This window comes from Acidibrevibacterium sp. (assembly GCF_049965395.1).
Classification (GTDB): Bacteria; Pseudomonadota; Alphaproteobacteria; order Acetobacterales; family Acetobacteraceae; genus Acidibrevibacterium; species Acidibrevibacterium fodinaquatile.
Genome location: NZ_JBMFWJ010000016.1, coordinates 1 through 56304, shown reverse-complemented (window position 1 = coordinate 56304; position 56304 = coordinate 1). Strand labels below are relative to the sequence as shown.

Below are 56304 nucleotides of genomic sequence, written 5' to 3'. Positions count from 1 at the left end.
TTGATGCGGGCACTTGCGGCGAGCGGCCCGGCCGGGCTCGCCGGCATGGCGGGTTGGTCCCTCGCTGCGGGCGGCGAGATCGCGTTGCTCCGGCCGCTGCTCACCGTGGCGCCGGCGCGGCTTCGCGCCAGTGTGCACGCCGCCGGGCTTGAGTGGGTCGAGGATCCCTCCAACGCCGATCCACGGACGCTTCGCGCGCGTCTGCGCCCACTTGCCGCGATGCCGGCGCGAAGTGCGGGGCTGGCCGCCGCCGCCGCCGCCCGCAGCAAGGCGCGCGCCGCCCGCGATACCGCGATCGCCGCCGCTCTCGCCGCGCGGGCGGCGCTGTTTCCCGAAGGCTATGCCCTGCTCGCGCCCGGCGCGATCGCGCCGGACGCGCTCGCGGCTTTGGTCCGGATGATCGGTGGTCGGCCCTATCCGCCGCCGCGGCGAGCGCTTGCCGGGCTTGCGGCGTTGCTGCGCCCGGCGACACTCGCCGGCGTCCGCTTCTTGCCGGCGGGGCGGCATGGCACCGGGCGATTTCAGGGGGGCTTCCTCCTGGTGCGCGAGCCGGCGGCGCTGGCGCCTCCCGTCCCGGCGCGGCCGGGGGCGGTGTGGGATGGGCGGTTTCGCCTCGGCGCTATCCCGGTCGTGCCGGCGGCGGCGAGCTTCGGGGCGCTGGGTCCGGTCGGCCGCCGCCATTTCCCCGCCGCACGCCACCTGCCGGCGGCGGTTTTGCCCAGCCTCCCCGCGCTGCGGCTTGCCGAGCGGCTGATCGTGCCGCATCTTCTCTGGCCAGAGGCGGCGGTGGCGGCGCAGTATCCGGTGTTTTTCACGCCGCTCGCCGCGGCGGTCGAGGGAAATTGAAGAGAATTGCGAAAATTGACGACATTGACCAAGCGTAAACCGGGCTGGGGTAGGATTGCGGAGGTGGGGTGTCGATTGGGGATGCGAAACCCTCATCGGCACCTTATGTAATGGCGTGAAACCGACCCGGAACATGGCTCGCGCGGGGTCGGGGCGGCTAGGGCGGGTCAGGGTTTCGGCCTCAGGATCGGATCAGAATGAGCAATTTCGGACGTAATCTAGCGCTCTGGGTAGTCATCGCCCTGCTTTTGGTGGTGCTGTTCAACCTTTTTCAGCCTAATTCCGGGCGCCCGGCGGCAAACCAGGTCGCCTATTCGGACTTCATCGCCGACGTCAATGCCGGTCACGTGCGCGACGTGGTGATCCAGGGCCGCACCGTCACCGGCCAGCTCGCCGATGGCCGCGCTTTCCAGACCTATACGCCGGAGGACCCGACCCTAGTCGGGCGCTTGACCGAAAAAGGCGTGCGGGTGATCGCCAAGCCCGAGGATAGCGACGTCAACCCGCTCCTGCATTATCTGCTGTCGTGGTTCCCGATGCTGCTTCTGATCGGCGTCTGGGTCTTTTTTATGCGCCAGATGCAAGCCGGCGGTGGTCGCGCCATGGGGTTTGGCAAATCGCGCGCGCGCTTGCTCACCGAAAAGCAGGGACGTGTCACCTTCGAGGATGTCGCCGGCATCGACGAGGCCAAGGACGAACTTGAGGAAATCGTCGAATTCCTCAAGGATCCGCAGAAATTCCAGCGCCTTGGCGGCAAGATCCCGAAGGGCTGCCTGCTCGTCGGCCCGCCCGGCACTGGCAAAACGCTGCTTGCGCGCGCCATCGCCGGCGAAGCCAATGTGCCGTTCTTCACCATTTCGGGCTCGGATTTCGTCGAGATGTTCGTCGGCGTCGGCGCTTCCCGGGTGCGCGACATGTTCGAGCAGGGCAAGAAGAACGCCCCCTGCATCATCTTCATCGACGAGATCGATGCCGTTGGCCGCCATCGTGGCGCCGGGCTCGGCGGCGGCAATGACGAGCGCGAGCAGACGCTGAACCAGCTTCTCGTCGAGATGGACGGGTTTGAGTCAAACGAGGGCGTGATCCTGATCGCGGCGACCAACCGCCCCGATGTCCTCGATCCGGCCTTGCTCCGCCCCGGCCGTTTCGACCGCCAGGTGGTGGTGCCGAACCCCGACGTGAACGGGCGGGAGAAAATCCTGCGCGTTCATATGCGCAAAGTGCCGCTCGCGAGCGACGTCGATCCCCGCGTCATCGCGCGCGGCACGCCGGGTTTTTCGGGCGCCGATCTCGCCAACCTGGTCAACGAAGCGGCGTTGCTGGCCGCGCGCAACGGCCGCCGAGTGGTCGCGATGGCGGAATTCGAGAACGCCAAGGACAAGGTGATGATGGGCTCCGAGCGGCGCAGCCTGGTGATGAGCGATGACGAGAAGCGCATGACCGCCTATCACGAGGGCGGCCACGCACTTTGCGCGCTGCATCAGCCAGAATGCGATCCCGTCCACAAGGCGACGATCATTCCGCGCGGGCGCGCCCTCGGTCTCGTCATGAGCCTGCCGGAGGGCGATCGCTATTCCAAGAGCCGGTCGAAACTGCTCGCCGAACTCACCATGGCAATGGGCGGGCGCGCCGCCGAGGAAATCATCTTTGGCCCCGACAACGTCTCCAACGGCGCCGCCGGCGATATCAAGATGGCGACCAATCAGGCACGCCGCATGGTCACCGAATGGGGTATGAGTGATGCGCTCGGCATGATCGCCTATGGCGACAATAATCAGGAAGTGTTCCTCGGCTACTCGATGACACAGCAGAAAAACATTTCCGAGGCGACGGCGCGCGCGATCGACGCCGAGATCAAGCGCATCATCGACAACGCCTATGCCAGCGCCAAGAAGATCCTCACCGATCATATCGACGAGCTGCACCGCTTGGCGCAGGGCTTGTTGGAATACGAGACCCTTTCCGGCGATGAGATCAGAACCGTGCTGCGCGGCGAGAAAGTGATCCGCAAGCTCGCCGACGAGCCGGCGGTGGATAGCCGCCGCGCCTCGGTGCCGACGACGGTGCGCCCCGTGCCGCCGGCGACACCACCCGGCGGCCTCGGCCCGGCACCGCTTCCCGGCTGAGCGCGCCCTGCCGCATGCGGCTGATCGAACCTCTCGGCCTGCTCGATGGCGAAGCGGCGTCCGCGGCGGTGGCGCAAGGTTTGGCGCTACCGCTCGCCGGCGGGCGGCTTGCCTTCACCCTCGCTCGGCTGATCGACGAGGGCGGGGCGCGGATCGTTCCAGTGACCGCGATCCCCGACGAGTTCGCGCCGTTGCGCGCGCGCATCACCGCAAAGCCGCCACCCTGGGCCGGGCTTCCCACCGACCGGCCGGCGGTGATGGGCATTCTCAACGTCACCCCCGATAGTTTCAGCGATGGCGGGCGGCATTTCGATCATCAGGCGGCGATCGCCGCCGGCCAGGCGATGGCAGAAGCTGGGGCGGCGATCATCGATGTCGGCGGGGAAAGCACCCGCCCCGGCGCCGAAGCGGTCGCGCCGGACGAGGAGCAACGCCGCGTGCTGCCCGTCATCCGCGCCCTCGCCGCACGCGGCATATTGGTCTCGGCCGATACCCGCCATGCCGCGACCATGGTGGCAGCGCTCGATGCCGGGGCGGCGATCATCAACGACGTCTCCGGCCTCAGCCATGATCCCGACGCCCTGGCGCTGGTCGCGCGGCGCGATTGCGCCGTGGTCTTGATGCATATGCGCGGCACGCCAGCGACGATGAAATCCCTGGCCACCTATGGCGATGTCGCGTACGAGGTCGCCGCCGAACTCGGCGCCCGTCTCGATGCGGCACTTGCCGCAGGCATTGCGTCGGCCCGGATCGCGCTCGATCCGGGCTTCGGTTTCGCCAAAGAGGGGCGGCAGAATCTCGCTCTCATGCGCCGCCTCGCTGTGTTCGCCAATTTCGGCTGCCCGCTGCTGATCGGGGTCTCACGCAAACGCCTGGTTGGCATGGCGTCTGGCGAGGGCGAGGCATCGCGGCGGGCGCCGGGTTCGATCGCCGCCGGACTTTTTGCGCTTGCTCACGGTGCGTTCATTCTTCGTGCGCACGATGTCGCCGAAACCGTCCAGGCGGTGCGGGTTTGGGATAACCTTTCGGAAAGCGAAAGAGTATTATAAGGGGTTCTTCTTTTTCTGAAGAAAAAGAAGCCAAAAGACTTTGACTTGAGGGCCGCGCGGCCGGCGCTCGAGACTCTGGGCAAGCGGGAGTTGCGTTGATGAACAAGATCCGCCGTCTGTTCGGTACCGACGGCATCCGAGGTACGGCGAATGTCGCGCCGATGACGGCGGAAATCGCCCTTCGCCTCGGCCAAGCGGCGGGGGTGGTATTCACCCGCGGCGACCATCGTCATCGCGTCGTCATCGGCAAGGATACGCGGCTGTCCGGCTATCTGATCGAACCCGCGCTCACCGCGGGCTTCATCGGCGCCGGGATGGATGTGGTTCTGGTCGGGCCGCTGCCAACCCCGGCGATCGCCATGCTGACGCGCAGTTTGCGCGCCGATCTCGGGGTGATGATCTCGGCGTCCCACAATCCCTATCAGGATAACGGCATCAAACTCTTCGACCCAGACGGCTATAAGCTCTCGGATACGACCGAGATGGAGATCGAGGCGCTGATGGCGCGTGATCTCGCGGCGCAAATGGCCGCACCCGATCATCTCGGCCGCGCATCGCGTCTGGAAGATGCCTCGGGGCGCTATATCGAGGCCGCGAAGGCGAGCTTTCCGCGCGGGCTTCGCCTCGACGGGCTCAAGATCGTCCTCGATTGCGCCCACGGCGCCGCCTATCGCGTCGCACCCACCGTGCTTTGGGAACTCGGCGCGCAGGTGGTGCCGCTCGGCGTTGCGCCCAACGGCTTCAACATCAATCAGGGCTGCGGCTCGACCGATCCGGCACTGCTCTGCGCGCGGGTGCGCGAGGAAGGCGCCGATCTCGGCATCGCCCTCGATGGCGACGCCGATCGGCTGGTGCTCGCCGATGAAAGCGGCCGGCTGATCGACGGCGATCAGATCCTTGCGCTGATCGCGCGGCGCTGGCGCGACGCCGGGCAGCTCGTCGGCGGCGGCATCGTCGCGACGGTGATGTCCAATCTCGGGCTCGAGCGGTTTCTCGTCGGGCTCGGCCTCGCGCTGCACCGCACCCAGGTGGGGGACCGCTATGTCGCCGAGCGGATGCGCGCCGGCGGGATGAATGTCGGCGGCGAGCAATCCGGGCATCTCATCCTTTCCGATTTCGCGACCACCGGCGATGGCCTGATCGCGGCGTTGCAGGTGCTCGCGGTGCTGGTCGCCGCCGGCGGGCCAGCGAGCGCGGTCTGCAATGTCTTCACGCCGCTGCCGCAGCGGCTGGAGAGCATTCGCTTCAGCGGCCCCTCGCCGCTCGAGGATCGCGAGGTGCAGAAGGTGGTGGCCGCGGCGGAGGCGGCGCTGGCGGGCAACGGCCGGCTGCTCATCCGCCCGAGCGGCACCGAGCCGGTTCTGCGCATCATGGCCGAGGCCGAGGATGAGGCGCTGGTGCAGCGCGTCGTCGGCGAACTTGCGGCGGTGATTTCCACTGCGGCCGCCATCTCAAGCGTGGGCTGAGGGGATGGACGTGGCGCCCCCCCGGATCGGCCGGGTTCTCGTGATCGCCGGCTCCGATTCCGGTGGTGGCGCCGGCATCCAGGCCGATATCAAGACGCTGACCGCGCTTGGCGCCTATGCCGCGACCGCGCTCACCGCGCTCACCATCCAGGATACCGAGCGGGTGCACGAGATTTTTCCCATCCCGCCGGCCTTTCTTGCGCGCCAGATCGCCGTCGCGCTCGATGATCCGGGCGCCGATGCGATCAAGATCGGCATGCTCGGCGGGGTCGCCGCCATCGAGGCGGTTGCCGATGCGCTGGCGCTCGCGGGCCAGGGTTTGCCGGTGGTCATCGATCCGGTGATGTTGGCCAAAGGGGGCGAGGCGCTGCTGGCGGCCGACGCGATGACCGTGTTCAAGCGCCGCCTGCTGCCGTTTGCAACCCTTCTCACGCCGAATATCCCCGAGGCCGAGGCGCTGGCCGGGATGCGCATCCCCGATCGCGACGCGATGCATGACGCGGCGGTGGCGCTCCTCACCCTCGGCGTGCCGGCGGTGCTGCTCAAGGGCGGGCACCTTGCCGGTGAGACCGTCACCGATCTGCTTGCGACGCTAGACGAGGTCGAGACGTTCGAGGCGCCACGCCAGCCGAGCCGCCACACCCACGGCACCGGCTGCACGCTCGCGAGCGCGATCGCCGCCGGGCTCGCCGCCGGCCTCTCGCTGCGCGCTGCGGTCGCGCGGGCGCATGCCTATGTTCAGGCGGCGATCGCCGCCGCCCCCGGCATCGGCCGTGGCCACGGCCCGCTCGGCCACATGGTGACGATCGAGCGGCGCTGGAGGGATGGCTGAGCCGCGGGAGGGTTACTTCCGCTCATGTCGGGAGGTCGCCTCGACGTCCGGCGGCAGATCGAGCCGATAGCCGCCGCCTTCGGTGACGAGGAGGGTCGCGCGGGTCGGGTCGGTCTCGATTTTCTGACGCAGGCGATAAATATGCGTCTCCAGCGTGTGCGTCGTGACGGAGGCGTTGTAGCCCCAGACCTCGTTCAGCAAGATCTGCCGGGGCACTGGCTTCGGATTGGCGCGATAGAGGAATTTCAGGATCGCCGCCTCTTTTTCGGTGAGCCGGATGCGACGGTTTTTGGCCGGCTCCTGCAGCAGCTTCACCGCCGGGCGGAACGTGTAGGGGCCGATCATGAAGACCGCGTCCTCGCTGTTCTCGAAAACCCGTAGCTGAACGCGAAGCCGCGCCAGCAGCTCGGCGAGACGGAAAGGTTTCGCGACATAGTCGTTGGCGCCGGCTTCGAGCCCGCGCACCACATCGGCCTCGTCATCGGCGGCGGTGAGCATGATCACCGGCACTTTGATGCCATTTTTGCGTAATTTGGCGCAGAAATCCCGGCCGTCGCCGTCGGGCAGGCTGACATCGAGGATGACCGCGTCAAATCGCGCATCCTCCTCCGCCAGCCGGGCTTGCGCCTCGGCAAGGCTGGCGGCCTCGGTCACGGCGAACGCGCCGTCCACCGTGAGCTGTTCGGCCAGGGTCTCGCGGAGCGCACGATCGTCGTCAACGAGCAGGATGGGTCGTTCACCGGACATGGGTTCCCTCGTTTGGCATCTGGTGTCCCTGTTGCCGCCGCTTTGGCAGCCATCTTGCGCCGCCGCGCCATCGCGCCCATTTTCTTGAGCGAAAAGCGATGGGTGTTGGCCGCACGCGATGCTGGTGTGGAACGATGTCCGTCCGCGGTCAACCAAGGCGAACCCCCGTGCCAAGCCCGCTTCCCGCTTCCCCGAGCCCGCCCGAGGTCGCTGCGCAGTCTGCGCGAAGCCGCGGAAATCTGCCGTTTTCTGATGCTGAGACGCTGCGTCTCAGGGCGTTGCACCGGGCGATCGGAGATGCACGACGCGGTGTTCCGGTCCTGCTCACGGCGCGACAAGATTTCGTGATCTGCCCCGCCGAGACGCTGACCACGCGGAGCCTTGGCGAGATCGCGGCATTGGCCGAGGCGGCGCCGCAGCTCCTGCTCGCGCCGGCGCGGGCGGCAGCCCTCCTCGGGCGCGCCGTGCGCCAGGATCAGGCGGCGGTCGCGCTCGCGCTCGATCCGGCGCTGCTCGCCCCTGAAACCCTGCGCCATCTCGCCGACCCCACGCTTGCCGCCCATTTGCTGCCGCCTAGCGCCGCGCCGGCGCTGCTCGACCCGGCGCCCGAAGAAGCCGCCGGCGCCCTCGCTCTCGCCAAACTCGCGCGGCTATTGCCGGCGATGGTCGCGGCACCGGCGCGGGTGGACGCGGTGGCGCGGGCAGACGCGCTCGGGCTGCTCACGATCGCGATCGAGGACGTCCTCGCCGGCGCCGATATCGAGGCGGCGAATTTGCGCCGGGTCGCCGAGACGGCGGTGCCGCTGGCCGACGCGCCCGACGCCCGCGTCGTCGCGTTTCGCGCGCCGGACGCCGGCATCGAGCATCTCGCCATCGTCATCGGCGCGCCGGAGAGCGTGGCGACGCCGCTGGTGCGGCTCCATTCGGAGTGTTTCACCGGCGATCTCCTCGGCAGTCTCCGCTGCGATTGCGGCCCGCAATTACGGCTCGCGATCCGCCGCATCGCCGCCGAGGGGGCGGGCGCCGTGCTCTATCTCGCGCAGGAGGGGCGCGGGATCGGCCTCGTCAATAAGCTCCGCGCCTATGCGCTGCAGGATCGCGGCCTCGACACGCTGGACGCCAATCGGGCGCTCGGCTGGGGCGCCGATGAGCGCCGCTTCCTGATCGCCGCCACCATGCTCTCCGAACTCGGCATCCGGCGGCTCCGTCTCCTCACCAACAACCCCGCCAAGGTTGAGGCGCTGGCCGCCTACGGCATCGAGATCGCGGGGCGCGAACCCCTGGTGATCGCCCCGAACGGGGTCAATGATGCCTATCTCGAAACCAAGGCGCGGCGGTTCGAGCATAAATTCTAGAGCAAGGTAGGTTTAGAGCGTGATCGACTTAAACCGATCGCGCTCTAGGCCCGCTTGCCGTCCTCATAGGGGTTTTGGGTCGGGCGGAGATCGATGCGGATCGGGGTGCCGGGGAGGTCGAAGGTCTCGCGCAGACTGTTGACCAGATACCGGCGATAGGCGTCGGGGAGGCGGTCGGCGCGGCCGCCGAACAGCACCAGGGTCGGCGGGCGAGTGCTCGCCTGGGTCGCGTAACGCAGTTTGAGGCGCCGCCCTTCGAGCAAGGGGGGCGGGTTGCGCGCCAAAGCCGCCGCCAGCCAGCGATTGATGTCGCTGGTGCTGATCCGACGGCTCCAAATCTCATAAGCCCGCCGCACCGCCGGCAGGAAGCGCTGAACCCCCTGGCCAGTCGCCGCCGAGAGCGGGACGGTCGCAATGCCGCGTAGCTGCGCGAGGCTCGCCTCCAGCCGCTCGGCGATGGCGCGGCGAGCCTCATCTTGGGCGCGCACGGCGTCCCATTTATTGAGCACGATGACCACGGCGCGGCCTTCCTGCTCGGCAAGGCGCCCGATTTGCAGATCCTGGTCGTGCAGACCAAGGGCGGCGTCGATCACCAGCGCCACCACGTCGGCGCGGCGCAAGGCGGCGAGCGCGGCGGCGGCGGCGAGTTTTTCGACCGGCGCCTCAATCCGCGCCCGCCGCCTGAGGCCGGCGGTGTCGATCAGCTCGATCGCGCCGGCGGCATCGAGGAGCGGTATCCGGATCGCATCCCGGGTGATGCCCGGCTCCGGCCCGGTCAATTGGCGCTCGGCGCCGAGCAGGCGGTTGATCAGGGTCGATTTCCCGGCATTCGGCCGCCCAAGAATGGCAAGCCGGAGCGGCAAGGCGGAGGACGCATCCTTGGTCTCACCGTCTTTTTCTTCGGCATCATCGGGGAGCGCCTCGGCGATATGGCCCATCAGATCGGCGATGCCCTCACCATGCTCGGCCGAGACCGCGATCGGCGCGCCGAGGCCGAGACGATAGGCCTCCAAGGCTTCGGCGCCGCCGCTCCGTCCTTCCGCCTTATTTGCGACCACCAGAACCGGCCGCCCCTGACGCCGCAACCACGCGGCAAAATGCGCATCCGCCGGCGTGATGCCGGCGCGGGCATCGACCACGAGTAAAACGAGATCGGCGCCGGCAACCGCGGTCTCAGCGCCGGCGCGCATCCGCCCCGCCAGCGTCTCGGGCGCTGCTTCCTCGAGCCCGGCGGTATCGACCAGGATGACATCACGCCCGCGGAGCCGCGCCGGCGCCTCCTGAGCGTCGCGGGTGACGCCAGGAAGATCGGCAATCAGCGCGACACGGCGGCCAACGAGGCGATTGAACAGCGTCGATTTGCCGACATTCGGCCGCCCGATGACGACGACGCGGCGGGATTTATCCGTCTTCACGATCCTAACATACTCAAGAAAAAACTTCTTTTTCTGAAGAAAAAGAAGCAAAAAGACTTTTGTCCTGTCTTCTTAGTGTGACGACCGCCGCAGGCACGACGGCACGGGATAAAAGTTTTTTGGTTCTTTTTTTTAAAAAAGAACGAAAACTTACAACTTCCATCAGCGCATCGCCAACAGGGCGCCGTCATTGGTCACCATGTAAACCGTCTTATTGGCGACGATGGGGGACACCGCGACATTGGTCTTTTTGAACTGGATTTGCCCGAGGATCTTGCCGCTATAAGGGCTGAGGGAGAGCACCTGCCCGTTACTGCCGGCGACGATCAGCCGGTCGCTCGCGAGCAAAGGCCCGATCCAGCTGATCGGGTCTTTTTGTTTCTTCGGGTTCATGTAATGCGGCAGCGGCGTGACCCAGGCGACATTACCGTCTGGGATATGGATGGCGGCGGCCTCGGCATCCTCGGAGAGGATGAACACCCAGTCACCGGCGATCCAGGGGGTTTGGCCGCTTGCCACCTCGCGCTCCCAAAGCCGCCGGCCGACATGGAGCTCGATCGCGACCATCAGGCCGCCGAGGCCGATCGCGTAAACGTGATCGCCGGAGACCACCGGCATCGCGGTGATCGAGGAGATGTCGGCGAGCGTGTTGCCGTTGCCGCCCGTGGTGATTTGGTCGCTCCAGGCGAGGGTACCGCTCTCGGCGCGGAGCGCGAGCAGATCGCCCGAGCCGAAGCCGGCGATCACCAGCCCCTGGGCATAGGCCGGCGCCGGCAGGCCGAGCGCCGCCGTCGTCACGGTGGCCGCCGGGTGCATCCAGAGCTGTTTTCCGCCGTTGACGTCGAGGGCGTAGATCTTGTCGTCGATGGTGACGACGAAGATGCGGCCGTCGGCGATCGTCGGGGCGGAGCGAATCGGCATCGCGAGGGCTTGCCGCCAGCGCTCGGTGCCCTTGGCGGGATCGATGGCGACGAGATCGCCGCGACCGGTCGCGGCGAAAAGCAGATCCTGGGCGATCGCGAGGCCGCCGCCGACATTGGTGCTATTGTCCTGCTTGGCGCGGGTATCGAGGCGCCAGCGCCGCGTGCCACGAGCGACGTCGAAGGCTTCGACGACGGCGTCGCTGTCCATGGTGAACACCGTCTGGTCGATGACCACTGGTGTTGCGGTGATTTGGCGGCGGAAACCACCACCGGCGCCGATTGCAACCCGCCAGGCGTCGCCGATTTTGTCGCCGACCTGCAAATGCCCCATGAGATGAGCGGGATTGCCGCCATCCTGGGGCCAGGCGGCGTTGAGGACCGGCGGCGGCAGCATGACCTTGCCGACGCCCTCGGTGACCACGAGGCCGTGGCTCGAATGCACGACATCCTCGCGTTTGCCCTCCAACGGGTGCTTGGGCGTGCTGAGAACGCTGTCCCAATCGAACCAATCACCACAGCCCGAAAGCAGCGCAAGCGGACCGAGCAGGGCGCTGCGGCGGGTCAGGCGCGACATCTTGGCAGCCATTATCCGCCCAGTTCGGCCAGCAGCGCGCCGGCTCGCTGGCGAAGACCGGGCGGTGCTGCCTCATCGTGCAGGAGCGCGGAAAAAATCTTTTTCGCATCATCCCTCTTGCCAAGGCGCAACGCCAGCAGGGCGCGCATTTCGGTGGCAAGCGCGCGATAGGGATCGTCCGGCGACTCGAGTGCCGTAAGACGGGTGGCGAGCATCGCCGGATCGCCATTGTCGAGCTGATGCTGGACGGAGAGCAGCGCCGCGAGCCGGGCGAGGAGCCTGTCGGTATCGCTGGCGTTGGCAAGGCGGTCCCAGATCGCCAGCGCCTCCGGCAGATGGCCGGTTTTCGCGAGCAAGGCCGCTTGCTGGAGCGCTGCCAGATCGCGATAGCCGGGGCCGGCCTCGGGGATAATGGCGGCGAAGCCAGCCAGCGCCTGTTTGGTGTCGGCGGGTTCGGCGGTCGCGGCGTGGACCGCGTCGAGATAGCGGGCGGCGAGTTTTTCGTCCGCCTGGCGTTGGCGCCATTGCCGATATTCGAAGGCACCGGTCGCGGCCAACACGGCAAGGGCGGCGGCGATCAACCAGCCGCCATAGCGAAACAGCAGGCGCCGGGCCCGCTCGGCCCGCAAGTCTTCATCGACTTCCTGAAAAATATCAGACACGCGCAACGCTCCACCGCATTCCGCGGCGGACCATAGCCGGACATCGGCGGCCCGGCAAACGGCGCGAACTGACCGCTTGGCAAGATTATGTTCACTTCTTGGCGGCAGACTAGGAAGCCATGCAACGCTTCCTCATCCTGCTGCTATGCTGCTTTCTGCCCACCGGCTGCGGCACGCCGTGGACGGAGCCGGTGGCGGCCGTCGCCGGCGCGGATCTGGTCAGTGTCATGGCGTTCAAGCGCGACATGTTCGATGTCGTCTGGTCGGGGCTCACCGGGCGGGATTGTTCGGTGGTTCGCCTCGATCGCGGCGAGTCCTATTGCCGCACGGCCGATCCGCCGCTGCCACTGCCGCCCTACTGCACGCACACGCTCGGCGAGGTCAATTGCTGGACCAGCCCGGCGGTGTTGCCGAGCCCGCCCCCCGGGATCGCCGATGCGCCGACGCAGTTGACCCCAGAACAGGAAGCCTACCGCACCCGCACTTGGCCATAAGGGCCATAGACTTTGCAGCGATAAGGCGACCGGGGCTCGCCCCCTCAGGCTTCCGGCCCAGGGCCGGGATCGGGTGTTTCGGGTGGTGGTGGGGCATCAGCGCTGTGGTCAGGGATATCGTCGGATGGCGGAAAATCAGGCGCCGGCGCGTCGTGGCGGCTGCCGTCCGGAAGCCAGCGCGATGCCCGTTCCGCGCGCGCAAGCGCGGTATCGAGCGCCGCCATGGTCGCCGCCAGATCACCGCTCTCATCGCCCATCCAGGCCCGCACCGCCGAGAGCCAAACGGCCAGCAACCCCTTCGCGCGAACCCGGCCGAGCGGCCCGCGCGCCGACACCCCGGCGGCCTCCAACAGCCAGCCCATGCTGTTGAGACTGGCGCAGCCGAGCAACGCCGCGAGCGGCGGCGCAAACGGCAGATAGCGGAGCAGCGCGATGACACCGGCGCGATGCGCCTGCAAGACATCAAAGCGGCGCATCATCATTTCGAACAGCCGATCGCGCACCGAGCCCTCGCTCGGGGCGCCGGCGAGCGCCGCAGCGTCGGCGAGGCGTCCGAAGCGGATCAGCACCATGGCGTTGCGCGGGAATCGGAGCCGGGCGCGCTCCAGCGGCAGGCCGGCGGCCCGCGCCGCGGCGGCGATGGAGAACCGGGGCCAACCTTCGGCGGCGATCGCGGCGAAGGCCTCGGCGAGCAAAAGCCGATCGAATTCAGTGTCGTCCATGACGTTCGCACCTCCTGGTCATGCCCATATCGGTCGGCTCTCCCCGCTGTCACGGGTTTTCCCGCGCCCGCCAATGGGCGACGTTGCGATTATGCTCGTCGAGCGTGCGGGCGAAAACATGCCCGCCACTGCCATCGGCGACGAAATAGAGTGCATCACTCGCCGCAGGGTGGAGCACGGCGAGGATCGCGGCAAGTCCCGGGCTGTCGATCGGCCCCGGCGGCAGGCCCTGGACGTGGTAAGTGTTATAGGGGCTATCGGTGGCGAGGTCGGCGCGCGTCAGCTTGCGCGCCAGGCTGCTTTTACCGCCGCTCACGGCATAGACGACGGTGGTATCGGCCTGCAGGCGCATCCCGGCGCGCAGCCGGTTGAGGAACACGGCGGCAACCAGCGGCCGCTCCTCGGGCCGCGCCGTCTCGTGCTCGACGATGCTGGCGAGAACCACCGCCTGCTCAGGCGTCTCCAGTGGCAGACCCGGCGCCCGCCCGGCCCAGGCGGCGGCGAGGGCGGCCTGCATCGCGGCCTGCGCGCGCGCGACCAAGGCGGCGCGCGCGAGGCCGCGGGGGTAGGCGTAGGTCTCGGGCAGGATCGACCCTTCCGGGATCGGCATCGGGAGCGGGCCCGAAAGCGCCGTTGCGCGTTCGAGCAGGGCGGCGATCTCGACCGCGGTGAGCCCCTCGGGAATCGTGACATGATGCTCCACCGGGCGGGCCTCGCGGAGAATATCGATCACCATGCGCAAGCTTGCATGGGCGGGAAAAGCAAATTCCCCGGCGTGCAGCACGCCGCCGCGATCGATGAGGAGCGCGAGACGGAATAGCCGCGAATCCCTGATGATGCCGGCTGCGGCGAGGGCATCGGCGACGGCGTCGCTGCCGCCATGCGGGACGACGACGTCGGTCGCCTCGGCAAGCGGGCCCGGCCAGTCAAGCAGGCGGGCGACGATCTGCCGCCCGCCGCCGATCAGCGCATTGGCAAGCACCACCGCCCAGAATAGCCGGCTGAGCCAGCGCCCGCTCGGCCACCAACCGCTGGGATTTCGTCGCCACCAGCGGCGGGGTTCGGGCGGCGGCTCAGGGGGCGGCGCGGAAGATGATGCTGGCGTTGGTGCCGCCAAAGCCGAAACTGTTGGAGAGCGCGGCGCGGATCGGCCGCTCCTGGGCGCTGTTCGCGACGCGGTCGATCACGCTCGCGCGGCTCGGCGCGTCGAGATTGAGGGTCGGTGGCGCGACGCCGTCGCGGATCGCGAGAACGGAGAACACTGCCTCGACCGCGCCGGCGGCGCCGAGCAGGTGCCCGGTTGCGGATTTGGTCGAGGACATCGCGAGCCCCCGTGCCGCATTTCCGAATAATCGCTCGACGGCTTCGAGTTCGAGGTCGTCGCCGAGCGGTGTCGAAGTGCCGTGGGCGTTGACATAGTGGATGTCTTCGGGGCTGAGGTCGGCGTCGCGCAGCGCATGGCGCATGGCGCGAAACGCCCCTTCATGGCCTTCGGCCGGGGCGGTGATGTGATGGGCGTCACCTGAGAGGCCGTAGCCGGCGATTTCGGCATAGATCTTGGCGCCGCGCCGGCGCGCATGCTCGTATTCCTCGAGCACCAGCACCGCCGCCCCCTCGCCCATCACGAAACCGTCGCGATCCTTGTCCCATGGCCGCGAGGCGCGCGTCGGCTGGTCGTTGAAGCCGGTGGAAAGCGCGCGTGAGGCACAGAATCCGCCGATGCCGAGCGCGCAGACCGCGGCCTCGGCGCCGCCGGCGAGCATCAATTCGGCGTCACCATAAGCGATCAGCCGCGCCGCATCGCCGATCGCATGCACGCCGGTCGCGCAGGCGGTAACGGCGGAGTGGTTGGGGCCCTTGAGACGGTATTTGATCGAGACATGGCCGGAGACCAGATTGATCAGCGCCGACGGGATGAAGAACGGCGAGAGCCGCCGCACTTTCCCTTCATGCACCTGCACCGAGGCCTCATAGATCGCCTGCAGCCCGCCGATCCCCGAGCCGATCATCACCCCGGCGGCGCAGCTTTCCTCTTCGGTTTCGGGCTGCCAGCCGCAATCCTCCATCGCCTCGCTCGCGGCGACGATGCCGAGCTGGATGAAGCGATCCATCTTTTTGTGGTCCTTGGGCGGAATCCACTCGGCAACGTCGAGCTTGCCTTCGGCGCGGGCGCCCTGCGGCACCTGGCCCGCGATTTTCGCCGGCAAATCACTGACATCGAAGGACTGGATGGCGGAGATGCCGGAGGCCCCGGCGATCAACCGCTGCCATACCGGCGCGACGCCGACCCCGAGGGGACAGGCAATGCCCATCCCGGTCACCACCACCCGGCGCTCCCGCGTCACCGCGCGCATCCCGCTCGACCGCCCGCCTCAGGCCGCCTTCTGTTTTTCGATGTAGTCGATGGCGTCCTTGACGGTGCTGATCTTCTCCGCCGCGTCCTCGGGAATCTCGACCCCGAACGCCTCTTCGAAGGCCATCACCAGCTCGACGGTATCGAGGCTGTCCGCCCCGAGGTCGTCGATGAAGGAGGCTTCCGACGTCACCTTCGATTCCTCGACGCCAAGATGCTCAACCACGATTTTCTTCACCTTTTCGGCGATCTCGCTCATCAGTTCCTCAGCTCCTGTGTGCCGGCTTTGCCAACGCGCCCCGGCTGACGCGCTCAGACGTCGACCCGCCCGAGGCAATCCCATCGCCGCCGGCCGGAACAATCTCCCGCGCGCTTAGCACGGTTTGCAAGACCGCGCCAACACGGCAAGCGGGGATTTTCCAGCGGCAGGTCACAGCATCGCCATGCCACCATTGACATGGAGCGTCGCGCCGGTGACCCAAGCCGCCGCATCCGAGGCGAGATAGACCACGGCGCCGGCGATATCGTCCGGCCGACCGAGGCGCCCGAGCGGGATGCGCTGAGCCAGCGCCTGGCGCTGCGCCTCTGGCAACACGTCGGTCATCGCGGTCTCGATGAACCCCGGGGCGACGACATTGACGGTGACCCCGCGCGAGGCGACTTCCTGGGCCAAAGCTTTGCTCATGCCGACGAGACCAGCCTTGGCGGCGGCATAATTGGCCTGGCCAGCATTGCCGGTTGCACCGACGATGCTGGAAATGCTGATGATTCGTCCCACTCGCCGGCGCAGCATGCCCTTGAGTGCGGCGCGGGCAAGGCGGAACGGTGCGGCGAGATCGACCTCGATCACCGCCTGCCAATCGGCATCCTTCATGCGCAGCGCAAGCCCATCGCGGGTCAGGCCGGCATTGTTGACCAGGATATCGACCGGCCCCGCCGCCGCTTCCGCCGCCGCGATCAGGCTTTCGGCGGCCTCGGGAAGGGCGAGATCGGCGGGCGCGACGACCGCCTGCGCGCCGAGTTCGGCGGCAAGCGCCTCCAGTGCGGCAACGCGGGTGCCCGACAGCACGACCGTCGCCCCCTGGACATGGAGCGCGCGCGCGATTGCCGCACCAATGCCGCCCGAGGCGCCGGTGATCAATGCAACTCTGCCATCCAGCCGGAACATGGTGTGATCCTCAAAGGCGTCTCAGCAAGGCGTCGATCTCGGCCGGTGTGCCGGCGGCGCTGATCGCGATATCCGCCGGCGCGATGCGGCGCACCAGGCCACTCAACACCTGGCCGGCCCCGAGTTCGACGAAACTATCGACGCCGAACGCCAGCATGGCAAGAACGCTTTCCCGCCAGCGCACTGTCCCCGTCACCTGGCGGACGAGCCACTCACGGATCTGGGCGGGATCGGTCACTTTGGTCGCGGTGACATTGGCGACCAGCGGCACCACCGGCGGCATCAGCGTCGCATGCGCCAGCGCCTCCGCCATAGCGTCGGCCGCCGGGGCCATCAGCGCGCAATGAAACGGCGCCGAGACCGGGAGCTTCATCGCCCGCTTGCCGCGTGCCTTGGCCTCCGCCATCGCGCGCGCCACCGCCCCGGCATGGCCGGAGATCACCACCTGCCCGCCGCCATTGTCGTTGGCCGGCTGCACCACCTCGCGCCCATCGGGGCCCTCCGCCGCCGCCTCACAGATCGCCGCCGCGGCCTCGAGATCGACCCCAAGGAGCGCCGCCATCGCCCCCTCGCCGGGCGCAACGCATCGCTGCATCGCGGCGCCGCGCAGGCGCAGCAATTTTGCCGTCGCCGCGACATCGAGTGCGCTCGCCGCGGCAAGCGCGCTGTATTCTCCAAGTGAATGGCCCGCGACCGCCGCCACCCGTTCGCCGAGTACGAACCCGCCCTCGCGCTCCAGCACGCGCAAAACCGCGAGCGAAACCGCCATCAGCGCCGGTTGGGCGTTTTCGGTCAGCGTCAGGGTCTCGGCCGGCCCCTCGAACATCAGCCGCGAGAGATTTTGGCCAAGCGTGTCGTCGACCTCCTGGAACAGTTCGCGCGCCGCCGGGAACGCGGCGGCGAGATCGCGCCCCATACCGACGGTCTGACTCCCCTGGCCGGGAAAAATGAACGCATGCACCATGGCGTTTCCTCACACCGATCAACCGCCGCGCCTATCGCCCGGGGGCGCTGGTGTCAATGTGCGAACGAAGGCGCCGGCGGCAGCGCGAGCGCGGCCAGGGTTGCCCGAAGATCGGCGATGCCGGCGCCGGTTTCGGCGCTGGTTGCGATGATGTCGGGATGGGCCGCGGTGTGGGCCCGGGCGAGACGCGCGACCTCGGCCTGCTTTGCCGCAAATTGCGGCGGCGTCACCGCGTCGCATTTGGTGAGGACGAGCTGGAAGCTCACCGCCGCCTGATCGAGGAGCGCCATCACCGCGCCATCGGCGGGCTTGGCCTCGATGCGCGCATCGAGCAGCAGCAGCACCCGGCAGAGACCCGGGCGGCCGCGCAGATAAGCGAACATCAGCCCCTGCCAGTCCGCTTTCACCGTCTTCGCCGCCTCGGCATAGCCATAGCCAGGCATGTCGACCAGCATCAGCCGTGTGCCGACGGCAAAGAAATTGAGCTGCTGCGTGCGCCCCGGGCGGTTGGAGACGCGCGCGAGCAGCCGCCGGCCGGTGAGCGCGTTGACCAGCGAGGATTTGCCGACATTGGAGCGGCCGGCGAAGGCGATCTCGGGCGGGCCCGGCGGCGGCAACTGGGCGAGGCTTTGGGCGGCATGGACGAAGCGGCTCTCGGCCGCGAACAGCGTCACGCCGGCAGCGATTGCGGTCTCGTCCTCACTTTTTTCCTGCATGGCGGCGGTGGGCAGCGGGTTCAGGTCTGCGCCGGCTTGGTCTTTTTCCCCCGCTCGGGGCCGAGATGGGCCGAGCGCATGATCAGCCATTGCTGGCCGATCGAGAGCAGATTGTTCCAAGTCCAGTAGATCACCAGGCCGGCCGGAAAACGCGCCAACATGAAGGTGAAGATCACCGGCATGAACTGGAACATCCGCGCCTGCACGGGATCGGGCGGCGGCGGATTGAGCTTCTGCTGGAGGAACATCGAAACGCCCATCAGCAGCGGCCAGACGCCGAGATGGAGAAAGGGCGAAATCTGTGTCGGATCGAAGGGGATGAGGCCGAACAGATTGAAGACATTGCTCGGATCCGGCGCCGAGAGGTCGCGGATCCAGCCGAAGAACGGCGCCTGACGCATCTCGATGGTTACGAAAATCACCTTATAGAGCGAAAAGAACACCGGCACCTGGATCAGCATAGGGAGGCAGCCGCTCGCCGGGTTGACGCCTTCGGCCTTGTAAAGCGCCATCATCTCCTGCTGCTGACGCGCCGGATCATCCTTGTAGCGCTCGCGCATGGCCTGCATCTTCGGGCCGAGAAGACGCATTTTTCCCATCGACTTATAGGATTTGTTGGCGAGCGGGAAAAACAGCGCCTTGACGAACACGGTAAAGGCCATGATCGCGAGGCCAAAATTGCCGAGCCGCTGATAGAGCCAGTCGATGGCATAGAAAAACGGCTTGGTGAGGAAGTAAAACCAGCCGAAATCCACTGCCTTGTCGAAGCTCGGAATACCGAGAGTGCGCTCATAGCGGTCGAGCAGATGGACTTCCTTGGCGCCGGCGAAGACATGCAGCGTCGTTGTCGCCTCCGCGCCGGGGGCGATGGTTTGCGGGGTCGCTGGCGTGAAATCGACTTGATAACCGGTTTCGCTGCCGAGCGTGACATCGCGGAAGGCGACGCGTTCGTCGCTCGTCTGCGGCGGGATCAGGGCGGTCAGCCAGTATTTGTCGGTGATGCCGGCCCAGCCGCCGGGGGCGGTCGCCTCATAAGCGAGGCCGCCGGTGCGTTCGCCGGCGCTTTTCGCCTTGGCGTAGGTGAGTTCCTGCAAGCGCCCGCCAATGACGCCGAGCAGCCCCTCATGGAGGATGTAATAGCCCGCCGTTGGCGGCGTATAATCGCGGCGGATGCGCGCCCAGGGGAACAGCAGAACCGGCGTTCCGGTGGTGTTGGTGACGCTCTGGCGGACCGTGAACATGTAATTGTCATCGACCGCGAGGGTAAGCGCAAAGTGCAGCCCGGCGCCATTGTCCCAGGTCAGCGTGACCGGCGTCGCCGGCGTCAAGGTCGGGGCGGACGCGGTCCAGAGCGTGGTGCTGTCAGGAAGTGGCAGCATCGTCCCGGCCGGCGCGCTCCACCCGAACTGCACATAATACGCTGTGCTGGTGCCGGGGCGGGCGAGCAATGGCACCAGCGGCGAAGACGGTGCGACCGTTTCATGATAATCGCGCAGCACCAGATCGTCGAGCCGCGCGCCACGCAGGCCGAGGCTGCCGGCGAGGCGCGGTGCGGCGATCGCAAGGCGGGGGCCGGAGGTCGCTGGCGCCTCGGCGGCGCCGGCGCCGGCGCCGGCCGCAACCGAGGGCGCGCTCGGCGGCGCGGTTTCGGCGGTCGGGGTCGACGGCATCGCCGGCGGCGGTGCGACGCGCTTGTAAACAAGCTGAAAACCAATGAGGATCGCGATCGAGAGGGCGATCGCGAGGATCAGGCGGCGTTGTTCCATGGTCAAGCGGTCCGGCGGCTTCTGGTGGCGGGCGGCGGCACCGGGTCGATCCCGCCCGCCATCCACGGATTGCAGCGGAGAATCCGCCAAAGCGCGAGGCCGCCACCGCGCCAGGCGCCATGCCCACGGAGCGCGGCCAAGGCATAAGCGCTGCAACTCGGGTGATAGCGGCAATGGCCGCCGATCAGCGGCCGGAGCAGCCATTGATAGAGCCGGACCACGAGGATGAGGAGGGCGGCCGGCGGGCTCGGGCGTTGCGGCATGGCCGGGTCTTGCTCGGCGGGCGTGGGGCTTGAGGTGGCGGGCATCACGGCGCGACCTTCATGATCGCGTGCACGAGATCGGCGCGCAGCAGCGCGAACGGGCGCCGCGCGGTGTCGCGCCGGGCGATCAGCACGAAATCGGCCCCGTCCAGCGTGTGCTCGGCGACATGGAGCCGCACCGCCTCGCGAAGCCGTCGCCGCGCCCGGTTGCGGATGACCGCGTTGCCGATCTTACGGGTCGCGGTGAAGCCGAAGCGGGCGGGTGCGCCGGTCGCGAGCGCTTGCAAAACCAAGCCGCTCGTCTGCACTTTCCGCCCCTTGGCGGCGACCGCGAGAAACTCCGCCCGCCGTTTCAGGCGCGGCGGCGGCTTCGCTTTCGCGCCAGCAAGGACGGTCATCGCCGGGGCAAACCGCCGCGGCCGGTCACGCCGACAGGCGCTTGCGGCCCTTGGCGCGACGGGCGGCCAAAACCTTGCGTCCGCCGACGGTGGCCATGCGGGCACGAAAGCCGTGGCGGCGTTTGCGGACCAGCTTCGAGGGTTGATAGGTGCGCTTCACGACGCTCTCCACATCAGGGGCATGCTACAAAGGCGGGTGCCGACCGATCGGACCCGCCGCCGGGCGGTGGTATAGGGGCAGGGCGGCGATTGCGTCAATCACCTGACGCGGCGCATGATGGCTAGCATGAGGAAATCGCGAATCGCCATGACGCGCATCATGCTTCTGGGGCTGTTCGTCGCGATCGCCGCTGCCATCGCTGCCTTCGGCGTGCCGGGTTGGCTGAGTTGGGCGGCGCTGGCCGCGCACCAGACGGAGTTGCGCGATGTCGCGGCGCGTCACCCCGCCGGCGCGGCGGCGGCCTATATCTTGGTTTATTGCGCGGTGGTCGCGCTTTCGGTGCCGGGCGGCGGCGTGCTCACGCTCGCGGGCGGGCTGATGTTCGGCCCCTGGCGGGGCGCTCTCTTCGCTGTCCTCGGCGCGAGTTCGGGGGCGGTGTTGCTGTTTTTGCTGGCGCGGAGCGTGTTCGCCGCGCCGCTCGCGCGTCGGCTCGGGGGCTTTGCCGAGCGGCTGCGCGATGGCTTGGCGCGCGACGGGTTCAACTACCTGTTGGCGCTGCGGCTGGTGCCGGTGGTGCCGTTCTGGCTGGTCAATCTCGCGCCGGCGCTGCTCGGCATGCCGCTCCTCCCCTATGCCGGCGCGACCGTTCTCGGGATCATCCCGGCGAGCGTGGTGTTCGCCGGCGTCGGCGCCGGATTGGGCGATGTGCTGGCGGCGGGACATGCGCCCGATTCGCGGCTGCTTTTTGCGCCGCGCTTCCTGTTGCCGCTGCTCGGTCTTGCGGCACTCGCGCTGTTGCCGACGCTGTGGCGGCGGTGGCGAGCGTGTTCCGCATGATAAAACGGGCCAAATCCCTGGGTCGAGACATAAATCCTCTTGCCAGAGTCCCATGAACCGTTCACATATCCGTGTTATGCAAACTGATTTTCTCCCGCGTGTTGCTGTCGCTTGCGCCGACGCTCCCGGCGGGGAGAACGGTGTGGCGAGGACACGGGTGATCTAGCGGCGCGGCGCGATGGCGGCGAACCCGGTCCGCGCGTCGTATCGGAGCCTTTCTTCCCGGCTGCTGTGGCTGACTTTGGCGATCGTGCTGCTCACCGAGGGGCTGATTTTTTTTCCGAGCCTTGGCCATGAACGCCGCGTCTGGCTGCAACGCCATGTCCGCGAGGCCAATATCGCCGCCCTCGCCGTCGCCGGCGCGCCGCATGGCCTTCTCGATCCTGCGACCCGCGACGATTTGCTGCGCCTTTCCGGCGACGAGCTGATCCGCCTTCATCGCGCCTCCGGGGTTGAGCTGGTGCTCGCGCCGCCAGAGGAGATCACACCGGTGGCGCGTTACGATCTCCGCCATGAGACGCAGCTCGCGAGCGTCGGCTATGCCCTGGTCGATCTGTTTCGCAGCCAGGATCGGCCGATCACCATCATCGGCAACAGCCCGCTGCGCCCCAAGACGGTGGTCGAGCTGATCATGCACGAACGCGAACTGCTCGACGTTCTGCATGACTATGCCTGGAGCATCGCCGGGCTGTCGCTGATCATCGCGGCGGTGACCGGGGCTTTGGTCTATTTCGCCATGCTCGCCTTGCTGGTGCGGCCGATCCGGCGGATTACCGGCTCGATCGTCGCCTTTCGCGCCGATCCCGAGCGTGGCGTGCCGATCGATGCCGAAGCGGTCAGCCTGCTCGGCGATGACGAGATGGCCGAGGCGGCGCGCGAGCTTGCCGATATGCAGCGCGAATTGCGCGCCGCGCTCTGGCGCAATGCCCGGCTCGCCGCCCTCGGCACCGCGGTCGCGACGGTGAGCCACGATCTTCGCGGCATCCTCGCCTCGGCGATGCTCGCCGCCGATGACCTGACACAGAATTTGGATGGCCGCGTGCGCCGCTCGGGCGAAATGGTGGTGCGGGCGATCGAGCGGGCGACCGAGATGGTGCGGCGCACCCTCGACTTCGCCCGCGAGGGACCGCCGCCGGTGACGCGCACCCGCTTTCCGCTGCGTTGGCTGATCGGCGAGGTGCGCGAGGCAATGCTGCCGGAGGCGGCCGGCTTCAGCATCGCCCCCTGTCTCGACGACGATCTCTTGATCACCGGCGATCGCGATCTGTTGTTTCGCGTTTTCGTCAATCTGCTGCGCAACGCTGCCGAAGCGGGCGCGGGGCGGGTGACGGTGAAGGCGAAAATGGTCGCGGGCGTGGTGGAAATCCTCATCGAGGATAACGGGCCCGGCCTGCCGGAGCCGGTGCGGCAGAATTTGTTTCGCCCCTTCGTCGGCTCCTATCGGCGCGGCGGCACCGGGCTTGGCCTTGCCATCGCCCGCGATCTCATGCGCGCCCATGGCGGCGACCTCGAACTCGCCGAAACTGGCCCCAACGGGACGATTTTCCGCCTGACACTGCCGAGCCAGCCAGAGGAAAGCACGCCGCCGGTCGCCGCGCGGCAATCGGCGACTCCCTGAAGCGCGGGGCGCACGCATTCTTGATCTGCGCGGCGCTGGGTCGCAAAATCGCCTGATCAGCGGGGGTAACGGCGAAGCGGCATGGAAACGGGATCATTTTGCCCTTGCGGCAGCGGCTTGCGGGCGGCGCGCTGTTGCGAGGCGCAAGCGTCAGCGCTCGCGCCCAACCCGGCCGGCTGGCGGCTCGATGGTCTCGTCGATCGTGCACGCAAAGCCGCCGCCGAGGGCAAGACCGAGGCGGCGCTCGCGTTGCTGCGCGACGTCCTCGAACTGGCGCCGGGGCGCGGGGATGCGCTGCTGTTACTCGCCCGGCTGCGTAAGGCGCGCGGCGAGACGCGGGCGGCCGAGACATTGCTTCAGCGCCTCGTCACGCTCGATCCCAACCATGTCGAGGCGACCCACGAACTCGCGCTGATCCTGTTTGAGCGCGGCGCCCTAAGCGAGGCTGAAACCGTCGCCCGCAACGCCGCGCGGATCGCGCCGCATCATCCGCAAACGCATAATCTCCTCGGTATGATCTTCACCGAGGCCAATCGCGCCTGGCTCGGCGAATATCATTACCGGCGGGCCTTGGCGTTGCGGCAGGCGCGCGACCCGATCCTGCTCGCCAATCTCGCCTGGAGCCTGAAACTCCAGGGGCGGGCGGCGGCGGCACGGGCGCTTTACGAGGAAGCCCATCGCGCCGCGCCGAACGAACTCAAAACCTTGCTCGGTTGGGCGGCGCTCGAGGAGGCTGACCGCGATTTTCCCCGCGCGCTGGCGCTGCTCGATCAAGCCGAGGCCTTGGCGCCGGGCAATCCTGCCGTTCGCCTCGCCCGCGCAACCTGCCTCGATCGCCAGGGGCAGGTCGAGGCGGCGCTGGCGCTGTTGGCCGGCGGCGAGCAAGGGGCGCTCGGGGCGACGGAATCTTCGCAAAAGGGCCGCCTGCTCGAGCGGCTCGGGCGCCATGCCGAGGCCTTTGCCGCCTTTGCCGCCGGCAAGGCGCAGGCCCGCGAACGCGGCGCCCCGACCTATCTCGCGCACGTGGCCGAGGATCTCGCGCGGCGCTTGCGCGGTTTTTTCACCGCTGAGCGGCTGGCGAGCTTGCCCGGCCCGCGGCCGCCCGCAGGCGGCGCGCAACCGCTTTTTATCCTCGGCTTTCCGCGCTCGGGAACGACGCTGATCGAGCAAATCCTGACCCGCCACCCGGCGATCGCCGGCGGCGACGAGCTGCCCTTCGTCAACGACCTCACGCAATCCCTGCCGCGGCTGCTCGATAGCACGCTCGCTTATCCCGAAGCCCTCGCCGAACTCTGGATGGCCGATCGCCGCGATGGCCTCTCGCTGCTGCGCGAGACCTATTGCCGCGCCGCGCGGCTGGCTGGCGTGCCGGAAGAGGGCGCTGCGGCGCGCTGGTTCACCGACAAGATGCCGCTCAATGAGACGCATCTCGGCCTGATCGCGTTGCTGTTCCCGGCATCACCGCTGATCCATCTCATCCGCCATCCCCTCGACGTGGTGCTGTCGGTGTTCTCCAACCATTTGACGCACGGCTATTATTGCGCCGCCGAGCTGGAGACCATCGCCCGGCATTATGTTTTGGTGATGGAGCTCGTGCAGCATTATCGCGGGCAGATGACGCTCCGCTACCTGCCGCTCCGCTATGAGGATGTGATCGCCGCGCCGGAGGCGAGTGTCCGCCGTCTGCTCGCGTTCATCGGCGAGCCATTCGACCCGGCGTGCCTTGCCTTTCATGAAAACCGCCGCCATGCGCGCACCGCGAGCTATGCCCAGGTGACAGAGCCGCTCTATGACCGCTCGCTCGGGCGCTATCGGCACTATCTCACCGAACTCGCGCCGGTGATCCCGATCCTCGCGCCGCTGATCGAGCGGCTCGGCTATACGATCGAGGGTGCGGCGTCGGCGGCGATGGCCAGGACGCTGCCGCCGGCGCCGACGCCGCCGGCCGAGACCTTGTCCGACGAAGAGGCCGCCGCCTTGCTCGGGCAAGCGGGCGAGCACGAGCAAGCCGGGCGTCTTGCCGAGGCCGAGGCGGCGCTGGCGCGGCTTTTGCCCGCCCGCCCCAATCACCCGCATGCCCATCACCTGATGGGGGTCGTCGCCTATCGCGCCGGGCGGATCGAGGCGGCGCTGGCGCACATGGAGCGCTCGCTCGCGCTCGCCCCCGATCACCCGCTCTATCTGCGCAATATCTGTGAACTCTATCGCGCCGCCGGCCGTCATGAGGAGGCACTGCGCAGCGGATTGCGAGCGGTCGCGCTGGCGCCGGACGATCCGCTGGCGCTCGGCAATCTCGGCATCATCCATTATAGCCGCCTCGAGATCGCCGAAGCGCTGGCCTGCGCCGAGCGCGCGCTCGCGCGCATGCCGGATCACGCCAACGCGCATTTCCTCCGCGCCGAGGCGTTGCTCATCAGCGGCGACTGGGCTGCCGGCTGGGAAGACTACGAATGGCGCTTCCGCCTGCCGGGCGCTGGGCGCGCCCTGCCCAAGACCGATAAACCGGTCTGGGACGGAACGCCCCTTCCCGAGGGACGGCTGTTATTGATCGCCGATCAGGGGTTTGGCGATGCGCTTCAGTTTTGCCGCTACATTCCCTTTGCGGCGGCGCGGGCCAAGGAAATCGTGGTTGCCTGCGGGCGCGAGATCATGCCGGTGTTGGCGCAGTTCCGAGAGGTTCGCCAGGTGGTTGATCGTTGGGAGGCGTGCGGCCCGTTTGACGCCTATACCACGCTTTCCGGCCTGCCGCGCCTGCACCGCACCCGGCCCGAGACCATCCCCGCCGACATCCCCTACCTCACCGCCGATCCAGCCCGCCTCGACCATTGGCGCGAGCGCCTTGCCTCGCTGCTGCCGGCCGGGTTCACGCGGATCGGCATCGCCTGGGCGGGACGACCAAGCCATAACAATGACCGCTATCGTTCGATACGGCTTGCGACCCTCGCGCCGCTCGCGCAGGTTCCTGGCATCGCGCTGGTCGCCTTGCAGAAAGGGGCCGCGATGGCCGAGATCGCCGATGATCGCGGCCCGGCGCCGCTGCTCTCGCTCGGGCCGGCGCTCAGTGATTTCGCCGATACCATGGCCGTTGTCGAAAATCTCGACCTCGTCATCACCGTCGATACCGCGCTCGGCCATCTCGCCGGGGCGATGGGCAAGCCGACCTGGATCATGTTGCCCTTCGCGCCCGATTGGCGCTGGCGCATGACCGGCACGGCCAGCGCTTGGTATCCGAGCGTGCGGCTCTTCCGCCAGGGGCATGAGCGGCAATGGCCGGTGGTGGTGGAAACGGTCGCGGCAGCGCTCCGCAGCCATCTCGGGCTGACCTGATGCATCGCCAAATTTCGCATGAGGGAGTTTATTGACGTATAGGTGAAACGCGGTCTAATGACCGTCACCAACGCATGCACGTGAATGGGCTAGCGAGGCGATAGGCGGGGAGGCGATAGGCGGGGAGGTGATGGGCGGGATGGAAACACAAAGCCGAGAGGGTACGGATTTCGCCGAGCGTACCCCCGAAACCCTGCCGGATTTGCTGGCCACCGCCGCGGCGCGGTTTGCTGCGCGCCCGGCGCTGTGGTTTTTGGGCCGGCGCTGGCGCTATCGCGATCTTGCCGAAATGGTCGATCGGCTTGCCGCCGGCTTGCAGCGCCTTGGTGTCGGGCCCGGGGTGAAGGTCGGGCTGTGTCTGCCGAACACGCCCTATTCGGTGATGTTTTTCTTTGCCGTATTCAAGGCTGGCGGCGTCGTCGTGAACTTCAATCCGCTTTATGTTGCGCGTGAAATCGCGGCACAAATGGCGGATTCCGAGACGGCGATCATGGTTGCGCCCGATCTCGCGCGGATACTGAACCCGGTGCTCGCGGCCGGCGCCAAGCGCGTCATCCTTTGTCCAATGCGCGCGATCCTGCCGCCGCTCAAGGCGCTGGCACTCACTACGCTGCGGCGGCGCGAGATTGCATCCCCGCGCGATGGGCGGATCATTCGGCTCGCAGCATTGCTGGCTCCGGGCAAACCCGCGCCGGTTCCGATCAGGGCGGATGACCTCGCGGTTTTGCAATATACCGGCGGCACAACGGGTGTGCCCAAGGGGGCGATGCTGAGCCATGGCAATCTCCTCGCCTGCATGCGCCAGACCCTCGCCTGCGCGCCCGACGTGACGCTCGGCGAGGAGCGCGTGCTCGCGGTGTTGCCGCTGTTTCACGTCATCGGGATGACGGTTTTGATGAACTGCTCGCTTGCGATCGGCGCGGAAATCATTTTGCTGCCGCGCTTTGAGATCGCTGAGCTGTTGCGCACGATCAAGCAAACGCGGCCGACGATCTTCCCGGCCGTGCCGACCATCGTGACCGCGGTGCTGGCCGCGGTGGCGCAGGGCCGCAAGGAAGACATTGCCTCGATCCGTGTATGGACCGGGGGTGGCGCGGCGTTTCCGGCGGAGCTTTGCGAGCGCCTCGCGGCCTTGACTGGCAAGCAGTTCATTGAAGCCTATGGGCTCAGCGAAACCTCCGGCGCCGCGGTCTCCAACACCAATTTCTCGCCGCTCAAACCGGGCTCGGTCGGCCGCGCAGTTGCTGACACTGTGATCGAAATTCGCGACCCGGAATATCCCGAGCGGCTCCTCGGTGTGGGCGAGAAAGGCGAAGTCTGCCTCCGTGGCCCGCAGGTGATGATGGGCTATTGGAAGCGGCCGGAAGAGACCGCGCGGGCCTTCATCAACGGGGCGCTCCGCACCGGCGATATCGGCTATCTCGATGAGGATGGCTATCTGTTTCTCGTCGATCGTCTCAAGGACGTGATCATCGCGGGGGGCTATAACATCTACCCGCGGGTGATCGAGGAAGCGCTTTGCCGACACCCGGCGGTTGCCGAGGCGATGGTGATTGGCGTTGCCGATAGCTATCGCGGTGAGGCGCCGGCGGCGTTCGTGACACTGCGTCCCGGCTATCGCTGCGATACCGACGAACTCAGCGCCTTTCTCGGTGATCAAATTTCCCGCATCGAGATGCCACGGGTGATCGAAATTCGGCAAACCCTTCCGAAAACCGCCATCGGTAAACTCTCGAAAATGGCATTGCGTGAAGAGCAGGCCCGCTTGCACGAAAGCGGCGGACGTGCTTAAAGTTTACGTCAGACAACTTCCGTATAGGTGATCTTGATGGCCAGCGTCCCGGCTGCTCCGTCGCATCCTGAACGGCTTTATACGGTCACGCAGCTCTCGAAAGAGATTGGCGTGACCCCGCGCGCCATTCGTTTTTACGAGGATAAGGGTCTCATCCTGCCGCGCCGCGCCGGCACCACGCGGGTTTATACCAATCGTGACCGCGCCCGCATGATTCTCATCCTGCGTGGTAAGCGTCTGGGATTTTCCTTGCGTGAGATCAGGGAATATCTTGAACTCTACGACATCGATACGAGCCAGGGTTCGCAACTTCGCCTGCTGCTGAAACTGGTGCGCGCCCGCCTTGCAACACTCGTCGAACAAGAGCGCGCGCTCACCGAAATCCTCGCCGAATTGCGTGAGGTGGAGCGCCAAGCGGTGGCGGCGCTCGAGGCCAAACCCCCGTCGCGCAAGCGCCTTGCCGGATGAGCGAGGCGTTTGACGATATGGCCATGACGGGAACCCCCGAAGGTTGGGATAGACACTGAGAAATCACGGATATGGAAAAAAAATCATGAGTGATGCCGTCATCGTCGACTATGCTCGTTCGCCGTTCACGCTGGCGAAAAAAGGGGCGCTCGCGCGTGTGCGCCCGGATGATCTCGCAGCGCAGGTGGTGCGCGGCTTGGTCGGCCGACTTGGCATCGATCCAGCGCTGATCGAGGACCTTATCCTCGGCTGCGCAATGCCCGAGGGCGAGCAAGGGCTCAATCTCGGCCGTCTCGTCGGGTTGCTCGCTGATCTGCCGATCACTGTCGCTGGTGTCACCGTCAATCGCTTCTGTGGCTCCTCAATGCAGGCGATCCACATGGCGGCGGGGCAGATCGCGCTCGGCGCCGGCGAGGCGTTTCTCTGCGCCGGGGTCGAAAGCATGAGCCGCGTGCCGATGATGGGTTTCAACCCGATGCCCAACCCGGCTTTGCACGCGAAAATGCCGGCGGCCTATATCAGCATGGGCGAAACCGCCGAAAACGTCGCCACCCGCTATGGCATCAGCCGCGCCGAACAGGAAGCGTTCGCCGCCGAAAGCCATGCCCGCGCCGCCCGCGCCGTGCGCGCGGGTCATCTCATGGCCGAGATCGTGCCGATCACGACCAAGGATGGACTTGTCGAACAAGATGGCTGCCTCCGTCCCGAAACCACCGTCGAAACCCTGGCGACGCTGAAGCCGGCGTTCCGCGCCGATGGCAGCGTGACGGCAGGCACGGCCTCGCCGCTTACCGATGGCGCGGCGGCAGTTTTCGTCTGCAGCGAGGCGTTCGCCGCGCGCCATCATCTCTCGCCTCTCGCGCGCATCCGCGCGGTCAGCGTCGCCGGTTGCGCGCCCGAGGTGATGGGGATCGGCCCGGTGGCGGCGACGAAGAAAATTCTCGCCCGCGCCGGTGTCACGATCGCCGATATCGATCTCGTCGAACTCAACGAGGCGTTTGCCAGCCAAGCGATCGCCTGCGCGCGCGATCTTGGCATTCCCGCGGAAAAGCTCAATCTCGATGGCGGCGCCATTGCGCTTGGCCATCCGCTCGGCGCGACCGGCGCGCGGATCACGGGCAAGGCGGCGTCATTGCTCAAACGCGAAGGCAAACGCTACGCCTTGGCGACGCAATGCATCGGCGGCGGCCAGGGTATTGCGACGCTTCTGGAGCGCGTGTGATGGAGGCGATCCGCAAACTCGCGGTGATCGGCGCCGGCGTCATGGGCGCAGGTATCGCCGCTCAGATCGCCAATGCCGGGTTTCCGGTGCTGCTCCTCGACATCGTGCCGAAGGATGGCAAGGACCGCAATGCGATCGCCAAAAACGCCATCGCCCGCATGATGAAAACCGAGCCCGCGCCGTTGATGTCGGCCGCTGCCGCGCGGCTGATCACGCCGGGCAACACCGAAGACGATTTCGACAAACTTGCCGAATGTGACTGGATCATTGAGGCGGTCATAGAAAATCTCGAGATCAAGCAGGCGCTCTATCGTCGCATCGATGTGGTGCGCAAGCCCGGTGCTGCGATCTCCTCGAATACGTCCACCATTCCGCTTGCCGCCTTGGTTGCGGGCATGAGCGAAGGGTTTGCCGCGCACTTCCTGATCACCCATTTCTTCAACCCGCCGCGCTATATGCGCCTTCTCGAACTGGTGACCGGCGCCGCGACAACGCCGGCCCTGGCCGAACGCGTCGCGGCATTCGCCGATCACGCGCTCGGTAAAACCATCGTTCCCTGCAAGGACAGCCCCGGCTTCATCGCCAATCGCCTCGGCGTCTATTGGATGCAGGTTGGCGTGCTCGCGGCCATCGATCTCGGTCTTACCGTCGAAGAAGCCGACGCGGTGATGGGACGGCCGTTCGGGATTCCGAAAACCGGCATCTTCGGGCTGATCGATCTCGTCGGCCTCGATCTCATGCCGCATGTCAATGCCAGCCTCGCTGAGGCGCTGCCAGCGAGCGACCCGTTCCACGCCGCTAACCAGGATGTTCCGCTGATCCGCAAGATGATTGCGGAAGGTTTTACCGGGCGGAAGGGAAAAGGCGGATTCTACCGGCTGCGGCGTGACGGCAGCAAGCGCATCAAGGAGGCCATCGATCTCGCCAGCGGTGACTATCGCGCCGAACGCACGCCAACACTGCCCGAGGAAGCAGCGCGCGACCCCAAAAAATTGCTGAATCGCAACGACAAGCTTGGCGCCTATGCCCGCCGTGTTATGGCCCACACGCTCGCCTATGCCGCGCGGCTGGTGCCGGAGGCGGCCGATGACATCACTGCCATCGATGAAGCGATGCGGCTCGGCTATAATTGGAAATTCGGCCCCTTCGAACTGATCGATCGGATTGGCGCGGCCGGCATGCGCGCGCTTCTTGCCGCCGAAGGCATCGAAGCTCCGGCGCTGCTGGCAACAGCGGCAGAGGCCTCAGGATTTTATCGTTTGCATGAGGCAAGGCCGCAATGTCTCGGCAGCGATGGCGTCTATCACGACATTCTTCGCCCGGCCGGTATCGTGCTGCTCGAAGACGTCAAGCGGGTTCGCAAACCGCTCATCAAAAACGCCTCGGCGTCGCTTTGGGATATCGGCGACGGTGTCGCCTGTCTCGAATTCACGACGAAGATGAACGCGCTCGATCCCGGCATCGTCGATCTCATCGCGCGATCGGTCACGCTGGTTGCAGAAAAATTCAAGGCGCTGGTGATCTATAACGAGAGCGGCAATTTCTCGGTCGGCGCCAATCTCGGCCTCGCCGCTTTCGCGGCCAATATCGCCGCCTGGGGTGAGATCGAGAAGACGCTGGCCGCCGGGCAGAAGGCGATGCTCGCACTCAAATACGCGCCGTTCCCTGTGGTCGCGGCGCCGGCGGGCATGGCGCTCGGGGGCGGGTGCGAAATTCTTCTCCACGCTGACGCCATCGTCGCTCACGCCGAGACTTATGCCGGACTTGTGGAATGCGGCGTCGGTTTGGTGCCGGGCTGGGGCGGCACCAAGGAAATGCTCGCGCGCCTGGCCGCCTCACCCGCCCTGCCGAAAGGGCCGATGCCGGCGGTGGCCCAGGTTTTCGAGATGGTCAGCACCGCGCGGGTGAGCAAATCGGCGCAAGAAGCGCGCGAGATGGGGATTCTTCGTCGCGGCGATGAGATCGTGATGAACCGCGAGCGCCTGCTCGCGAGCGCCAAGGCGCGGGCGCTCGCGCTGGCCGCCGATTATCGCCCGCCGGAGCCGCCGATTTTTGTGTTGCCTGGCCCGTCTGGAAAACTCGCGCTGATGATGGCGGCGGAAGGGTTTCATCGCCAGGGCCTGGCGACGGCGCATGATCTCGTGGTTGCCGAGGCACTGGCCGAAATTCTCTCGGGTGGCGCTGCCGATCCGCTGGCGCCGCGCGACGAAGAGGCGATGCTCGCTTTGGAGCGGGATGCCTTCATGCGTCTCGTCCGCACCGAGCCGACGCTCGCGCGCATCGCGCACACGCTCGAGACCGGCAAGCCGCTTCGCAACTGATCGTCGCAGGGGACAATCGCCATGCAAACCTACAAGGCACCACTTCGTGACATGCGTTTCCTGCTGCACGAAGTTTTCGACGGCACCGCTCTCGCATCTCGGCCGGGCGAAGAAAGTCTGGCGCCGGATCTCATCGACAGCATTCTCGAGGAAGCCGGCCGCTTCGTCGAAGAGGTGCTGGCGCCGCTCAATGCATCCGGCGACGAGGAAGGCTGCCATTACGAAAATGGCGTCGTGCGCACGCCGAAAGGATTCAAGGCTGCGTATGATCTTTTCCGCGAGGGTGGCTGGACGGCGCTTGCTTGTGATCCCGAGTATGGCGGCCAAGGTCTGCCCGAATGCGTGAACAAGCTCGTCGAGGAGATGATCTGTAGCGCCAATCTTTCCTTCAGCCTCTATCCCGGGCTTTCGCGCGGCGCCTATCAGGCGTTGCGAGATCACGGCACGGAAGAACTGAAGCGGCGCTTCCTGCCGAAACTCGCGAGCGGCGTCTGGAGCGGCACGATGTGCCTCACTGAACCGCATTGCGGCACCGACCTCGGCATGCTGCGCACCCGCGCGGTGCCGCAAGAGGACGGCAGCTATCTGCTCTCGGGCAACAAGATTTTCATCTCCGCCGGCGAGCATGATCTGACCGAGAACATCATCCATCTCGTGCTCGCGCGCCTTCCCGACGCGCCGGCCGGCAGCCGCGGCATTAGCCTGTTCCTGGTGCCGAAATTCCTGCCCGACGAGCAAGACCGGCCGGACGCGCGCAACGGCGTTCTCTGCACCGCGATCGAACACAAGATGGGCATCAAAGCCTCCGCAACCTGCCAGCTTACTTTCGAGAATGCCAAAGGCTGGCTGGTCGGCGCGCCGCATCGTGGTCTCGCGGCAATGTTTACGATGATGAACAGCGAGCGGCTTTCGGTGGGCATCCAGGGTCTTGCGATCGGGGAAGCGGCCTATCAGAGCGCCGTTGCCTATGCCCGCGAGCGTATCCAGGGGCGTTCGCTGAGCGGGACGAAAAATCCTGATCAACCGGCCGACCCGATCATCGTCCATCCCGATGTGCGGCGCATGCTGCTCACCATGCGCGCCTATGCCGAAGGCTGTCGCGCCCTCGGGCTTTGGGTCGCGCAGGCGCTCGATACCATCGAGCGGAGCGCGGAGCCGGCGGCCCGCGAAAAGGCGGAAGATTTCACCGCGTTGATGACGCCGATCGTCAAGGCGCTGTTCACCGATCTTGGCTTCGAGGCCGCCAATCTCGCGGTTCAGGTTTATGGCGGCCACGGCTATATCCGTGACCATGGCGTCGAGCAATATGTGCGCGATGCGCGGATCGCGATGATTTATGAGGGCACCAACGGCATTCAGGCGCTCGATCTCGTCGGACGCAAATTGGGCGCGCATTACGGGCGATTGCTGCGCGGATTTTTCCATCCCGTCGCGGCGTTCATCGCCGCGCACAAGGAGGATGCGGCGATCGGCAAGATGGTCCATGGGCTGGAAAAAGCCTTCGGTGCCCTGCAACTCGCGACCGCCCATATCGCCGAAGCGGGCATGCGCGATCCCGAGGAAGCGGGGGCTGCGGCGAGCGAGTATCTCCGCCTTTTCGGCCTCGTCGCGCTTGGTTTCATGTGGGCGCGGATGGCCAAAACCGCTGCGGCCAAGCTCGCGAACGGCGCCGACGAGCCAGCATTTTATCACGCGAAGCTCACGACCGCCCGCTTCACCATGGAGCGCCTCCTGCCGCAGGCAGGCGCGCTCTATCTCGCCATCAAATCCGGCAAACACGCGATGATGGCGCTGGAGGAAGCGGCGTTCTGATCAACTGAACAGAAGTGTTCTTTTTTGAAAAAAGAACCAAAAAACTTTTCCTCTGTGGCGCATCGGCTATTCCGAGAGGCCGGGACAAAAGTCTTTTTGGTTCTTTTTCTTCAGAAAAAGAACGTATTGATGCGCATTTTCGTTTGTGAATTCGTGACCGGCGGCGGGTTCGCGGGTGCGCCGATCCCGGCTGGCTTGCGCGCCGAAGGGGAAATGATGCTGCGCGCTTTGCTCGCCGATCTCGCGGCCGTTCACGGGGTTAGGCTTCGCGTTTGCCGTGATGCGCGGCTTCCGGCGTTCTCCGTTCCGGCCGAGACGGCCGCCGTCGAGGCCGGCGCCTTTTGGGACGTCGTGCGGGCAGAAATCGCGGCGGCAGAGGCGTTCTGGCCGATCGCGCCGGAAAGCGATGGCATTTTGCTGCGGCTCTCCGCAATGGCGCGGGGAAAAATTCTTCTCGGGTCATCGCCAGACGCGGTGCGGCTCTGCACGAGTAAGACCGCGACCACCCGGCATCTCGCGGCGCACGGTGTTCCGACTGCGCCCGCCCTCGCGCCCGGGATTGCGGCGCCGCACGGCGCCATCGTCAAGCCCGATGACGGCGCCGGTGCCGAAGGCGTGCGGTTTTTCGCCGATCCCGCTGCCGCATTGGCCACCGCGCGCGGCGCGCCCGGCCTGATCGCGCAGCCTTTCATCGCGGGCGCGCCGGAAAGTCTTTCGCTGCTCTGCAACGCTGGTGAGGCGACCCTGCTTTCGTGCAATCGTCAAATGATTGCACGCATGGGCGACGAATTTCATTACGGTGGCTTCGTGGTCGGCGGCGCGGAGGAAAAGCGCGCGCTTTATACTCCGCTCGCCGCCGCCATCGCCCGCGCCATCCCTGAATTGTTCGGCTATGTCGGCGTTGATCTCATCGCGGCCTCTTCCGGCCCGGTGGTGCTGGAGATCAATCCGCGATTGACCACCAGCTATGCCGCCCTGAGCGAGGCGCTTGGCGTCAATCCGGCCGCCAAGGTGCTCGCGCTTGCCGCAGGCGGCGATTTGCCGAAGTTGCAGCCGGCGCGCGCGGTGACGCTCGCTCTTGCGCCCTGATAGTTTGCCCCGCCGATTATTCCCGCGGCATTGTCTTGGCGAGCGCGGGCGCCGCCGAGGTCGCCGCGAACCACGCGGCAAGGCGCGGATGGCCGGGGCGCCAGGGCTCATCGGCGAAGCGGAAATCGAGATAGCCGAGGGCGCAGGCGATGGCGATGCTGCCGATATCGAGCGATGGTCCTGGTGGCTCGGCCTCGAGCGCCGCGATCGCGCGGGCGACGACCGCTTTCTGCTCCGCGAGGGTGGCGTCACGCGCGGCCTCACGCGGCTTTGCCTGCTCCATCCGCCGCCCGACCGCCGCATCGAGAATCCCATCCCCGAGCGCTTGCAATTTCAGCGCATGCCAGCGCGCGGCACTTCCCGGGCGGGGAAAGAGCGGCGGCGCATCGCCGATGCTGTCGAGATATTCGGCGATCACCGGGCTGTCATAGAGCGCCACGCCATCTTCGGTAACGAGGCATGGCACTTTCGACAGCGGGTTCGCAGCAAGCAGGGCCGCCGGCCGTTCGTGCGGGTTGGTCCGCACCGTTTCGATTTGCCCATCGATGTCGCGGGCGATGGCGCAGGCCATGACCTTGCGGACATAGGGGCTGGTCGGCGAATAGAAGAGTTTCATGACGCGGCCTCCGGGTGATTGGTCTCAAAAATTGTCCTTGCGTGCGCGCAACGCGCCGAGGGCTTTCGCATCGGCGGCGCGCAGGAAGGGGTTGGTCGCGCGTTCCTCTGCAAGCGTGGTCGGCACCGTCGGCAGGCCCGCCGCGCGCAAGCGCTCGATTTCATTGATCCGGTCCAAAAGCGCCGGGTTATCGGGATCGACGGCGCGGGCGAAGCGGGCATTGCTCAAAGTATATTCGTGGCCGCAGCAGACCAGCGTCTCGTCCGGCAGTGCCTTGAGCTTGGCGAGGCTCGCGAACATGTCCTCAGCCGTGCCTTCGAACAAGCGCCCACAGCCGAGCGAAAACAGAGTGTCGCCGCAGGCCAGAACCGCGCCATCGGCGAAGAACCAGGCGATATGGCCGCGGGTGTGGCCGGGGGTTGCGATCACCCGGCCGCGCGCCGCCCCTAGCGCGACGGTCTCCCCCTCATCGAGGGCGATATCGAGCGTCGGCAGGCGAGACGCGTCGAAGCGTGCGCCGGCAACCGGGCAGCCATAGCGCGCGCGCAGCGGTTCGGTCGCGGCGACGTGATCGGCGTGGTGATGGGTGAGGAGAATGAGATCGAGCCGGCCGCCGCGCGCCTCGATGGCGGCGATCAGCGGCTCTGCCTCGGCGGGATCGACGAGAGCGAGGGCGCCGGCGTCACCGTCCTGCAAGAGCCACGCATAATTGTCCTTGAGGATGGGAACCGGGGTCGCGTGAACTGCCATGCGTGAGATGTATAACGGTTCGGCGCCGGTTTCCAGCTATACTCGCGCGATGGCGACCGATGCGCATGCTGCGGCGGAGTTTTACGCGAGCGCCCAAGGGGCGGTGGTGGCGCGGCTGTTGCGCGCCCGGCTGCTGCGCTTTTGGCCAGTGGCGGAGGCGCGCGGCGCCTCGATTCTCGGTCTTGGCTATGCCGCGCCCTATCTTCGGCTGTGGCGCGAGGAGGCAGCGCGCTGCATCGCGGCGCTGCCGGCGCAGATCGGTGCCGCTGCCTGGCCGGCGGCGGCGCCGGGGCTCTCCTGCACCGTCGAGGAGGAGGATCTCCCTTTCGCCGATCTCAGTTTCGACCGCGTGCTGCTGGTGCATGGGCTGGAGGCGGCGGAGAATGCGCGGCGGCTGCTGCGCGAAGTGTGGCGGGTTTTGAAGGATGACGGGCGGTTGCTGGTGGTTGCGCCCAACCGCGTCGGCCTTTGGGCGCATGTCGAGACAACCCCTTTCGGCCAGGGTCAACCCTATTCGCAGGGGCAGATCGGCCGCCTGCTCGCCGCCTCGCTGTTTCACGTGACACGGCGCGATACGGCGCTCTACCTGCCGCCGGCCCGTTTGCGGCTGCTGCTCCGCGTCGCGCCGCTGATCGAACGGGTCGGGCAGCGCATCGCGCCGGGCTTCGCCGGGCTCACGTTGAGCGAGGCGGTGAAGGATGTCTATGCCGCGATCCCGAACCGCCCCGTCCATCGCCGCCGCCTGGTGCTGGCGACGGCACCCCTGCCGCGCTCGTCCGCGGCGCAGAGAGGGGCTGATGGCGGCCAGAGGGCGGCGCTGCGATGATGACGCAAAATTTCATGCATTTTTGCCGCGATAAGGCGTAGCCTAGCCGGCAGCGGGGTGTTGCCGCTCGGGTATTTCGCCCCGTTTGCACGGGAGAAACGGCCATGACCATTCAAAATCCGGTCGTCTGGAGCTGGCAGTATATCCGGACCTCGTCGCGCGCCCTCGGTGCGGTTCCAGCAAACGACTATTGGCAGGAAAGCAATGCCGGGCGCGAGGTGGTGATCAGACGCATCACGCTCGCCGATCTCCGCGCCGCTTTGATCAGTGGGGTTGCGGATTTTGCCGCGAACCGCACCGATGTTTTGTTTCTCTGTCTGATCTATCCGGTGGCGGGGTTGATTCTGGAACAGGTGATGTTCGGCCGCGGCGCGGTGCAGATCCTGTTCCCGCTGGCCTCGGGCTTTGCCATTCTCGGCCCGTTTTTCGCGCTCGGTCTCTACGAAATCAGCCGCCGCCGCGAGCGTGACGGCACCGCCGCGTGGGCGGATGCCTTCCGTGTCCTCGGCTCGCCGGCGATCGGGCGCATCGCCCTTCTCGGCGCCGCGCTGATCGTGATTTTCCTGCTCTGGCTGGTGCTCGCCCAGGTGATCTATAGGGCAACGCTCGGGGCCTATTACGGGTTGGACATGCCGGCGCCGACGCTCGCGCAATTCCTTCACGACGCGCTGACGACGAAGCCGGGTTGGGCGATGATCGCGATCGGCATCGTCACCGGGTTCTGCTGTGCCGTGGCCGCGTTCCTGATCGGCGTCATTTCCTTCCCGCTGCTGCTCGACCGCGATGCCAGCCTCAATACCGCGATCGCGACCTCGATCCTCGCGGTCGCCGCCAATCCCGGGCCAATGGCGGCATGGGCGGCGATCGTCACCGGGCTTTTGGTCCTCGGCTCGCTTCCCTTCCTCGTCGGGCTGATCGTCGTCTTGCCGGTGCTCGGGCATGCCACCTGGCATCTCTATCGCGCCCTGGTCGCGCGCCCGCGCCGCGCGTAAGCTCGCCTTGCGCCACGCCGGCGCGAACGACGCGGGAGGATGCGCATATGGGTGAACAGCAACGCTGGCGGCAGCGGCCGCCGGGCTCGACCTGGGGCGATTTCGGGCCGGATGACGAGCGCGGGCGGCTCAATCTCATCACGCGCGAGAAGGTGTTGCAGGGTATAGGCGAGGTGCGCGAGGGGCGAAGCTTCTGCTTGAGCCTGCCGCTCGATTATCCCGGCGGCAACGTCCTCAACCCGCGTCGGCATCCGCCGCGTCTTGCCCCCACCGAGCGCGGCGGCCGGCCGAACATGAATTTTCCGCTGAACCGCGAGGATCCGCGCTATACCGACATCGTTTCCGACGACCAAGTGATGCTGACACTGCAATACTCGACGCAATGGGACAGTCTCGCCCATGTCGGGCAGATGTTCGATGCCGACGGCGATGGCGTGCCCGAATTCGTCTATTATAACGGGTTTCGCGCCGGCCGCGATGTCATCGGTCCGATCGATTACGCGCATGGCGATGCGCCGGTCGCCGCGCGCTCCGGGGCTCGCCGTCTCGGCGTCGAGAATATGGCGGAAGCCTGTATTCAGGGTCGCGCGGTGATGATCGATCTCGAGGCGCATTTCGGCCGCGCCCGCACCCTCGTCGGCTATGACGCGTTGATGGCGGTGATGGCGAAGGATCGCATCATTGTCGAGCCGGGGGACATGGTCTGTCTCCACACCGGCTTCGCCGCGATGCTCCTCGAAATGAAGGGCAATCCCGATCCGGCGCGGGTGCATGACGCGTGCGCCGCCCTCGATGGGCGTGATCCGAAATTGCTCGCGTGGATCACGGAAAGCGGTCTTGCCGCCTTGATCGCCGATAATTACGCGGTGGAGGCGGTGCCGGCGCGGCCGTGCGAGGAGGATCATTGCGCTTCGCTGCCGCTCCATGCCCATTGCCTGTTCCGGCTCGGCGTCAATCTCGGCGAATTATGGCATTTGAGCGAGCTTGCCGCATGGTTGCGGGCCGCCGGGCGTTCGCGCTTTCTGCTCACCGCGCCGCCGCTTCGTCTTCCCGGCGCGGTCGGCTCGCCGGTGACGCCGATCGCGACGGTCTGAGGGCGCGGCTTGGCACGCGATCTGCTGCGCTCGCGGCGGTTCTGGCCGTTTTTGCTGCTACAGGCGTGTGGCGCGCTCGCAGACAATCTCTATAAAAACGCGATCGCCGTGCTCATCATCGGGCAGGCGGGCGCGGCCGGGCCGGTGCTGGTCGCGGCGGCGGGCGGGGTGTTCATTCTGCCCTTCCTGCTGTTTTCCATCCCCGCCGGCGTGCTCGCCGACCGCTACGACAAGGCGCGTCTGGTCCGTCTCGCCAAGCTTGCCGAGCTTTTGCTCATGCTCGCCGCCGCCGGCGCGCTGGTGTCACGAAATCCCGCCGCCCTGCTACTGGTCTTGTTCGGATTGGGGGCGCAGGCGGCGTTTTTCGGGCCGATCAAATACGCGATCGTGCCGGAATTGCTGACCGCCGAGGTCGTGCCGGCGGCGACCGGATGGATCGAGGCGACCACTTTTTTCGCCATCCTCATCGGCACCGTTGCCGGGGCGGCGCTAATGGCGGCGCCAGCGGCGGTTTGGCTGGCCGGCGGCGCGGGGGTGGTTTTGGCCGCGATCGGACTTGCCGCGGCACGGTTGTTGCCAGCGCTCGCGGCGGCGGCGCCGGAGAGCGTCGGCGCGCCTGGCCTCTGGCGCGAGACGCGAGCCCTTTTTGCGGCGGCGCGTTTGGTGCCGGAAATCTGGGCGGCGATCCTCGGATTGAGCTGGTTCTGGGCGGTCGGCGCGGTGTTCATCACCGAATTCCCCGCTCTCGCGCATCATGTTTTCGCCGCTGGCGCCGATTTGGTGGCGCTGTTCTTGGTGGCGTTCGTGCTCGGGGTCGGCGCGGGTTCGGTTGCGACCGGCCGCCTTGCCGGCGGCGGCGCTCAGCTCTGGCCGGTGCCGTGGGCGCTGCTCGCGATGGCGCTGCTGATCGGTGATTTTGCCTTCATGATCCATCGGTTCGGGCTGTTCCCCCGGGGGCAGAGGGTCCGGCAGATTCTGGCGACTGTCGCGGGCTGGCACGTGCTCGCCAACCTGTTTTTGATTGCCGCCATGGGCGGCATGGTCTCGGTGCTGCTTTATGGCGTGTTACAGCGGGCGCCGGCGGCGCTGCGCGCTCGGCTGGTCGCCGCGAACAATGTTCTGAACGCCGCCTTCATGGCGAGTGCGGCGCTGGCGCTGATGGGGCTGCATGGGCTCGGCCTCGCGCCCCCGGCGATTTTCACTGCCCTCGCGGCCTTGGCGCTCGCCGTCGCCTTGGTATCGTTTCGCGTTATTGACAAAACCGCGAAATCGTCACGATGCGTTGATGTGACGGACGCCTCCGGCTAACACGGGTCGGCAGGCGCAACGTTGATGTTCGGGGAGACGATGCCATGGCCCAAACGGCGGCGGCGAAGCGTGACGCGGCAAGGTTCAGTTGGCTGCGGGCGCTTTTGTTCACTCTGATCCTGGTCGGGCTGGTCTCGGTTGCGGCCGGGGAGGATTGGAAATTCGACGTCGCAGCACTTGCGATCTGTGCCACGGGATTCGGTTTTTTCTTCCTCGCCTTTTCCGGCGGGATGCATTTCGGCATCACGTTTGCCAATTTTCTCGCGGTTTATGCGTGCACCTTTTTTTTCTTCCGCGAATCAAATTTTCCGAAAGCCAGTCACGGGCCGGCGATCATCGCGCTCGCCATGCCGGTCTTGGTTTTTCTCGGCGCCTGTTTCGTGCGTTTTCGCCAGATCAACGCGGTGCTGCATGCGCGCCGGCGTCGCGAAATCACCGCGCTGCCGGCACATTGGCGCTGGATCCCGGGGGTCGCCGCGGTTGGCGCCGCGACGTTCGCGCTGCCACGGCTGCATCTCGCCGCGAGCGACCAAGAGGTTGCGCTGCTCGTCTCGATGGCGGTGGTGTCGGGGTTCATCGCCTATGCGGCGCGCGACGTCGTTTTGCTACTCAACGATGTCGCGCTGATTTTTGAGGGGGTCGCGCATCGCATCGACCGGCTGATGATCCCGATGACCGCGTTCATGACACTTTATTCGCTGCTCGTCGTCGTGTTCGCTTGTCTTTACCGGCTCGCCGAAATGAGCGCGGAGACGCCGCAATTTCTTACCGATTCGGCCGATCATTTCCTCTCTTTCGGCGAGGCGATGTATTTCAGCATCATCACCCTGAGCACGGTCGGCTATGGCGATATCGTGCCGGTCGGGCAATTGGTGCGGCTGCTCGCCGCCGGGCAGGTGATCGTCGGTTTGCTGCTGCTGCTCTTCGGCTTCAGCGAGATCGCCCGCATGAGCGATGAGGAGCGCGCGGCGCCGCCAGCCGCGCCGAAACTGCCGGATTGATCATCGGCGCGGCCGCTCGGTCGCATCGTCGAACAGCACCCGCGTCGCGGCGCCCTCAAGATCGTCATACTGGCCCGAGCGCAGCGCCCAGAGAAAAAGCCCGAGCCCGCCAGCGCCGAGTGCGAGGCAGATCGCGATGAGATAGATGAGAACCGTCATCGGCGCTGCAGCCGCAAACTGTTGAGCACGACCGTGAGCGACGACGCCGACATCGCCGCGGCGGCAAGCCAGGGGGTAATCGCGCCGGCCATCGCCAGCGGCACCATCACCAGGTTGTAGCCGAGGGCGAGCCCGAGATTTTGCCGCATCACCGCCCGCGCCCGCCGCGCGAGCGCAAGGACATCGGCGATAACCATCAGCGAGCGCCCCTGGAACACGACATCGGCGACCGTCTGCGCGAGATCGGTCGCGCTGGCGGGGGAGGCCGACACCGTCGCCGCGGCGAGCGCCGGCCCGTCATTCAGCCCGTCCCCCACCATCAGAACATGCCCCCCCTCGGCGCGGAGATCATCGAGCAGACGGCATTTCGCCGCCGGCGTCAGCTCGGCATGGGCGCGCGCGATCCCGAGCGCGCCCGCTATCCGCGCCACCGGGGCGGCGCGATCGCCCGAAGCGAGTAGGATGTTGAACCGCTGGCGCGCGAGCCAAGCGACGAGAGACGCCGCCCCCGCGCGCGGCGCCTCGGTGAAAGCGAAGCGATAGGGCGGCGCGCCCGGCCGGGTGAGCCAGATTTCGGCGCTGTCCGCCGCCGGCATTGGCTGCGGGGAAATCGCTTGACAGAAATCGCGACTGCCGAGGCGAATCTCTCCCTCCAGGCAATGCAGCGTAAGACCAGCGCCGAGATGTTCGCGGAGTTCGCCCTCAGGCAAAGCGGCGCCAGGCAGCGAAGAAGCGAGCACGCGGGCGAGCGGATGGCGGCTCGTGCCGGCCAGCCCCGCCGCCAGCCGCCAAGCGCTGGCATCGCGTTGGCTCTCCGGTGTCAGGCTGGGGCAGGTCAGAGTGCCGGTCTTGTCAAACACTACCGTATCGACGCTCGCGAGCCGCTCGAGGGCGGTCGCCGATTTCAGCAGCACGCCAGCGCGAAACAGCCGCGCCGCCGCCACCACCTGCACCATCGGCACCGCGAGCGCGAGAGCGCAGGGGCAGGTGATGATGAGTACCGCGCTCGCGATGGTGAGGCTGGTGCCGAGCGAGGCGCCGCGCCACAGCCACCACATGAGGAAACTCAAGAGCGCCGCGCCATGCACGCCCGGTGCATAGAGCCGTGCCATCCGGTCGGCGAGCGCAACATAGCGCCCGCGCGCCTCCGCCGCCTGCTCGATCAGGCGTGCCGCTTCGGCGAGCACGGTCGATTCCCCGGCGCGTTCCACCCGCACCACCAGCGGCGCGCCGAGATTGAGGCTGCCGGCAAAAACCCGCGCCCCGGGCGCCGCCGCGACCGGGTCCGATTCGCCCGTGATGACGCTGGCATCGAGGCTCCCTTGGCCGCGCAGGATGACGCCATCGGCGCCGACGCGCTCGCCAGCGCCGATGATGATCATCTCGCCGGCGCCGAGCGTCTCCGGCGCACGCCGCTGCTGGCTGCCATCGGCGGCGAGAACCGTGACCTCGCGCAGCCGGAGCGCCAGCAAATGCGCCGCCGCCGCCTGTGTCTGTCCGCGCGCGCGCTGATCGAGGACGCGCCCGAGCAACAGGAAGAACAGCAGCATCGTCGCGCTCTCGAAATAGGTCTCGCCGTTGGCGGCGAGGAGATCGGCGAGGCTGAGCCCGGTGACGACGAGGAGACCGAGGCTGATCGGCACATCCATGGTAACACGCCGGCCGCGCAGAGCGCGCGCCGCCGCGCGGAAAAACGGCATGCCGGCATAGGCGATCGCCGGCAGGGCGATTAGCGCCGAAATCGCTTGCAGGAGCGCGCGCGTCGCCGGCCCCATGCCTTGCGCGAGGCCTGCCCAAACCGCGAACGCGAGCAGCATGCCGTTGCCGGCGGCAAATCCGGCCACCGCGAGCGGGCGGAGCAGCGCGCGCACGGCGCGGTCATCGGTGGCGGTGGCGCAGGAGGGGTCGAACGGCACCAGCCGATAGCCGAGCGCCTCGACCCGCTCGACCAAGTGTGCCGCCGCCTCGGCGCCGCCGCGAAAGCGCAGTCGCAGCCGCCGCGTCGTCATGTTGACACGGGCGGAAATCACCGCCGCCTCGCGCGCCAGCATGTTTTCGATCAGCCAGACGCAGGCACCGCACTGCACACCGTCAACCGCGAGATCGATCTCGCTCGCGCCATCGGCGGCGGCGCGCAGAAAGCGCGTGACATCGGCTTTTATATCCGCCTCGGGGCGCGGCGGGCGGGCGCTGGGGTCAAGCCGCCGGGCGGTGTAATACTGGTCAAGCCCCAGCCCTCGGATGATCGCGAAGGCACTTGCGCAACCGGCGCAACAAAAGCGCTCGCCCGCCGCCTCGCCAGCAAGCGCCAGCCCACAATGCGCGCATTTCGTGCCCGCGGGGGAAAGCGCCGGCGCGGCGGCACGAAAATGGCGAGGAAGGGCGTTCATCCGCCGCCTATGGCGCGACGAGCCGACGCGTCAGACGAACCATCTGATCGCCGCGCGCGATGCGAAGCGCGATATCCCATTGGCCGGGGGCGGGAAACTCCGACCCGGCGAGATAATGCCCGTCGCCGGCTGGAAGAAAACTGAGCGCCGTTGTATTTTTCGGACCGAGCGGGCGATATGCCTCGGCAGAAACGGTCGCGCCGCTCAAGGCGTGCCCAGCGCGATCGCTGAGTGCGATTTCGGCGCGGCCATTATGCATCGCCACCCCGACCCGCCAGCCGAGCGCCTTTTGTCGTGCCGCGTCCGCCATCACCGCGTTATAGACATTGCTTTCATCAAAGCCGTTTTCCGCAGCGGCACCGGGAAAGGTGGTGAGCGCTGTCCATACCATGCCGGCATTAACGAGAAAGACGAGAAACATCGCGCCGGCGAAAGCGAGCGGATAAAATCGCCAGGGTGAGCGTGTTTCGGCGAGCATGCCCCGATTTTCCCAGACATCGCGCGTCATGATTGGTGCGGCTCCATGAAAACGGCATGATAGATCGCGGTTGCCCCGGTTTCACGATTTTTTAAAACGAAATCAAAATTTTCTCTCCCAACCTGCGAATGATCCGGCTTGGCCTGCACCAGCACCCGGAGATCGCGCACCGAGTCTGCGGGCATCGCAATCAGGGCGGTGGGTTTGGCTTCCGGGCTGATCTCAGAGAGAATGAGCTTTGCATCCGGAAGACCGACGACGCGAAGCTCGAATTCCGCTGGCCGCAAGGTTTTGTTGATGACGCCGAGCGTGTAGCCATTGCGAAGGCCGCCATCCTCGAGCCGGGCATAGAGCGGCGCGCGATCATGGGCGACCGAAAGGCCAATGGTCGCACGCATCATGAGCCCGCTGGCGAGCACGATCACTCCGATCGTCAACACGCCGAGATAAATCAGCGTGCGTGGGCGAAGGAGCCCGAGCGAGGGGTTAACACCGGATTTCTTGGACTCCTGCCGAGCGAGCGTGTCCCAGGTGATGAGCCAAGGTGTGCTGCCGGTTTTCGCCATGACATGGTTACAGGCATCGATGCACAGGCCGCAACTGATGCATTCCAACTGAACGCCATCGCGGATGTCGATGCCGGTCGGGCAGACATGAACGCAGGCCTGGCAATCGACGCAATCACCAAGCGCAGTTGTCTCATGGCCGCCGAGGCGCTTGCCATGCCCGCGCGGCTCACCGCGCCAGGCCTCGTAAGTAACGATGAACGTATTTTCGTCGAGCATTGCCGACTGAAAGCGCGGCCATGGACACATATAGGTGCACACCTGCTCACGCGCCCAGCCGGCGAGGAGATAGGTCATCGCGGTCAGCAGAAAGGTGAAGACATAAACACTGGTTGCCGCATGGCCGGTCCAAAATTCACGAACCACCGTCGGCGCATCGACGAAATACATCACCCAGGCGCCGCCGGTCCAGAACGCGATGAAGAGCCACGCCACGTGTTTAACAATCTTCCGCCCGGCCTTGTCGAATGTCAGCGGGCCACGATCGCGCCGGATGCGTTCGTTACGATCACCTTCGATCTTGCGTTCGACCAGCATAAAAAGATCGGTCCACACCGTCTGCGGACAGCTATAGCCGCACCAGAGCCGCCCGAACAAACTGGTGATGAGAAACAACGTTACAGCACCAAGCGCGAGAAGCCCGGCCAGAAACCAGATGTCTTGTGGCCAGAGCTCAACAGAGAAGAAATAGAAGCGCTCGTTCCACATATCGAGGAGCACCGCCTGATGCGGCGCGTTCGGCCCCCGATTCCAGCGGAGCCAAGGCAGGGCGTAATAGATCGCAAGGCAAAGCGCGAGGACCAGCCATTTGATACGCCGTACCGGCCCATCAACCGCCTTGGGATAGACCCGCACGCGACTGGCATAAAGCGAGGAGGGCGGTGCGATCTCGGCCTCTGGCCGGGGATGGGAGACGTTCATCAAAGTTCTCCGTCCGTGCCCGCGGTGTCGCTATTCGCCGCCGCCGAGCGAGTGTACATAAAGCGCAACCGCCTTGATCATGGCTGGCGACAGGCGTTGGTTCCAGTTCGGCATCACCCCCATGCGGGGATGGGTGATCTGCGCCACCACGGCGGCGCGGCTGTCGCCATAGAGATGCACGTGCGAGGCGAGCGGCGGCGCGCCGACATCGCGATTGCCTTCCGCCTTGGCGCCGTGGCAGGGGGCGCAATTGTCGGCGAACAGCTTGGCGCCGGCCGCGGTATCGACCCCGGGTTTCGCCTTGCCATAGAGGGTCATGACATAGTCAGCGACGTCTTCGATTTGTGTCGGCGTCAGCAGCTTGTCGCCACCGAAATTCGGCATTTGGCTGTTGCGGGCCTCAGGATCGTTCGAACGAATGCCGTGCGTGATGGTCTGCTGGATCGCCTCGAGGCTGCCACCCCAGCGCCAGACATCGGTATCGAGCGCCGGATAACCGATCCGGCCTTCACCCCCGGGACCATGACATGGCTGACAATTATTGGCGAAGGTGGTTCGCCCGGCAGTGAGTGCCACTTCCATGAGATCATGATTTTTCTTGATCTCGGCGAAACTTGCCCGGCCGATTTCCTGCATTTGTGCCGCATGCAGGGAATTCATCTCCTGAAAACCCGCCATCGCTTGAGCGCGCGAGGAAAATCCGAGAAGGCCCGGCGTCACCCGTGTTCCGAGCGGGATCGCCGGGTAAAGGATGAACATCCCGATCGCCCACACGATGGTCGCGAGATAGACATAGACCCACCATTTCGGCAGCGGCGTATTTAGTTCGCGGATCCCATCCCATTCATGGCCAGTGGTTTCGCGGCCGCTGATGACATCTTTTTCGATCTTGGTCGGCATGGCGGCGTTCCTCAGCGGTCATCATCAAGAGGAATGAAGGCGTGTCGTTCGATCCGTGCCTTGTTGCGTGGCCAATAGACGGCGGCTAAAAGCACGGTGAAGATCACCACGGCCGCGAGCAGCAAATAGCCCTGAAGCATGTGCAGAAATTCGGCGGACATGGCGATCTCCTCAGCGATCGAGCTTTTCTTCGTTCGTGTCGGCGAAATCTATCATTGTGCCGAGAACCTGAAGATAGGCGACGAGCGCATCCATTTCGCTGATCATCGGGCCGTTCTTGGTCACGATGACGGCTTTGGGATAGCGTTTCAGGAGAGCCGCGTGATCGGCGTCGGGGTCGGCCTGGGCCTCGAGATCCGCCTGCGCGTTGGCGATGTCGGCAGCATCATACGGCACACCGACGACCCGATTGGTGCGGAGATCATCGGCGATCCGGTCGTAAGAGAGGGGGGTTTCTTCGAGAAACGCATAATGCGGCATTAGGCTTTCCGGCACCACTGATTGCGGATCGCGAAGATGCGCATAATGCCAATCATTCGAGTATTTGCCACCGACACGCGCGAGATCGGGGCCGATGCGTTTCGATCCCCATTGGAACGGATGGTCATACATGCTTTCTGCGGCAAGGCTGTAATGGCCGTAGCGTTCGATTTCGTCACGCAAGGCGCGGATCATTTGGCTGTGGCAGAGATAGCAGCCCTCGCGGACATAGATGTTTCGCCCCGCGAGTTCGAGCGGTGAATAGGGACGCACACCCTTGACCGGCTCGATGGTGTTTTCGATGAAAAATTGTGGAATGATCTCGACCATCCCGCCGATCGCAACAGCGATGAGAGACGCGATCAGCAGATAGATGGCATTTTTTTCAAAGATTTCGTGGCGAAAATGCATGGCGTCAATCTCCGGTAGCGGCGAGGGAAAGGCCGCCGAGAGGTGATGGTGTCATCGCGGTGCACGAGCTCCGCACCGTCATGACCAGATTATAGACCATGATCAGGGCACCGATCAGGAAAAACACACCGCCGAACCAGCGAATGATATAGAGCGGGTGCACCGCGTTGATGCTGTCGATGAAGGCGTATTGCAGAAAGCCTTGCGCGTCATAGGCCCGCCACATCAGCCCTTCCATGATGCCAGCAACCCACATCGCGGTGATGTAAAGAACGATACCGAGCGTCGATATCCAATAATGCCATGCGGCGAGCCGGTTGGAATAAAGCCCCCTCCGCCCCCAGAGATTGGGAACCAGGTAATAGATCGCCCCGAACGTGATCATGGCAACCCAGCCGAGCGAGCCGGAGTGGACATGGCCTATTCCCCAGTCCGTGTAATGGCTGAGCGCATTCACCGTGCGGACCGACATCACCGGGCCTTCGAAGGTCGACATCCCATAGAAGCCGACGGCGGTGACCGAGAAGCGCAGGCCGGGATCGCTGCGCAGCTTGTCCCACGCACCCGAAAGCGTCATCAGGCCGTTGATCATGCCGCCCCAAGAGGGCATCCACAGCATGATCGAGAATGCCATGCCGACGGTCTGTGTCCAATCGGGCAGCGCGGTCCAATGCAGATGGTGCGGCCCCGCCCAGATATAGATGAAAATCAGTGACCAGAAATGCACGATCGAGAGCCGATAGGAATAGATCGGCCGGTTCGCGGCTTTCGGAATGAAATAATACATCATGCCGAGAAAGCCGGCGGTGAGGAAAAATCCCACCGCGGCGTGCCCGTACCACCATTGCACCATCGCATCCTGCGCGCCGGAAAAGAGAGAATAACTCTTTGCGGCATAGAGCGAGACAGGAACAGCAAGATTATTGACGATCACGAGCATCGCGACCGTGAGGATAAAGGAGAGATAAAACCAGTTGGCGACGTAGATATGCGGCTCCTCGCGGCGGAGCAGGGTGCCGGTGAATGCCACGAGATAGGCGACCCAAACGATCACTAGCCAGAGGATGAGATGCCATTCAGGTTCGGAATATTCGCGGCTTTTCGAGAAGCCGAGCACATAGCTCAGCGCTGCCATGATAATGAAGAACTGATAGCCCCAGAAAATGAAATTGGCGAGCGCGGTGCCGCCGAAGAGACGCGCGCGACAGGTGCGCTGCACGACATGAAACGACGTGCCAAGCAGGGCAGAGCCGCCAAAGGCGAAAATCACCGCCGAGGTATGCACCGGGCGGATGCGGCCGAAATTGAGATAGGGCGGCCAGAAATTGAGTGATGGCCAAGCGAGTTCGGCGGCGATAAAGACCCCGGCGAGAAAGCCGACGATCGCCCAGACCATGCTGGCGATGACGAATTTTTTGACGACGTCGTCATTATAGTGGATGACGACACTTGACGTCGGATGTGCCGTGGCTTCAACCATGATGGCGCACACCTTTCGCCTTTGCCGCCGATTCCTCGTCGAAATAGCGACGGATCAGGCCGAACAGGAAAATCACAGAGAACGCCGCGAGCGACCAACCAAAGATCGACATTTCGATATCAAGCGCGTGCGAGGCGAGCATGAGCCCGATCAGCGCAAACACCACCATCAACACGCCGATCACGAGCGCGCCGATGCTTTCTTCCCCATTCATTTAGGAATCTCCTTGCCTTTGCCTCACCCGCCGGTTCCGCGCGCGGAAGACGCTTTTGCTATTGGGAAATGCCTTTATCGTGAAAGAACAATTCCCCGCATTGACATAGATCAAGGCGGATGCCGATGATCTATGTCATCTTTAAGAAATGAATGGCTTATTATCCATTTTTACCCCGCTATGCAGGGCGGATGGCTTGGTTTTACTTGCACAAGGTGGTGTTTTAACAGGTCTCTTGATGGCGGGAGCGGTCGGCAGTGTTGCCCATTGCGGGCCGATGTGTGGGCCATTCGTGCTCGGACAGGTGGCGGGGCGGCTTGCCCGGGTGCCGGCGACGGGTCTTTGTGAGCGGCATCGTATCGCGGCCGGGCTTGTGCTGCCCTATCATCTTGGGCGGATCAGCGTTTATGCGCTGCTCGGGGCGCTGGTCGCAGCGGTTGGGGTCGCGCTCGCGCAGGTACCGTGGCTTGCCCGTCTCGGCGGGATCGCATTGGTGCTGGCGGCGCTGCTGTTCGCCGATCAAGCGGTGCGGCAATGGTTTCCGCGATCTGGCCGGGCGGGCAGCGCCCAGCCGCGCGGCGTTCTCGCCTGGCTTTGGCGGCGCGCAAGCGCGCGACGCGGACGCTTTGGTGAATTCGCCGTGGGGGCGGCGCTCGGCTTCCTGCCGTGCGGCTTTCTCTATGCCGCGCTCGCGGTCGCGGCGGGGAGTGGCGCGATCTGGCGCGGCGCTCTCGCGATGGCGATCTTCGGGCTTGGCACCATGCCGGCGCTGATCGTGGTCGGGATCATGGGTAGCGCCGCCGGGCGTGCCTGGGAGAGCGTGTTGCGCGCCGCAAGCCCGGTGATGTTCGCGGCCAATGCCTTGTTGCTGCTGATCCTCGGCGGCGTGCGGCTGTGGACGTGAAGGAGTGTCGCGGTGAACGAGGCGAGAGAGTATCAGACGCTGCCGCGCGCTGATCAGGAAGACGCGCACCACGCCGACAGCGGGTTCGCCCGTTCCGGTGCTTTTTTTGCCGCCGCGGGTGGCGGTTTGGCACGTCGCCGGTTTGCGCGCCGCCATATCGGCGCGCTCGTCGCATGCCTTGTGCTCGGCTGGGGGGCTGGCGGGATCTACAAGGTCGATCCGGATGAACAGGGCATGGTGTTGCGCTTCGGGCGCTGGCGGGAGACGACGATGCCCGGGCTTCATTATCATCTCCCGCCGCCGATCGAGACGGTGCTGTTTGCGCATGTCATGAGCATCAACGAGATACGCACCGGGGACGCACCCATCGGCGAAAAAGTTGGGAAGGAGGCGCCTGGCGGCGCGCCCCGGTCGCGCGGGATGCGCATGCTGACCGGCGATGAGAACATCGTCGAGGCGGATTATTCCGTGCGTTGGAAGATCAAGGATACCGGGGCTTATCTGTTCAACGTCCAAGACCCCGAGGCGCTGGTGCGGATGACCGCCGAGACCGCGATCCGCGAGGTGATCGGGCGCAATCCCATTCAGGCGGCGCTTTCCGAGGAGCGCCAGCGCATCGCCTTTGAGGCGCAGGCAGAGCAGCAGGCGTTGCTCGATGAGTACGGCGCCGGCATTCTCGTGATCCAGGTCCAGCTGCAGCGCGTCGATCCGCCGCAGGCAGTGATTGATGCTTTCAACGATGTTCAGCGCGCCCGCGCCGATCAGCAGCGCGCGCGCAACGAAGCGGAAGCCTATCGCAACGATATCTTGCCGCGTGCCCATGGCGAGGCGACCCGCATCACCCGTGCCGCCGAGGCTTATCGCCAGCAAGTCGTCGCCCTCGCGGAAGGCGAGGTGAGCGCCTATCGCGCTGCGCATGAGGTTTATCTGCGCGCGCCGGACGTGTTTTCCTGGAGGCTCTATCTCGACAGCATGGATGCGCTGCTCTCCCATGCCGGGCGGGTGGTGCTCGATCCCGGCGGCAGCGGCGTGGGCGCGGTCGTGCCCTATTTGCCACTTGGCGAAATGCCGCCGGCTGCCAAGGCCGAGGCAGCAACGCCGCTCACCGCCCAAGCCGCGCCGGAGCCGCCGCGATGACGCCGCGCCGGCGCGCCTTGACGCTGCTCGCCGTCATCGCTGGGCTCGGCCTTGCGCTCGCCGATGCCGGCTTTGCTCTGCCGCAAGCGCATCAGGCGCTGGTGCAGCGTTTCGGCCGGCTTGTCAGCGTCGATGCCGCGCCGGGCTTGGGCGTGAAATGGCCGTTCATCGACAGCGTCACGTTCTATGACAGCCGCGTGCAGGCGCTCGCGCCGCCGACCGAATTGATCATCCTCGGCGATCAGAAGCGGGTCGAGATCGACACCTACACGCTGTTTCGCATCACCGATCCGGCGCGTTTCGCCGAAACGGTGCAAAGTCTCGCGCAAGCCCGCGCGCAATTGACCCAGATCGTCGGCACCTCGCTGCGCCGCGTGCTCGGGCGCGTCATGCTGCCGGCGCTGCTTTCCGCTGAACGCGCCGCGATCATCGACGCGATCCGCCGCGAGGTCGCCGAGAATGTCCGCCCGCTTGGCCTCACCGTGGTTGACGTGCGTATCCGCCGCGCCGATCTGCCGCTCGAGACGAGCCAAGCGATCTATGACCGGATGACCTCCGAGCGCCAGCGCGAAGCCAAGGAGCTGCGCGCCCAAGGCTTTGAATGGGCCCAGGAAATCACCGCGCGCGCCGACGCCGAGCGGACCGTGCTGCTCGCCGAGGCGGAACGCACGGCGCGCATCACACGAAGCGCCGGCGAAGCCGAGGCCGATCGGCTGGTCGCCGCGGCAGCAAGCAGCGATCCGCGATTTTTTGCCTTTTACCGGGCGATGCAGACCTATCGCGGCGCTATGGCAAAAGCCGCGCCGACCATCATGCTCGCCCCCGATTCGGCGCTGCTTCGCTATTTCAACGAAGCCCTGCCATCGGTCGCGACGGCGAGCGGCAAGGCGGCGGGTGACAGCGATCATGGGCGGTGATGTCCTGCCGGCGGTGATCGCGAAGCCGCTTGCGATTTTCGTCGTCGATGCGCTGGTCGCCGGGGATAACGCGCTGGTGATCGCGCTTTTGTGCCGCGATTTGCCGGCGCGGCGCCGGGGGCGGGTGTTGCTGGCGGCAACGCTCGGCGCGGTCATGCTCCGGCTCGTGCTGATTGCCGTCGCGGGCGTGCTGCTCGCAGAGCCGGCGATGAAGCTGCTCGGCGGGATGCTGCTCGCGCTGATCGCGCTCCGCCTCGGCGCTTTCGGTCGCTTCCCGCTGTCCTGGCGCGCGGCGGGGAAAGGGGTGCTGGCCGCGGCATGGTTGCTCGCCGTCGCCGACATGCTGCTCAGCCTCGACAATGTCGTCGCGCTGGCGAGCCTCGCCGATGGCGATCCGCTCGCGCTCGCGCTGGGACTTGCTGGCAGCATTCTCGCGCTGATGTTCGCAAGTCAGTGGCTCACCCGGCTGATCGCGGCCGAGCCTTGGCTTGGGCGACTGGCGGCGGCGCTGCTTGGGGGAATCGCCGGGCGGATGGCGCTCGCCGATCCGCTGATCGCCGGCTGGATCGCGACGCAAGCGCCGGCGTTGCCGCTGATCGTGCCGCTTCTCGTGGCCGGCTATGTCGCTTTCGTCAATGCCGGCCCGGCGGCGAGATCGGCGGCGCCCATGGCGTTGCCTCGCGCGCGCGCGCCGATCGCGTCGTCAAGGGTCCCAGCGCCGGTGCCGGCGCGGGTCAATCTTGTGCGGCTCGCAATTGGCCGCGAGCTTGCGGTTTTTCTCGCCCTGTTCGCGATAGCGGGGACGCTGCTTGCCGGTGTCGTGCTGCTCGCCGGCCCGCCGATCCGGTAATGTCGGCTGACGCGGCGCCGGGTCAGAATGGGGGCTCGTCGTCACTGGCTCGCCGCGCACGAGAGCATGAAAAGGGTTCTTTTTTGAAAAAAAGAACCAAAAAACGTCTATCCGTTGGGCAGTGCCGAGGGCGCGTCGCGAAAGGTGCTTGCAACCACGCCCGCGCCGGTCCATTTCTTTGCGGCGAAGTTTTTGCGGAGCTAAGACGCCATGGGAAGCTTGAGCATCTGGCATTGGCTGATCGTCTTGATGGTCGTCCTGTTGCTGTTCGGGACTGGCAAGGTGAGCCACCTTATGGGGGACTTCGCCAAGGGAATCAAAGCGTTTAAGAAAAATATGGCGGAGGATGACGATGCCTCCATGGAAGCCTCGGCAGAGCGCCCGTCGGGCTCGATCGCCGGCCCCGGGGTGAAGGCCGGCGCCAAAGAGAAGCAGCAAAGCGCCGCCCATCAGGGATGACCGGCGCCGAGGCCCGCATGCGGGCCGCGCCCCGGATGACCACCGCCGCCGCAGCGGTGGACGCCTTGCTCGCGCATGGTCTGACGACGCTTTACGCCTTGCCGGGGGTGCATAACGATCCGCTGTTCGATGCTCTGCACGCGGCGGCCGATCGTATCCGGGTCATCCACCCGCGCCACGAACAAGCTGCCGGCTACATGGCGCTCGGCGCCGCGCTCGCAACCGGTCAGCCGCAAGCCTTCTCGGTGGTGCCGGGGCCGGGGCTTCTCAATGCCGGTGCCGCCCTCCTCAACGCTTATGGCCTCGGCGCGCCGGTGCTGGCACTGGCCGGGCAGATTCCGCACAACGCCATCGATCGCGGCTATGGCCATCTCCACGAACTGCCCGATCAGCTCGGCCTGCTTCGGCATCTCACCAAATTCGCCGCTCGTATCACCCATCCTGGCGAAGCGCCCGGCCTGATCGCCGAGGCGTTGGCGAAGGCGCAGGCCGGGCGGGCGCGGCCGGTCGCGCTCGAATGCGCGATCGATGTCTGGGGGCGCGAGGCGCCGGTCGCGCCGGTCGCGCCGCTTGCGCTCGCCCCGCTCGCCCCTGATCCCGAGGCGGTGGCCAAGGCGGCCGCCCTGCTCGATCGCGCCGAGCGGCCGCTGATCGTGGTCGGCGGCGGTGCGCTCGATGCCGCGCCGGCGCTCCGCGCGCTCGCCGAGGCGCTGGCGGCGCCGGTGATGAGTTTCCGCCGCGGCCGCGGCATCTTGCCGAGCGATCATCCGCTCGCGGTCTCCTGGCCGGTCGGGCATCGTCTGTGGGCCGAGGCGGATGCCGTGCTCGCGGTCGGCACCCGGCTCCATGTGCCGCTTTCGGTTTGGGGGAGTGATCCCGCGCTGAAACTCATTCGCCTCGATGTCGATGCCGAGGAGATCGAACGCCATCGCCGCCCCGATGTCGCGATCCTCGCCGATGCCGCTCTCGGTCTTGCCGCCTTGCGCGAGGCCCTGCCGCGCCGCGCCCGCCCGGCCCGCGCCGATGTCGCGGCGGCGCAGGCTTGGTTTGCCGGCGAATTGGCGCAGCTTACGCCGCAACTGGATTTTCTCGGCGCCATTCGCGCGGCGTTGCCGGCAGACGGCATCGTCGTTGAGGATGTGACGCAAATGGGCTTCGTCGGCCGGCTCGCCTTTCCGGTCACGGCGCCCAGGCGCTATCTTTCCCCGGGCTATCAGGACAATCTCGGCTGGGGCTATGGCGCGGCGCTCGGTGCCAAGGCGGCGCTGCCTGATCGCCCGGTCGTCCTGCTCAGCGGCGATGGCGGGTTTCTCTATCAGGCCGGGGAAATGGCAACCGCGATGCGGCACGGCATCGCCGTTGTCGCGGTGGTGTTCGACGATGGCGCCTTCGGCAATGTCCGCCGCATCCAGGCCGAGCAGTACGGCAACCGGCTGATCGCTTGCGATCTCCACAACCCCGATTTTGTGCGCATGGCGGAAAGCTTTGGCCTTGCGGCATGGCGCGCCGATACGCCGGCGGCGCTGCGCGTTGCACTCGATGCCGCGCTGGCGCGCCAGGCTCCGGCGCTGATCCATGTCCGCCTCGGCGAGCTGCCGAGCCCCTGGCCGCTCATTCTGCTGCCGCGGGTGCGCGGCTTTGAGGAGTCCTGGCGCCGCGCTTGGCCATGATCCCGCTCTATAATCCCGTTGGGGCACACGTCGTCGCGCCGCAACATTGACCAGGACGCGCCACAGGGAGTAATCCGACATTGCGGCACCCGTAGCTCAGCTGGATAGAGCGCCACCCTCCGAAGGTGGAGGCCACACGTTCGAATCGTGTCGGGTGCGCCATTTCAGAACAGAACTCTGAACACCGGCTACGCCGGGTTTTCCGCCTGACGCGGCGACCAGAGTGCGCAGCAGTTCGGATTTCGATCCCATGATGCGGACCTCGCCATCGGCGACCTCCACGCGCTGGGCGAGCG

At 66.3% G+C, this 56304-nt stretch carries 53 protein-coding genes and 1 tRNA gene (1 of these 54 only partly in view); 28 read left to right on the top strand and 26 right to left on the bottom strand.

Features of this window, described 5'->3' with window-relative positions:
* The 5 genes from tilS to thiD form a co-directional block, all read left to right on the top strand.
* A protein-coding gene (gene tilS / locus ACP5M5_RS07120) for a tRNA lysidine(34) synthetase TilS (protein ID WP_427936430.1) crosses the window boundary here: on the top strand, positions 1 to 846 show its 3' portion. Its footprint begins 456 nt before the window's first position; only the last 846 of its 1302 coding nucleotides appear in the window; its start codon lies off the left edge, out of view; the stop codon is at positions 844 to 846.
* A 197-nt stretch (positions 847 to 1043) separates the two neighbouring features.
* Entirely contained in the window at positions 1044 to 2972 is a 1929-nt protein-coding gene (gene ftsH, locus ACP5M5_RS07115; RefSeq protein ID WP_427936429.1) for an ATP-dependent zinc metalloprotease FtsH, read from the top strand.
* A 14-nt stretch (positions 2973 to 2986) separates the two neighbouring features.
* Positions 2987 to 4021 (top strand): dihydropteroate synthase, encoded by a 1035-nt coding sequence (gene folP / locus ACP5M5_RS07110; protein WP_427936428.1) that lies wholly within the window; start codon positions 2987 to 2989, stop codon positions 4019 to 4021.
* Positions 4022 to 4119: 98 nt separating this feature from the next.
* Positions 4120 to 5487, top strand: a complete 1368-nt coding sequence (gene glmM, locus ACP5M5_RS07105; protein ID WP_427936427.1) for a phosphoglucosamine mutase — start codon at positions 4120 to 4122, stop codon at positions 5485 to 5487.
* A gap of 4 nt (positions 5488 to 5491) precedes the next feature.
* Entirely contained in the window at positions 5492 to 6319 is an 828-nt protein-coding gene (gene thiD, locus ACP5M5_RS07100; protein ID WP_427936426.1) for a bifunctional hydroxymethylpyrimidine kinase/phosphomethylpyrimidine kinase, read from the top strand.
* A gap of 12 nt (positions 6320 to 6331) precedes the next feature.
* Here the strand turns inward: thiD and ACP5M5_RS07095 are convergent, their stop codons facing one another.
* Complete coding sequence (locus ACP5M5_RS07095) at positions 6332 to 7066, bottom strand: response regulator transcription factor (RefSeq protein ID WP_427936424.1); 735 nt, start codon at positions 7064 to 7066, stop codon at positions 6332 to 6334.
* 344 nt (positions 7067 to 7410) lie between these two features.
* Here ACP5M5_RS07095 and ribA point away from each other — a divergent pair, with 344 nt between their 5' ends.
* Complete coding sequence (gene ribA, locus ACP5M5_RS07090) at positions 7411 to 8421, top strand: GTP cyclohydrolase II (protein WP_427936422.1); 1011 nt, start codon at positions 7411 to 7413, stop codon at positions 8419 to 8421.
* Positions 8422 to 8465: 44 nt separating this feature from the next.
* Here ribA and der read toward each other — a convergent pair whose 3' ends face one another.
* From der to ACP5M5_RS07075, 3 genes are all read right to left on the bottom strand, one after another.
* Positions 8466 to 9836, bottom strand: coding sequence for a ribosome biogenesis GTPase Der (gene der / locus ACP5M5_RS07085; RefSeq protein WP_427936420.1), 1371 nt, complete (start codon positions 9834 to 9836; stop codon positions 8466 to 8468).
* A gap of 162 nt (positions 9837 to 9998) precedes the next feature.
* The gene (locus tag ACP5M5_RS07080) at positions 9999 to 11333 is read right to left on the bottom strand and encodes a PQQ-binding-like beta-propeller repeat protein (protein WP_427936419.1); all 1335 of its coding nucleotides are present in this window, start codon (positions 11331 to 11333) and stop codon (positions 9999 to 10001) included.
* An 11-nt stretch (positions 11334 to 11344) separates the two neighbouring features.
* Positions 11345 to 11995: a tetratricopeptide repeat protein gene (locus tag ACP5M5_RS07075; protein ID WP_427936417.1), complete on the bottom strand. Its 651-nt coding sequence runs from the start codon at positions 11993 to 11995 to the stop codon at positions 11345 to 11347.
* A 119-nt stretch (positions 11996 to 12114) separates the two neighbouring features.
* Here ACP5M5_RS07075 and ACP5M5_RS07070 point away from each other — a divergent pair, with 119 nt between their 5' ends.
* The gene (locus tag ACP5M5_RS07070) at positions 12115 to 12489 is read left to right on the top strand and encodes a hypothetical protein (protein WP_427936416.1); all 375 of its coding nucleotides are present in this window, start codon (positions 12115 to 12117) and stop codon (positions 12487 to 12489) included.
* Positions 12490 to 12533: 44 nt separating this feature from the next.
* On the opposite strand, the gene ACP5M5_RS07065 is transcribed toward ACP5M5_RS07070, so the two are convergent.
* The 11 genes from ACP5M5_RS07065 to rpmH all read right to left on the bottom strand — a co-directional run bounded on the left by ACP5M5_RS07065 (position 12534) and on the right by rpmH (position 20999).
* Positions 12534 to 13211 carry a TetR family transcriptional regulator gene (locus ACP5M5_RS07065; protein WP_427936415.1) on the bottom strand — a complete coding sequence of 226 codons (678 nt, stop codon included), beginning with the start codon at positions 13209 to 13211 and terminating at the stop codon, positions 12534 to 12536.
* Positions 13212 to 13260: 49 nt separating this feature from the next.
* Positions 13261 to 14193 carry an endolytic transglycosylase MltG gene (mltG, locus tag ACP5M5_RS07060; protein WP_427936434.1) on the bottom strand — a complete coding sequence of 311 codons (933 nt, stop codon included), beginning with the start codon at positions 14191 to 14193 and terminating at the stop codon, positions 13261 to 13263.
* 91 nt (positions 14194 to 14284) lie between these two features.
* Positions 14285 to 15565, bottom strand: coding sequence for a beta-ketoacyl-ACP synthase II (gene fabF / locus ACP5M5_RS07055; RefSeq protein WP_427936414.1), 1281 nt, complete (start codon positions 15563 to 15565; stop codon positions 14285 to 14287).
* 18 nt (positions 15566 to 15583) lie between these two features.
* On the bottom strand, positions 15584 to 15823 hold the full coding sequence (locus tag ACP5M5_RS07050) for an acyl carrier protein (protein ID WP_114910783.1): 240 nt from the start codon (positions 15821 to 15823) through the stop codon (positions 15584 to 15586).
* A 171-nt stretch (positions 15824 to 15994) separates the two neighbouring features.
* A complete protein-coding gene (fabG, locus tag ACP5M5_RS07045) occupies positions 15995 to 16732 on the bottom strand; it encodes a 3-oxoacyl-[acyl-carrier-protein] reductase (RefSeq protein ID WP_427936413.1) in 738 nt (245 codons plus the stop codon).
* Between the two features lie 10 nt (positions 16733 to 16742).
* The gene (gene fabD / locus ACP5M5_RS07040; RefSeq protein ID WP_427936412.1) at positions 16743 to 17696 is read right to left on the bottom strand and encodes an ACP S-malonyltransferase; all 954 of its coding nucleotides are present in this window, start codon (positions 17694 to 17696) and stop codon (positions 16743 to 16745) included.
* A gap of 53 nt (positions 17697 to 17749) precedes the next feature.
* Entirely contained in the window at positions 17750 to 18412 is a 663-nt protein-coding gene (yihA, locus tag ACP5M5_RS07035) for a ribosome biogenesis GTP-binding protein YihA/YsxC (protein WP_427936411.1), read from the bottom strand.
* A 20-nt stretch (positions 18413 to 18432) separates the two neighbouring features.
* Complete coding sequence (gene yidC, locus ACP5M5_RS07030; protein ID WP_427936410.1) at positions 18433 to 20178, bottom strand: membrane protein insertase YidC; 1746 nt, start codon at positions 20176 to 20178, stop codon at positions 18433 to 18435.
* A 2-nt stretch (positions 20179 to 20180) separates the two neighbouring features.
* Positions 20181 to 20441 (bottom strand): membrane protein insertion efficiency factor YidD, encoded by a 261-nt coding sequence (gene yidD, locus ACP5M5_RS07025; protein WP_427936409.1) that lies wholly within the window; start codon positions 20439 to 20441, stop codon positions 20181 to 20183.
* Positions 20442 to 20485: 44 nt separating this feature from the next.
* Entirely contained in the window at positions 20486 to 20839 is a 354-nt protein-coding gene (rnpA, locus tag ACP5M5_RS07020) for a ribonuclease P protein component (RefSeq protein ID WP_427936408.1), read from the bottom strand.
* A gap of 25 nt (positions 20840 to 20864) precedes the next feature.
* Entirely contained in the window at positions 20865 to 20999 is a 135-nt protein-coding gene (gene rpmH / locus ACP5M5_RS07015; protein WP_114913584.1) for a 50S ribosomal protein L34, read from the bottom strand.
* 147 nt (positions 21000 to 21146) lie between these two features.
* On the opposite strand from rpmH, the gene ACP5M5_RS07010 reads away from it, so the two are divergent.
* The 9 genes from ACP5M5_RS07010 to ACP5M5_RS06970 all read left to right on the top strand — a co-directional run bounded on the left by ACP5M5_RS07010 (position 21147) and on the right by ACP5M5_RS06970 (position 35485).
* The gene (locus tag ACP5M5_RS07010; protein WP_427936406.1) at positions 21147 to 21836 is read left to right on the top strand and encodes a TVP38/TMEM64 family protein; all 690 of its coding nucleotides are present in this window, start codon (positions 21147 to 21149) and stop codon (positions 21834 to 21836) included.
* Between the two features lie 178 nt (positions 21837 to 22014).
* Complete coding sequence (locus tag ACP5M5_RS07005; RefSeq protein WP_427936405.1) at positions 22015 to 23454, top strand: sensor histidine kinase; 1440 nt, start codon at positions 22015 to 22017, stop codon at positions 23452 to 23454.
* Between the two features lie 81 nt (positions 23455 to 23535).
* Positions 23536 to 26781, top strand: coding sequence for a sulfotransferase (locus ACP5M5_RS07000; protein WP_427936404.1), 3246 nt, complete (start codon positions 23536 to 23538; stop codon positions 26779 to 26781).
* Positions 26782 to 26920: 139 nt separating this feature from the next.
* A complete protein-coding gene (locus ACP5M5_RS06995) occupies positions 26921 to 28573 on the top strand; it encodes an AMP-binding protein (RefSeq protein WP_427936403.1) in 1653 nt (550 codons plus the stop codon).
* 36 nt (positions 28574 to 28609) lie between these two features.
* On the top strand, positions 28610 to 29041 hold the full coding sequence (locus tag ACP5M5_RS06990) for a MerR family transcriptional regulator (protein WP_114910792.1): 432 nt from the start codon (positions 28610 to 28612) through the stop codon (positions 29039 to 29041).
* Between the two features lie 85 nt (positions 29042 to 29126).
* Entirely contained in the window at positions 29127 to 30263 is a 1137-nt protein-coding gene (locus ACP5M5_RS06985; RefSeq protein ID WP_427936401.1) for a thiolase family protein, read from the top strand.
* Positions 30263 to 32584 carry a 3-hydroxyacyl-CoA dehydrogenase NAD-binding domain-containing protein gene (locus tag ACP5M5_RS06980; RefSeq protein ID WP_427936400.1) on the top strand — a complete coding sequence of 774 codons (2322 nt, stop codon included), beginning with the start codon at positions 30263 to 30265 and terminating at the stop codon, positions 32582 to 32584. The genes ACP5M5_RS06985 and ACP5M5_RS06980 overlap by 1 nt, the downstream gene beginning before the upstream one ends.
* A 21-nt stretch (positions 32585 to 32605) precedes the next feature.
* The gene (locus ACP5M5_RS06975; protein WP_427936399.1) at positions 32606 to 34396 is read left to right on the top strand and encodes an acyl-CoA dehydrogenase C-terminal domain-containing protein; all 1791 of its coding nucleotides are present in this window, start codon (positions 32606 to 32608) and stop codon (positions 34394 to 34396) included.
* Positions 34397 to 34525: 129 nt separating this feature from the next.
* Positions 34526 to 35485, top strand: a complete 960-nt coding sequence (locus tag ACP5M5_RS06970) for an ATP-grasp domain-containing protein (RefSeq protein WP_427936397.1) — start codon at positions 34526 to 34528, stop codon at positions 35483 to 35485.
* Between the two features lie 16 nt (positions 35486 to 35501).
* Here the strand turns inward: ACP5M5_RS06970 and ACP5M5_RS06965 are convergent, their stop codons facing one another.
* A complete protein-coding gene (locus ACP5M5_RS06965) occupies positions 35502 to 36101 on the bottom strand; it encodes a glutathione S-transferase N-terminal domain-containing protein (RefSeq protein WP_427936395.1) in 600 nt (199 codons plus the stop codon).
* A gap of 24 nt (positions 36102 to 36125) precedes the next feature.
* The gene (gene gloB / locus ACP5M5_RS06960) at positions 36126 to 36851 is read right to left on the bottom strand and encodes a hydroxyacylglutathione hydrolase (protein ID WP_427936393.1); all 726 of its coding nucleotides are present in this window, start codon (positions 36849 to 36851) and stop codon (positions 36126 to 36128) included.
* Between gloB and ACP5M5_RS06955 the strand changes: the two genes are divergently transcribed.
* From ACP5M5_RS06955 to ACP5M5_RS06935, 5 genes are all read left to right on the top strand, one after another.
* The gene (locus ACP5M5_RS06955) at positions 36850 to 37677 is read left to right on the top strand and encodes a class I SAM-dependent methyltransferase (RefSeq protein WP_427936392.1); all 828 of its coding nucleotides are present in this window, start codon (positions 36850 to 36852) and stop codon (positions 37675 to 37677) included. The two genes, gloB and ACP5M5_RS06955, sit on opposite strands and share 2 nt — an antisense overlap.
* 104 nt (positions 37678 to 37781) lie before the next feature.
* On the top strand, positions 37782 to 38669 hold the full coding sequence (locus ACP5M5_RS06950; protein WP_427936391.1) for a DUF2189 domain-containing protein: 888 nt from the start codon (positions 37782 to 37784) through the stop codon (positions 38667 to 38669).
* A gap of 47 nt (positions 38670 to 38716) precedes the next feature.
* Positions 38717 to 39763, top strand: coding sequence for a cyclase family protein (locus ACP5M5_RS06945; protein WP_427936390.1), 1047 nt, complete (start codon positions 38717 to 38719; stop codon positions 39761 to 39763).
* A 9-nt stretch (positions 39764 to 39772) separates the two neighbouring features.
* The gene (locus ACP5M5_RS06940) at positions 39773 to 41071 is read left to right on the top strand and encodes an MFS transporter (protein WP_427936389.1); all 1299 of its coding nucleotides are present in this window, start codon (positions 39773 to 39775) and stop codon (positions 41069 to 41071) included.
* 44 nt (positions 41072 to 41115) lie between these two features.
* Entirely contained in the window at positions 41116 to 42072 is a 957-nt protein-coding gene (locus ACP5M5_RS06935) for a potassium channel family protein (protein ID WP_427936387.1), read from the top strand.
* Here ACP5M5_RS06935 and ccoS read toward each other — a convergent pair whose 3' ends face one another.
* Genes ccoS through ACP5M5_RS06890 form a run of 9 tightly spaced genes read right to left on the bottom strand, consistent with a single transcriptional unit; the run spans position 42073 to position 50071 of the window.
* Positions 42073 to 42231 (bottom strand): cbb3-type cytochrome oxidase assembly protein CcoS, encoded by a 159-nt coding sequence (gene ccoS / locus ACP5M5_RS06930; protein ID WP_427936386.1) that lies wholly within the window; start codon positions 42229 to 42231, stop codon positions 42073 to 42075.
* Positions 42228 to 44621, bottom strand: coding sequence for a heavy metal translocating P-type ATPase (locus ACP5M5_RS06925; RefSeq protein ID WP_427936385.1), 2394 nt, complete (start codon positions 44619 to 44621; stop codon positions 42228 to 42230). The genes ccoS and ACP5M5_RS06925 overlap by 4 nt, the downstream gene beginning before the upstream one ends.
* Positions 44622 to 44628: 7 nt before the next feature.
* Positions 44629 to 45129 (bottom strand): FixH family protein, encoded by a 501-nt coding sequence (locus tag ACP5M5_RS06920; RefSeq protein ID WP_427936384.1) that lies wholly within the window; start codon positions 45127 to 45129, stop codon positions 44629 to 44631.
* Positions 45126 to 46586 (bottom strand): cytochrome c oxidase accessory protein CcoG, encoded by a 1461-nt coding sequence (gene ccoG / locus ACP5M5_RS06915; RefSeq protein ID WP_427936383.1) that lies wholly within the window; start codon positions 46584 to 46586, stop codon positions 45126 to 45128. Before ccoG ends, ACP5M5_RS06920 begins: the two co-directional genes overlap by 4 nt.
* Positions 46587 to 46616: 30 nt before the next feature.
* Positions 46617 to 47486 carry a cytochrome-c oxidase, cbb3-type subunit III gene (ccoP, locus tag ACP5M5_RS06910; RefSeq protein ID WP_427936381.1) on the bottom strand — a complete coding sequence of 290 codons (870 nt, stop codon included), beginning with the start codon at positions 47484 to 47486 and terminating at the stop codon, positions 46617 to 46619.
* A gap of 11 nt (positions 47487 to 47497) precedes the next feature.
* A complete protein-coding gene (locus ACP5M5_RS06905; RefSeq protein WP_427936379.1) occupies positions 47498 to 47647 on the bottom strand; it encodes a cbb3-type cytochrome oxidase subunit 3 in 150 nt (49 codons plus the stop codon).
* Between the two features lie 10 nt (positions 47648 to 47657).
* On the bottom strand, positions 47658 to 48377 hold the full coding sequence (gene ccoO / locus ACP5M5_RS06900) for a cytochrome-c oxidase, cbb3-type subunit II (protein ID WP_427936377.1): 720 nt from the start codon (positions 48375 to 48377) through the stop codon (positions 47658 to 47660).
* A gap of 4 nt (positions 48378 to 48381) precedes the next feature.
* Positions 48382 to 49857, bottom strand: a complete 1476-nt coding sequence (gene ccoN, locus ACP5M5_RS06895; protein WP_427936375.1) for a cytochrome-c oxidase, cbb3-type subunit I — start codon at positions 49855 to 49857, stop codon at positions 48382 to 48384.
* Positions 49850 to 50071, bottom strand: coding sequence for a hypothetical protein (locus ACP5M5_RS06890; RefSeq protein WP_427936374.1), 222 nt, complete (start codon positions 50069 to 50071; stop codon positions 49850 to 49852). Before ACP5M5_RS06890 ends, ccoN begins: the two co-directional genes overlap by 8 nt.
* Positions 50072 to 50309: 238 nt before the next feature.
* On the opposite strand from ACP5M5_RS06890, the gene ACP5M5_RS06885 reads away from it, so the two are divergent.
* The 7 genes from ACP5M5_RS06885 (at position 50310) to ACP5M5_RS06855 (ending at position 56170) form a co-directional block, all read left to right on the top strand.
* On the top strand, positions 50310 to 50975 hold the full coding sequence (locus ACP5M5_RS06885; protein WP_427936373.1) for a sulfite exporter TauE/SafE family protein: 666 nt from the start codon (positions 50310 to 50312) through the stop codon (positions 50973 to 50975).
* A gap of 12 nt (positions 50976 to 50987) precedes the next feature.
* Entirely contained in the window at positions 50988 to 52112 is a 1125-nt protein-coding gene (gene hflK, locus ACP5M5_RS06880; protein WP_427936372.1) for an FtsH protease activity modulator HflK, read from the top strand.
* Positions 52109 to 53029: a protease modulator HflC gene (hflC, locus tag ACP5M5_RS06875; protein ID WP_427936370.1), complete on the top strand. Its 921-nt coding sequence runs from the start codon at positions 52109 to 52111 to the stop codon at positions 53027 to 53029. Before hflK ends, hflC begins: the two co-directional genes overlap by 4 nt.
* Positions 53007 to 53879 carry a TerC family protein gene (locus ACP5M5_RS06870; RefSeq protein ID WP_427936368.1) on the top strand — a complete coding sequence of 291 codons (873 nt, stop codon included), beginning with the start codon at positions 53007 to 53009 and terminating at the stop codon, positions 53877 to 53879. The genes hflC and ACP5M5_RS06870 overlap by 23 nt, the downstream gene beginning before the upstream one ends.
* Before the next feature lie 210 nt (positions 53880 to 54089).
* Positions 54090 to 54338 (top strand): twin-arginine translocase TatA/TatE family subunit, encoded by a 249-nt coding sequence (locus tag ACP5M5_RS06865; RefSeq protein ID WP_131494299.1) that lies wholly within the window; start codon positions 54090 to 54092, stop codon positions 54336 to 54338.
* A 17-nt stretch (positions 54339 to 54355) separates the two neighbouring features.
* A complete protein-coding gene (locus tag ACP5M5_RS06860; protein WP_427936367.1) occupies positions 54356 to 56008 on the top strand; it encodes a thiamine pyrophosphate-dependent enzyme in 1653 nt (550 codons plus the stop codon).
* A gap of 85 nt (positions 56009 to 56093) precedes the next feature.
* A tRNA-Arg gene (locus tag ACP5M5_RS06855) sits at positions 56094 to 56170 on the top strand.
* Positions 56171 to 56304: the final 134 nt, after the last annotated feature.

What these genes read in the sequence shown, in the direction of transcription:
- ACP5M5_RS06905 (WP_427936379.1), bottom strand. Translation starts at nt 47,647, where the DNA reads ATGTCCGCCGAATTTCTGCACATGCTTCAGGGCTATTTGCTGCTCGCG.
- ACP5M5_RS06890 (WP_427936374.1), bottom strand. Translation starts at nt 50,071, where the DNA reads ATGAATGGGGAAGAAAGCATCGGCGCGCTCGTGATCGGCGTGTTGATG.
- ACP5M5_RS07000 (WP_427936404.1), top strand. Translation starts at nt 23,536, where the DNA reads ATGGAAACGGGATCATTTTGCCCTTGCGGCAGCGGCTTGCGGGCGGCG.
- ACP5M5_RS07065 (WP_427936415.1), bottom strand. Translation starts at nt 13,211, where the DNA reads ATGGACGACACTGAATTCGATCGGCTTTTGCTCGCCGAGGCCTTCGCC.
- ccoS (WP_427936386.1), bottom strand. Translation starts at nt 42,231, where the DNA reads ATGACGGTTCTCATCTATCTCATCGCGATCTGCCTCGCACTCGGCGCT.
- ACP5M5_RS06980 (WP_427936400.1), top strand. Translation starts at nt 30,263, where the DNA reads ATGGAGGCGATCCGCAAACTCGCGGTGATCGGCGCCGGCGTCATGGGC.
- ACP5M5_RS06985 (WP_427936401.1), top strand. Translation starts at nt 29,127, where the DNA reads ATGAGTGATGCCGTCATCGTCGACTATGCTCGTTCGCCGTTCACGCTG.
- ACP5M5_RS06935 (WP_427936387.1), top strand. Translation starts at nt 41,116, where the DNA reads ATGGCCCAAACGGCGGCGGCGAAGCGTGACGCGGCAAGGTTCAGTTGG.
- ACP5M5_RS06865 (WP_131494299.1), top strand. Translation starts at nt 54,090, where the DNA reads ATGGGAAGCTTGAGCATCTGGCATTGGCTGATCGTCTTGATGGTCGTC.
- ACP5M5_RS06970 (WP_427936397.1), top strand. Translation starts at nt 34,526, where the DNA reads ATGCGCATTTTCGTTTGTGAATTCGTGACCGGCGGCGGGTTCGCGGGT.
- folP (WP_427936428.1), top strand. Translation starts at nt 2,987, where the DNA reads ATGCGGCTGATCGAACCTCTCGGCCTGCTCGATGGCGAAGCGGCGTCC.
- fabG (WP_427936413.1), bottom strand. Translation starts at nt 16,732, where the DNA reads ATGTTCCGGCTGGATGGCAGAGTTGCATTGATCACCGGCGCCTCGGGC.
- ACP5M5_RS06995 (WP_427936403.1), top strand. Translation starts at nt 26,921, where the DNA reads ATGGAAACACAAAGCCGAGAGGGTACGGATTTCGCCGAGCGTACCCCC.
- ACP5M5_RS06925 (WP_427936385.1), bottom strand. Translation starts at nt 44,621, where the DNA reads ATGAACGCCCTTCCTCGCCATTTTCGTGCCGCCGCGCCGGCGCTTTCC.
- ACP5M5_RS06955 (WP_427936392.1), top strand. Translation starts at nt 36,850, where the DNA reads ATGCGTGAGATGTATAACGGTTCGGCGCCGGTTTCCAGCTATACTCGC.
- ACP5M5_RS07005 (WP_427936405.1), top strand. Translation starts at nt 22,015, where the DNA reads ATGGCGGCGAACCCGGTCCGCGCGTCGTATCGGAGCCTTTCTTCCCGG.
- ACP5M5_RS06975 (WP_427936399.1), top strand. Translation starts at nt 32,606, where the DNA reads ATGCAAACCTACAAGGCACCACTTCGTGACATGCGTTTCCTGCTGCAC.
- ccoO (WP_427936377.1), bottom strand. Translation starts at nt 48,377, where the DNA reads ATGCATTTTCGCCACGAAATCTTTGAAAAAAATGCCATCTATCTGCTG.
- fabF (WP_427936414.1), bottom strand. Translation starts at nt 15,565, where the DNA reads ATGCGCGCGGTGACGCGGGAGCGCCGGGTGGTGGTGACCGGGATGGGC.
- ACP5M5_RS06950 (WP_427936391.1), top strand. Translation starts at nt 37,782, where the DNA reads ATGACCATTCAAAATCCGGTCGTCTGGAGCTGGCAGTATATCCGGACC.
- ACP5M5_RS06860 (WP_427936367.1), top strand. Translation starts at nt 54,356, where the DNA reads ATGCGGGCCGCGCCCCGGATGACCACCGCCGCCGCAGCGGTGGACGCC.
- ACP5M5_RS06945 (WP_427936390.1), top strand. Translation starts at nt 38,717, where the DNA reads ATGGGTGAACAGCAACGCTGGCGGCAGCGGCCGCCGGGCTCGACCTGG.
- yidC (WP_427936410.1), bottom strand. Translation starts at nt 20,178, where the DNA reads ATGGAACAACGCCGCCTGATCCTCGCGATCGCCCTCTCGATCGCGATC.
- yihA (WP_427936411.1), bottom strand. Translation starts at nt 18,412, where the DNA reads ATGCAGGAAAAAAGTGAGGACGAGACCGCAATCGCTGCCGGCGTGACG.
- ACP5M5_RS07080 (WP_427936419.1), bottom strand. Translation starts at nt 11,333, where the DNA reads ATGTCGCGCCTGACCCGCCGCAGCGCCCTGCTCGGTCCGCTTGCGCTG.
- glmM (WP_427936427.1), top strand. Translation starts at nt 4,120, where the DNA reads ATGAACAAGATCCGCCGTCTGTTCGGTACCGACGGCATCCGAGGTACG.
- ccoG (WP_427936383.1), bottom strand. Translation starts at nt 46,586, where the DNA reads ATGAACGTCTCCCATCCCCGGCCAGAGGCCGAGATCGCACCGCCCTCC.
- ACP5M5_RS06920 (WP_427936384.1), bottom strand. Translation starts at nt 45,129, where the DNA reads ATGACGCGCGATGTCTGGGAAAATCGGGGCATGCTCGCCGAAACACGC.
- ACP5M5_RS06965 (WP_427936395.1), bottom strand. Translation starts at nt 36,101, where the DNA reads ATGAAACTCTTCTATTCGCCGACCAGCCCCTATGTCCGCAAGGTCATG.
- ftsH (WP_427936429.1), top strand. Translation starts at nt 1,044, where the DNA reads ATGAGCAATTTCGGACGTAATCTAGCGCTCTGGGTAGTCATCGCCCTG.
- hflC (WP_427936370.1), top strand. Translation starts at nt 52,109, where the DNA reads ATGACGCCGCGCCGGCGCGCCTTGACGCTGCTCGCCGTCATCGCTGGG.
- thiD (WP_427936426.1), top strand. Translation starts at nt 5,492, where the DNA reads ATGGACGTGGCGCCCCCCCGGATCGGCCGGGTTCTCGTGATCGCCGGC.
- ACP5M5_RS07010 (WP_427936406.1), top strand. Translation starts at nt 21,147, where the DNA reads ATGACGCGCATCATGCTTCTGGGGCTGTTCGTCGCGATCGCCGCTGCC.
- yidD (WP_427936409.1), bottom strand. Translation starts at nt 20,441, where the DNA reads ATGCCGCAACGCCCGAGCCCGCCGGCCGCCCTCCTCATCCTCGTGGTC.
- fabD (WP_427936412.1), bottom strand. Translation starts at nt 17,696, where the DNA reads ATGGTGCATGCGTTCATTTTTCCCGGCCAGGGGAGTCAGACCGTCGGT.
- ccoP (WP_427936381.1), bottom strand. Translation starts at nt 47,486, where the DNA reads ATGCCGACCAAGATCGAAAAAGATGTCATCAGCGGCCGCGAAACCACT.
- gloB (WP_427936393.1), bottom strand. Translation starts at nt 36,851, where the DNA reads ATGGCAGTTCACGCGACCCCGGTTCCCATCCTCAAGGACAATTATGCG.
- rnpA (WP_427936408.1), bottom strand. Translation starts at nt 20,839, where the DNA reads ATGACCGTCCTTGCTGGCGCGAAAGCGAAGCCGCCGCCGCGCCTGAAA.
- ACP5M5_RS07070 (WP_427936416.1), top strand. Translation starts at nt 12,115, where the DNA reads ATGCAACGCTTCCTCATCCTGCTGCTATGCTGCTTTCTGCCCACCGGC.
- ccoN (WP_427936375.1), bottom strand. Translation starts at nt 49,857, where the DNA reads ATGGTTGAAGCCACGGCACATCCGACGTCAAGTGTCGTCATCCACTAT.
- ACP5M5_RS06885 (WP_427936373.1), top strand. Translation starts at nt 50,310, where the DNA reads ATGGCGGGAGCGGTCGGCAGTGTTGCCCATTGCGGGCCGATGTGTGGG.
- ACP5M5_RS07050 (WP_114910783.1), bottom strand. Translation starts at nt 15,823, where the DNA reads ATGAGCGAGATCGCCGAAAAGGTGAAGAAAATCGTGGTTGAGCATCTT.
- ACP5M5_RS06990 (WP_114910792.1), top strand. Translation starts at nt 28,610, where the DNA reads ATGGCCAGCGTCCCGGCTGCTCCGTCGCATCCTGAACGGCTTTATACG.
- ACP5M5_RS07095 (WP_427936424.1), bottom strand. Translation starts at nt 7,066, where the DNA reads ATGTCCGGTGAACGACCCATCCTGCTCGTTGACGACGATCGTGCGCTC.